Annotated in this window: 56 protein-coding genes (2 of these 56 running past the window's edge); 35 read left to right on the forward strand and 21 right to left on the reverse strand. The window is 64.0% G+C overall.

All coding sequences use genetic code 11. The annotated features are described in order from the left end of the window. Window positions 1-715, reverse strand: the 5' portion of a protein-coding gene (locus tag K5R33_RS15500) for a porin (RefSeq protein WP_220749979.1). 254 nt of this gene lie to the left of the window's left edge; the window shows 715 of its 969 coding nt (coding positions 1-715); it begins with the start codon at window positions 713-715; its stop codon lies off the left edge, out of view. A gap of 289 nt (window positions 716-1,004) precedes the next feature. Here K5R33_RS15500 and K5R33_RS15505 point away from each other — a divergent pair, with 289 nt between their 5' ends. The 5 genes from K5R33_RS15505 to K5R33_RS15525 all read left to right on the forward strand — a co-directional run bounded on the left by K5R33_RS15505 (window position 1,005) and on the right by K5R33_RS15525 (window position 6,234). Then, complete coding sequence (locus tag K5R33_RS15505; RefSeq protein WP_220749980.1) at window positions 1,005-1,517, forward strand: DUF3576 domain-containing protein; 513 nt, start codon at window positions 1,005-1,007, stop codon at window positions 1,515-1,517. Window positions 1,518-1,617: 100 nt separating this feature from the next. After that, complete coding sequence (gene leuS, locus K5R33_RS15510) at window positions 1,618-4,161, forward strand: leucine--tRNA ligase (protein WP_220749981.1); 2,544 nt, start codon at window positions 1,618-1,620, stop codon at window positions 4,159-4,161. Further along, on the forward strand, window positions 4,148-4,630 hold the full coding sequence (gene lptE, locus K5R33_RS15515) for an LPS assembly lipoprotein LptE (RefSeq protein ID WP_220749982.1): 483 nt from the start codon (window positions 4,148-4,150) through the stop codon (window positions 4,628-4,630). Before leuS ends, lptE begins: the two co-directional genes overlap by 14 nt. Then, a complete protein-coding gene (gene holA / locus K5R33_RS15520) occupies window positions 4,627-5,625 on the forward strand; it encodes a DNA polymerase III subunit delta (RefSeq protein WP_220749983.1) in 999 nt (332 codons plus the stop codon). The genes lptE and holA overlap by 4 nt, the downstream gene beginning before the upstream one ends. Before the next feature lie 12 nt (window positions 5,626-5,637). Further along, window positions 5,638-6,234 carry a glutathione S-transferase family protein gene (locus K5R33_RS15525; RefSeq protein WP_220749984.1) on the forward strand — a complete coding sequence of 199 codons (597 nt, stop codon included), beginning with the start codon at window positions 5,638-5,640 and terminating at the stop codon, window positions 6,232-6,234. On the opposite strand, the gene K5R33_RS15530 is transcribed toward K5R33_RS15525, so the two are convergent. Then, entirely contained in the window at window positions 6,216-7,373 is a 1,158-nt protein-coding gene (locus K5R33_RS15530; RefSeq protein WP_220749985.1) for a TIGR03862 family flavoprotein, read from the reverse strand. The two genes, K5R33_RS15525 and K5R33_RS15530, sit on opposite strands and share 19 nt — an antisense overlap. A gap of 10 nt (window positions 7,374-7,383) precedes the next feature. On the opposite strand from K5R33_RS15530, the gene K5R33_RS19125 reads away from it, so the two are divergent. Then, on the forward strand, window positions 7,384-7,704 hold the full coding sequence (locus K5R33_RS19125; protein WP_255576481.1) for an HNH endonuclease: 321 nt from the start codon (window positions 7,384-7,386) through the stop codon (window positions 7,702-7,704). Window positions 7,705-8,100: 396 nt separating this feature from the next. Here the strand turns inward: K5R33_RS19125 and msrA are convergent, their stop codons facing one another. From msrA to K5R33_RS15545, 3 genes are all read right to left on the reverse strand, one after another. Further along, window positions 8,101-8,724, reverse strand: coding sequence for a peptide-methionine (S)-S-oxide reductase MsrA (msrA, locus tag K5R33_RS15535; RefSeq protein WP_220749986.1), 624 nt, complete (start codon window positions 8,722-8,724; stop codon window positions 8,101-8,103). Between the two features lie 115 nt (window positions 8,725-8,839). Then, window positions 8,840-10,060: an argininosuccinate synthase gene (locus K5R33_RS15540; RefSeq protein ID WP_220749987.1), complete on the reverse strand. Its 1,221-nt coding sequence runs from the start codon at window positions 10,058-10,060 to the stop codon at window positions 8,840-8,842. 105 nt (window positions 10,061-10,165) lie between these two features. Next, entirely contained in the window at window positions 10,166-10,609 is a 444-nt protein-coding gene (locus K5R33_RS15545; RefSeq protein ID WP_220749988.1) for a PRC-barrel domain-containing protein, read from the reverse strand. 126 nt (window positions 10,610-10,735) lie between these two features. Between K5R33_RS15545 and K5R33_RS15550 the strand changes: the two genes are divergently transcribed. After that, on the forward strand, window positions 10,736-11,488 hold the full coding sequence (locus K5R33_RS15550) for a hypothetical protein (RefSeq protein ID WP_220749989.1): 753 nt from the start codon (window positions 10,736-10,738) through the stop codon (window positions 11,486-11,488). Next, window positions 11,481-12,713, forward strand: a complete 1,233-nt coding sequence (gene ilvA / locus K5R33_RS15555; protein ID WP_220749990.1) for a threonine ammonia-lyase IlvA — start codon at window positions 11,481-11,483, stop codon at window positions 12,711-12,713. The genes K5R33_RS15550 and ilvA overlap by 8 nt, the downstream gene beginning before the upstream one ends. Before the next feature lie 181 nt (window positions 12,714-12,894). On the opposite strand, the gene K5R33_RS15560 is transcribed toward ilvA, so the two are convergent. Beyond that, window positions 12,895-13,341, reverse strand: a complete 447-nt coding sequence (locus K5R33_RS15560; protein WP_220749991.1) for a hypothetical protein — start codon at window positions 13,339-13,341, stop codon at window positions 12,895-12,897. On the opposite strand from K5R33_RS15560, the gene K5R33_RS15565 reads away from it, so the two are divergent. Further along, the gene (locus K5R33_RS15565; protein WP_220749992.1) at window positions 13,340-14,608 is read left to right on the forward strand and encodes a PP2C family protein-serine/threonine phosphatase; all 1,269 of its coding nucleotides are present in this window, start codon (window positions 13,340-13,342) and stop codon (window positions 14,606-14,608) included. The two genes, K5R33_RS15560 and K5R33_RS15565, sit on opposite strands and share 2 nt — an antisense overlap. A gap of 153 nt (window positions 14,609-14,761) precedes the next feature. Here K5R33_RS15565 and K5R33_RS15570 read toward each other — a convergent pair whose 3' ends face one another. Continuing rightward, window positions 14,762-15,214: an NUDIX domain-containing protein gene (locus tag K5R33_RS15570; protein WP_220749993.1), complete on the reverse strand. Its 453-nt coding sequence runs from the start codon at window positions 15,212-15,214 to the stop codon at window positions 14,762-14,764. Window positions 15,215-15,318: 104 nt separating this feature from the next. Between K5R33_RS15570 and hslO the strand changes: the two genes are divergently transcribed. From hslO to K5R33_RS15610, 8 genes are read left to right on the forward strand one after another with little or no spacing between them, the layout of a single operon-like run. Continuing rightward, entirely contained in the window at window positions 15,319-16,329 is a 1,011-nt protein-coding gene (hslO, locus tag K5R33_RS15575; RefSeq protein ID WP_220749994.1) for an Hsp33 family molecular chaperone HslO, read from the forward strand. Next, a complete protein-coding gene (locus tag K5R33_RS15580) occupies window positions 16,319-16,909 on the forward strand; it encodes a CoA pyrophosphatase (RefSeq protein ID WP_220749995.1) in 591 nt (196 codons plus the stop codon). The genes hslO and K5R33_RS15580 overlap by 11 nt, the downstream gene beginning before the upstream one ends. After that, complete coding sequence (locus K5R33_RS15585) at window positions 16,906-18,063, forward strand: CCA tRNA nucleotidyltransferase (RefSeq protein ID WP_220749996.1); 1,158 nt, start codon at window positions 16,906-16,908, stop codon at window positions 18,061-18,063. Before K5R33_RS15580 ends, K5R33_RS15585 begins: the two co-directional genes overlap by 4 nt. A 39-nt stretch (window positions 18,064-18,102) precedes the next feature. Then, entirely contained in the window at window positions 18,103-18,684 is a 582-nt protein-coding gene (locus K5R33_RS15590; RefSeq protein WP_220749997.1) for a LysE family translocator, read from the forward strand. A gap of 54 nt (window positions 18,685-18,738) precedes the next feature. Next, entirely contained in the window at window positions 18,739-20,580 is a 1,842-nt protein-coding gene (locus K5R33_RS15595; RefSeq protein ID WP_220749998.1) for an ABC transporter ATP-binding protein, read from the forward strand. After that, window positions 20,577-22,427, forward strand: a complete 1,851-nt coding sequence (locus tag K5R33_RS15600) for an ABC transporter ATP-binding protein (protein ID WP_220749999.1) — start codon at window positions 20,577-20,579, stop codon at window positions 22,425-22,427. The genes K5R33_RS15595 and K5R33_RS15600 overlap by 4 nt, the downstream gene beginning before the upstream one ends. Before the next feature lie 39 nt (window positions 22,428-22,466). After that, complete coding sequence (locus tag K5R33_RS15605) at window positions 22,467-23,687, forward strand: class I SAM-dependent RNA methyltransferase (RefSeq protein WP_255576480.1); 1,221 nt, start codon at window positions 22,467-22,469, stop codon at window positions 23,685-23,687. Window positions 23,688-23,696: 9 nt separating this feature from the next. Next, a complete protein-coding gene (locus K5R33_RS15610; RefSeq protein ID WP_220750000.1) occupies window positions 23,697-24,479 on the forward strand; it encodes an ion transporter in 783 nt (260 codons plus the stop codon). A gap of 18 nt (window positions 24,480-24,497) precedes the next feature. Here the strand turns inward: K5R33_RS15610 and K5R33_RS15615 are convergent, their stop codons facing one another. After that, entirely contained in the window at window positions 24,498-25,139 is a 642-nt protein-coding gene (locus K5R33_RS15615) for a sugar transferase (protein WP_220750001.1), read from the reverse strand. Then, window positions 25,136-25,930: an NAD-dependent epimerase/dehydratase family protein gene (locus K5R33_RS15620; RefSeq protein ID WP_220750002.1), complete on the reverse strand. Its 795-nt coding sequence runs from the start codon at window positions 25,928-25,930 to the stop codon at window positions 25,136-25,138. The genes K5R33_RS15615 and K5R33_RS15620 overlap by 4 nt, the downstream gene beginning before the upstream one ends. 180 nt (window positions 25,931-26,110) lie before the next feature. On the opposite strand from K5R33_RS15620, the gene K5R33_RS15625 reads away from it, so the two are divergent. The 3 genes from K5R33_RS15625 (at window position 26,111) to K5R33_RS15635 (ending at window position 29,358) form a co-directional block, all read left to right on the forward strand. After that, window positions 26,111-28,252 carry a YjbH domain-containing protein gene (locus K5R33_RS15625; RefSeq protein ID WP_220750003.1) on the forward strand — a complete coding sequence of 714 codons (2,142 nt, stop codon included), beginning with the start codon at window positions 26,111-26,113 and terminating at the stop codon, window positions 28,250-28,252. Then, on the forward strand, window positions 28,249-28,950 hold the full coding sequence (locus K5R33_RS15630; RefSeq protein WP_220750004.1) for a YjbF family lipoprotein: 702 nt from the start codon (window positions 28,249-28,251) through the stop codon (window positions 28,948-28,950). Before K5R33_RS15625 ends, K5R33_RS15630 begins: the two co-directional genes overlap by 4 nt. A 150-nt stretch (window positions 28,951-29,100) precedes the next feature. After that, window positions 29,101-29,358 carry a hypothetical protein gene (locus K5R33_RS15635; RefSeq protein ID WP_220750005.1) on the forward strand — a complete coding sequence of 86 codons (258 nt, stop codon included), beginning with the start codon at window positions 29,101-29,103 and terminating at the stop codon, window positions 29,356-29,358. 117 nt (window positions 29,359-29,475) lie between these two features. Here the strand turns inward: K5R33_RS15635 and dxs are convergent, their stop codons facing one another. The 6 genes from dxs to K5R33_RS15665 form a co-directional block, all read right to left on the reverse strand. Continuing rightward, window positions 29,476-31,386 (reverse strand): 1-deoxy-D-xylulose-5-phosphate synthase, encoded by a 1,911-nt coding sequence (dxs, locus tag K5R33_RS15640; RefSeq protein WP_220750006.1) that lies wholly within the window; start codon window positions 31,384-31,386, stop codon window positions 29,476-29,478. Window positions 31,387-31,392: 6 nt separating this feature from the next. After that, window positions 31,393-32,265, reverse strand: a complete 873-nt coding sequence (locus K5R33_RS15645; RefSeq protein ID WP_220750007.1) for a polyprenyl synthetase family protein — start codon at window positions 32,263-32,265, stop codon at window positions 31,393-31,395. Continuing rightward, entirely contained in the window at window positions 32,262-32,501 is a 240-nt protein-coding gene (locus K5R33_RS15650) for an exodeoxyribonuclease VII small subunit (protein WP_220750008.1), read from the reverse strand. Before K5R33_RS15650 ends, K5R33_RS15645 begins: the two co-directional genes overlap by 4 nt. Further along, entirely contained in the window at window positions 32,494-33,417 is a 924-nt protein-coding gene (locus K5R33_RS15655) for a histone deacetylase family protein (protein WP_220750009.1), read from the reverse strand. Before K5R33_RS15655 ends, K5R33_RS15650 begins: the two co-directional genes overlap by 8 nt. Window positions 33,418-33,490: 73 nt before the next feature. Beyond that, on the reverse strand, window positions 33,491-34,207 hold the full coding sequence (locus tag K5R33_RS15660) for a response regulator (protein ID WP_220750010.1): 717 nt from the start codon (window positions 34,205-34,207) through the stop codon (window positions 33,491-33,493). Beyond that, window positions 34,204-34,704: a MarR family winged helix-turn-helix transcriptional regulator gene (locus K5R33_RS15665; protein WP_220750011.1), complete on the reverse strand. Its 501-nt coding sequence runs from the start codon at window positions 34,702-34,704 to the stop codon at window positions 34,204-34,206. Before K5R33_RS15665 ends, K5R33_RS15660 begins: the two co-directional genes overlap by 4 nt. Window positions 34,705-34,841: 137 nt before the next feature. Here K5R33_RS15665 and K5R33_RS15670 point away from each other — a divergent pair, with 137 nt between their 5' ends. Beyond that, on the forward strand, window positions 34,842-35,711 hold the full coding sequence (locus tag K5R33_RS15670; protein WP_220750012.1) for a branched-chain amino acid aminotransferase: 870 nt from the start codon (window positions 34,842-34,844) through the stop codon (window positions 35,709-35,711). Window positions 35,712-36,047: 336 nt separating this feature from the next. Continuing rightward, a complete protein-coding gene (locus tag K5R33_RS15675) occupies window positions 36,048-36,386 on the forward strand; it encodes a DUF2794 domain-containing protein (protein ID WP_220750013.1) in 339 nt (112 codons plus the stop codon). 62 nt (window positions 36,387-36,448) lie between these two features. On the opposite strand, the gene K5R33_RS15680 is transcribed toward K5R33_RS15675, so the two are convergent. The 3 genes from K5R33_RS15680 to K5R33_RS15690 form a co-directional block, all read right to left on the reverse strand. Beyond that, a complete protein-coding gene (locus K5R33_RS15680; RefSeq protein WP_220750014.1) occupies window positions 36,449-37,309 on the reverse strand; it encodes a C40 family peptidase in 861 nt (286 codons plus the stop codon). Then, the gene (locus K5R33_RS15685) at window positions 37,306-38,688 is read right to left on the reverse strand and encodes a leucyl aminopeptidase family protein (RefSeq protein WP_220750015.1); all 1,383 of its coding nucleotides are present in this window, start codon (window positions 38,686-38,688) and stop codon (window positions 37,306-37,308) included. Before K5R33_RS15685 ends, K5R33_RS15680 begins: the two co-directional genes overlap by 4 nt. A gap of 87 nt (window positions 38,689-38,775) precedes the next feature. Next, window positions 38,776-39,171, reverse strand: a complete 396-nt coding sequence (locus K5R33_RS15690; RefSeq protein WP_220750016.1) for an Hpt domain-containing protein — start codon at window positions 39,169-39,171, stop codon at window positions 38,776-38,778. Between the two features lie 471 nt (window positions 39,172-39,642). On the opposite strand from K5R33_RS15690, the gene K5R33_RS15695 reads away from it, so the two are divergent. The 4 genes from K5R33_RS15695 (at window position 39,643) to K5R33_RS15710 (ending at window position 41,782) form a co-directional block, all read left to right on the forward strand. After that, a complete protein-coding gene (locus K5R33_RS15695; RefSeq protein ID WP_220750017.1) occupies window positions 39,643-39,807 on the forward strand; it encodes a hypothetical protein in 165 nt (54 codons plus the stop codon). Window positions 39,808-39,989: 182 nt separating this feature from the next. Further along, window positions 39,990-40,964: a sodium-dependent bicarbonate transport family permease gene (locus K5R33_RS15700; protein WP_220750018.1), complete on the forward strand. Its 975-nt coding sequence runs from the start codon at window positions 39,990-39,992 to the stop codon at window positions 40,962-40,964. 4 nt (window positions 40,965-40,968) lie between these two features. Further along, window positions 40,969-41,280, forward strand: a complete 312-nt coding sequence (locus tag K5R33_RS15705; RefSeq protein ID WP_220750019.1) for a DUF3240 family protein — start codon at window positions 40,969-40,971, stop codon at window positions 41,278-41,280. Window positions 41,281-41,329: 49 nt separating this feature from the next. After that, window positions 41,330-41,782, forward strand: coding sequence for a CopG family ribbon-helix-helix protein (locus K5R33_RS15710; RefSeq protein ID WP_220750020.1), 453 nt, complete (start codon window positions 41,330-41,332; stop codon window positions 41,780-41,782). On the opposite strand, the gene K5R33_RS15715 is transcribed toward K5R33_RS15710, so the two are convergent. Then, the gene (locus K5R33_RS15715) at window positions 41,779-42,804 is read right to left on the reverse strand and encodes an aspartate-semialdehyde dehydrogenase (protein WP_220750021.1); all 1,026 of its coding nucleotides are present in this window, start codon (window positions 42,802-42,804) and stop codon (window positions 41,779-41,781) included. The two genes, K5R33_RS15710 and K5R33_RS15715, sit on opposite strands and share 4 nt — an antisense overlap. Before the next feature lie 185 nt (window positions 42,805-42,989). On the opposite strand from K5R33_RS15715, the gene K5R33_RS15720 reads away from it, so the two are divergent. Then, on the forward strand, window positions 42,990-43,505 hold the full coding sequence (locus K5R33_RS15720) for a BrnA antitoxin family protein (protein ID WP_220750022.1): 516 nt from the start codon (window positions 42,990-42,992) through the stop codon (window positions 43,503-43,505). Between the two features lie 135 nt (window positions 43,506-43,640). On the opposite strand, the gene K5R33_RS15725 is transcribed toward K5R33_RS15720, so the two are convergent. After that, window positions 43,641-44,288 carry a GntR family transcriptional regulator gene (locus tag K5R33_RS15725; RefSeq protein ID WP_220750023.1) on the reverse strand — a complete coding sequence of 216 codons (648 nt, stop codon included), beginning with the start codon at window positions 44,286-44,288 and terminating at the stop codon, window positions 43,641-43,643. A gap of 181 nt (window positions 44,289-44,469) precedes the next feature. Between K5R33_RS15725 and K5R33_RS15730 the strand changes: the two genes are divergently transcribed. From K5R33_RS15730 to K5R33_RS15760, 7 genes are all read left to right on the forward strand, one after another. Beyond that, a complete protein-coding gene (locus K5R33_RS15730; protein ID WP_220750024.1) occupies window positions 44,470-45,438 on the forward strand; it encodes an ABC transporter substrate-binding protein in 969 nt (322 codons plus the stop codon). 119 nt (window positions 45,439-45,557) lie between these two features. Further along, window positions 45,558-46,640, forward strand: a complete 1,083-nt coding sequence (locus tag K5R33_RS15735) for a quaternary amine ABC transporter ATP-binding protein (RefSeq protein ID WP_255576479.1) — start codon at window positions 45,558-45,560, stop codon at window positions 46,638-46,640. Beyond that, window positions 46,637-48,163, forward strand: a complete 1,527-nt coding sequence (locus tag K5R33_RS15740) for an ABC transporter permease (protein ID WP_220750025.1) — start codon at window positions 46,637-46,639, stop codon at window positions 48,161-48,163. Before K5R33_RS15735 ends, K5R33_RS15740 begins: the two co-directional genes overlap by 4 nt. A gap of 5 nt (window positions 48,164-48,168) precedes the next feature. Then, window positions 48,169-48,504 carry a GYD domain-containing protein gene (locus K5R33_RS15745; protein ID WP_220750026.1) on the forward strand — a complete coding sequence of 112 codons (336 nt, stop codon included), beginning with the start codon at window positions 48,169-48,171 and terminating at the stop codon, window positions 48,502-48,504. After that, window positions 48,501-50,132, forward strand: coding sequence for an amidohydrolase (locus K5R33_RS15750; RefSeq protein ID WP_220750027.1), 1,632 nt, complete (start codon window positions 48,501-48,503; stop codon window positions 50,130-50,132). The genes K5R33_RS15745 and K5R33_RS15750 overlap by 4 nt, the downstream gene beginning before the upstream one ends. Beyond that, a complete protein-coding gene (locus tag K5R33_RS15755; protein ID WP_255588505.1) occupies window positions 50,101-51,054 on the forward strand; it encodes a CobW family GTP-binding protein in 954 nt (317 codons plus the stop codon). Before K5R33_RS15750 ends, K5R33_RS15755 begins: the two co-directional genes overlap by 32 nt. 155 nt (window positions 51,055-51,209) lie before the next feature. Beyond that, on the forward strand, window positions 51,210-52,499 hold the full coding sequence (locus K5R33_RS15760; protein ID WP_220750029.1) for an MFS transporter: 1,290 nt from the start codon (window positions 51,210-51,212) through the stop codon (window positions 52,497-52,499). Window positions 52,500-52,536: 37 nt separating this feature from the next. On the opposite strand, the gene K5R33_RS15765 is transcribed toward K5R33_RS15760, so the two are convergent. Further along, entirely contained in the window at window positions 52,537-53,697 is a 1,161-nt protein-coding gene (locus tag K5R33_RS15765) for an MFS transporter (protein WP_220750030.1), read from the reverse strand. An 88-nt stretch (window positions 53,698-53,785) separates the two neighbouring features. Here K5R33_RS15765 and K5R33_RS15770 point away from each other — a divergent pair, with 88 nt between their 5' ends. Then, window positions 53,786-54,785 carry the 5' portion of a Coenzyme F420 hydrogenase/dehydrogenase, beta subunit C-terminal domain gene (locus tag K5R33_RS15770; RefSeq protein WP_220750031.1) on the forward strand. It continues 239 nt past the right edge of the window, so 1,000 of the gene's 1,239 nt are visible here — the first part of the coding sequence; the start codon lies at window positions 53,786-53,788; its stop codon lies off the right edge, out of view.

The following is a 54,785-nucleotide window of genomic DNA, read 5'->3' on the forward strand; positions in this document are numbered from 1 at the left end:
TTTCCTGGTCTTCGTAGCTGATGCCGGCGGCGAAGCCGTTGGCGAAAGCAGCGTCGATGGACAGGCCGATGGCTTCGTCGTCGTCACGGGTCTGGTAACCCAGGCCAAAGCCGATGGCCGTGCCGCCGAGGTCCAGGTCGTAGGTCAGACCCAGGCCGAGGATCGGGTCGTCGTTGGCAACGTCTGCGTCGCTGATTTCAGCCGACACAGCAACGCCGAAGGCGCCGAAGGTGTTGTCGTAACGCAGGATCTGACCGTCGTAGTCACCGTCGAGACCGGCGTTGCCGTTATAGCCGCCGTGCTCTTCGTTGTCCTGGAGGGAGCCGCTGTTGAACAGCACTTCCTGCAGGGCCCAGTCCAGAGCGCCGTCGGTGTCACCCATGGTCAGGGTACCGAAGTTGCCGGAGATGAAGATCACCGCACCACCGTGCTGCGAGTCGTCGCGGGTCGCGGCGGATTCGCCCAGGCCGTCGTCGTCGTTGTTGTCACCGATCGACTCGTCGAGGTCGATGTTGGCGCCGAAGGTCAGGCCGTTGTCGGTTTCACCCGACAGCGTGAAGGTGACGTCGATGTCGGTGTGGAACTGGACGTTCTGAGCCGGATTGTCGTTGTCGAAGATACCCATTTCGGCGGAGCCCGTCAGGGTCACACCTTGCGCCGCAGCGGCGCCGGCGAAGGCAACCAGAGCGGTCGAGGCGAAGAGGATGCTTTTCATAATTTTCCCTCGTGTTTCGAAGTCGTCCCCACCACGGGAATCGCGTTGGGCGTGGAAACCGTTTCACTCATCGGGCCGACACTCGCAAGAAAGGCCCCGCAAGGCCTCGGGTTTTCGCCGTTTTACCGGTGCAGTCTTGCCACAGTGACGCCATGGGGTGCCCAAGTCCCGTCAAACTGTGGCGTAAGGTGTTGCGTCAAAGCCTTGTGACGCCCGCCAAGCATAGGATAGTCAAAGCGCGCGCCCCCCTGGGGTGCAGACCGCTGGATGCCAATGAGGGAGCGCACCAATGCGAAAGACGACGGGTTTGCGTGCGATTGCTGGATTGGCCGTGCTGGCTACGGTGGCAAGCTGTGGGACGGCTTTCTTTGGGCGCACACCCGAAGAGCGTCGCGCCCGCGCCGTAGAACAGGTGAACCCCGCCACCATTGCGCGGGACGCGCGCGCCAACAGCAACACGTCCTCCTTCTTCGACCTGTTCGAGAACCGCGACGACCCCAATACGACGCTTGAGGTGAACAAGTACCTCTGGAATGCCTCGCTGGATGTCCTGTCTTTTATGCCCGTTCAGAACGCTGATCCGTTTTCGGGCGTGATCCAGTTCGGGTATGGTGTGCCGCCGGGCGGTGGGCGCGCCTATCAGGCGACCGTCCTAATCCAAGACCCCGCCCTGGATGCGCGATCCCTCAACGTGGCCCTGCGGACGCGGGGCGGCACAGCCAGCCGAGAGACACAGCGCGCCATCGAAGACGCAATCCTCACGCGCGCGCGGCAACTTCGTATCGCCGACAGCCGCCTGTAAGACCTCGCGGGCGCGCCTGTGGCGTGCGCCGCCTACGACCCCTTTCTCCCTTTGGCCGCGCGCGACGGGTTGCGCAGCCCGACCACAGCCGGAACCTGACATGAGCCGCTACGACGCCGCCGCCACCGAACCAAAATGGCAAGCCGCCTGGGATAAGGCAGACCTGTTCCTGGCCCGCCGCACGGACCAGCCGAAATACTATGTCCTTGAGATGTTCCCCTATCCCTCGGGGCGCATTCACATCGGTCACGTGCGCAACTACACCATGGGCGACGTCATCGCGCGGTATAAGATGTCCTGTGGGTTCAGCGTCTTGCACCCGATGGGGTGGGACGCTTTCGGGATGCCAGCGGAAAACGCGGCCATGGCCTCTGGTGGGCACCCCAAGGATTGGACCTACGACAACATCTCCGTCATGCGGGGTCAGATGAAGCCGCTGGGCCTCAGCATCGACTGGACGCGCGAATTCGCAACCTGCGACCCAGAATACTATGGCCAGCAGCAAGCGCTGTTCCTGGACATGTTGGAGGCCGGGCTGGTCTATCGCAAACCTGCCATCGTGAACTGGGACCCGGTCGATATGACCGTTCTGGCCAATGAGCAGGTGATCGACGGCAAGGGCTGGCGCTCCGGCGCGGAGGTGGAGCGTAAGGAGCTGACCCAATGGGCCTTTGCTATCTCCGACATGGCCGAAGAGCTGTTGGACGGGCTGAAGGGCCTGGACGATTGGCCCGAGAAGGTGCGCCTGATGCAGGAGAACTGGATCGGCAAGTCGCGCGGGTTGCAGATGACTTTCGCCCTGTCCGCACCGGTGGGCGGCCATGACGGGATCGAGATCTACACCACACGTCCCGATACCCTGCGCGGCGCCTCCTTCATTGCCATCGCGCCGGAACACCCGCTGGCCAAGGCGCTGGCCGAAGAGGATGCCGATCTGGTTGCCTTCGCGACCGATGTGCGGAAGGGTGGGACAACTGAGGAAGCCTTGGAAAAGGCGGAAAAGCGGGGCTACGATACAGGTCTGACGGTCGAGAACCCCTTGGGCGGCACCTTGCCCGTCTGGGTCGCGAACTTTGTCCTGATGGACTATGGCACCGGCGCGATCTTCGGCTGCCCGGCCCATGATCAACGTGACCTAGACTTTGCGCGCAAATACGACCTGCCCGTCACCGATACCTTCGTGGCCTTGGACGACGACGCCCGCGTCACGAACACCGCCTTCACCCCGCCCAAGACCGACCGTGTGCGTTGGATCGACCAGCCTGCAGGCCTGACCGAAGCCACGGGACAAGAGGCCATCGACGCGACCATCGACTGGGCTGAGGCGAAGGGCCTGGGCACCGGTAAGGTCCAGTATCGCCTGCGCGATTGGGGCCTGAGCCGCCAACGCTACTGGGGGTGTCCGATCCCCGTTGTCCACTGCGACGATTGTGGTGTCGTGCCGGAGGCCAAGGAAAACCTCCCCGTTCGTCTGCCCGACGACGTGACCTTCGACGTGCCTGGCAACCCGCTGGACCGCCACCCGACCTGGCGGGAGTGCGCGTGCCCCAAATGCGGCAAGCCCGCCCGGCGTGAGACCGATACGATGGATACCTTCGTGGATTCGTCTTGGTACTTTGCCCGCTTCACCGCTCCCCGTGCCGAAACGCCAACCGATGTGGACGACGCTGCCTATTGGATGAACGTCGACCAGTATATCGGGGGGGTGGAACACGCGATCCTGCACCTGCTCTATTCCCGCTTCTTCGCCCGCGCCATGCAGAAGACCGGCCACCTGCCCCAGGGCACGGAGGAGCCGTTCGACGCGCTATTCACCCAAGGCATGGTGACCCACGCGATTTATTCGACCAAGGACGACAAGGGCCGCGACGTCTACCACCTGCCCGAAGACGTGGATCTCGACACCAAGACCCTGCGCGCCACGGGAGAGCCGATCACGGTCACCCCGCCGGTCAAGATGTCCAAGTCCAAGAAGAACGTCGTGGATCCCATGGACATCATCGCGACCTATGGCGCGGACACGGCTCGGTGGTTCGTCCTGTCCGACAGCCCGCCGGAGCGGGACGTGGAATGGACCGCTTCGGGGGCCGAGGCCACGGCTAAGCACCTGGCCCGTGTCCACCGCCTGGCTACCGACATCGAACGTGCTGACCGGGCCGCCAATGCAGCGGACGCTGATCTGGCCAAGGCAACGGCCCGCGCCATCCAAGAGGTGACCGACGGGATCGAGGGCTTCGCCTTCAATAAGTCTGTCGCTAAGCTCTATGAGTTCACCAACACTCTGCACAAATCCGACGCGGGAGCCGAGGCACGGCGCGACGCGATGAAGGTCTTGGCGCAACTGATGGCCCCCATGACGCCCCACTTGGCCGAGGAGGTCTGGTCGATGATGGGCGGCGAGGGTTTCGTCGTGAACGCCGCTTGGCCCAAGGCCGACGAGGCCCTGCTGGTCGAAGACACCATAACCCTTCCGATCCAGATCAACGGCAAAAAGAAGTCCGAGATCGAGGTCGCCAAGGACGCGCCCAAGCCCGAGATTGAGGCGCTGGTGATGCAAGACGCCCAAGTCGTGAAGGCGCTCGACGGGGGGCAACCCAAGAAGCTGATCGTCGTGCCGGGACGGATCGTGAATGTGGTGGTCTAGGCGCTTTGTCCTGGGCGCGGGCCTCGCCGCGCTCACAGGCTGCGGCTTCACGCCGGTCTACGGGCCGGGGGGCGGCGGCGCCGCACTGCGCGGGGCCATCCGCGTTGCTGACCCGGACACCGACTTCGAATTCGCCTTCGTGCGCGAATTTGAGGCCCGTCTCGGCCTGCCCGAGGCCCATCGCTACGAGTTGACCTATGTTGTGCGCACCGAAGAGGTAGAGTTGGCCATCGACGGCTCCAACAACATCACGCGGTTCAACATCGAAGGTGATTTGACCTGGTCTTTGATGCCCGTCGGCAGCGACACAGCCAAGCTGACCGGTGTCGAGAGCAGCTTCACCAGCTACTCCGCCACCGGCTCCACCATTTCCACGCTCGAATCCGAACGGGATGCGGAGCAGCGCTTGGCCCGTATCCTGGCCGACAAGGTCGTCACACGCCTGCTGAGCCAGGCCGCAGATCTATGAACCTACGCGGGGCACAGGCCGCGCGGTTCTTCGCCAAGCCTGATCCCGGCACGGTCGGTGCGCTGATCTATGGCGGCGATGCCATGCGGGTTGCCTTGAAACGGCAGGAGTTGATCGCAAACCTCGCCGGACCCGGGGCCGATGACGAAATGCGCCTGACGCGGATGTCCGGGGCTGAGGCCAAGTCTGATCCTGCCGCAGTTTTGGATGCCCTAAAGGCCGTTGGGTTCTTTCCAGGTCCCCGTGTCGTCTTTGTCGATGGCGTGACCGAGGCCCAGGGCGGTCCCATCTTACAGGCTTTATCCGATTGGTCCGACGGGGATGCAGCGCTGGTGGTCACGGCGGGGGCACTCAAGAAAACCTCCAAACTGCGCAAAGCGTTTGAGGCGCATCCCAAGGCCGTGGCCGTGGGTCTTTACGATGAACCCATGGGCCGCGAAGAGGTCGAGGCCGCCATTGCAGCCGAGGGCCTGTCGCTCACGCCCGAGGCCCGGCGCGGGGTCGAGGCCCTGTCACAACAGCTTGATCCAGGTGATTTCCGTCAAACTCTGACCAAGCTGTCCCTCTATGCAGGCGGATCCGAGGTCGACGCAGACGCCGTCGCCCTGATGGCGCCTGCCACGGTGGATGCCGATACGGATCAAGTGATCGCCGCCGCCGCCGAAGGGCAGGCGGGCGCCATTGGCCCTTTGATGCAACGGCTGAGCGGGCAGGGTGTTGCCGCCGTCACTCTGGTGATCTTTGCCACGCGGCACTTTCAGCAACTGCACACGGCCGCCGTTGCGGGTGGGGTTGGTGGGCTGCGCCCGCCGGTCTATGGCCCCCGCCGGGATGCCATGGAACGTCAGGTCCGCGCTTGGGGTGCCCGGAAACTAGAAGGGGCCTTGGCCCTGTTGATGGAAACGGATTTGACGCTGCGATCGTCGGCCCGCGCGCCGGATATGGCCGTGATGGAGCGGGCCTTCATCCGCCTTGCCATGATGGCCCGCAGTTAGGGAGACGCGCCTATGTATACACTCCACGGACGGGTTAAGAGCCGCGCCCTGCGTACCCTCTGGATGCTGGAAGAGCTGGGCCTGCCCTATAGCTACCACGCGACCGAGCCACGCTCGCCCGAGGCCTTCGCCGTCTCGCCTCTGGGCAAGGTGCCGGTTCTGCTGACCGAAGATGGCCCCGTCTACGACTCGGTCGCGCAGATGACCATGCTCGCGGATCGGGAGGGGCGGTTCACACATCCTGCGGGTAGCCATGCGCGCGGCGTGCAGGACGGTTTCACCAATTCTGTCACAGAGTTGCTGGATGTGATCCTCTGGGAAATGGCCAAACATGTCTTTGTCTTGCCGGCGGACCAGCGCGTCGCGGCGATCAAGGACAGTCTGCGCTGGCAGTGGGAACGCAACGCTGGGTTGGTGGCCGAACTGCTGGGCGGCGGGCCCTATGCAACGGGCGCGGAGCCGACGGTGCCGGACGTCCTGCTTGCCCATTGTTGCGGCTGGGCGGCGGGGCTGAAGCTGGACCTGCCTTCGCCCTTGCGGACACATATGACCATGATGCGCGCGCGGCCTGCGTTCCGTCGGGCCATTGCTCAGGGTGAGGCTGCATAGGCGGCAGCCGCGCGCCCAGCCCAGCGGCCCGTAGCCAGACACGCCGTGATCAACCAGCCGCCTGTCGGGGCCTCCCAATCCAGCATCTCACCCGCCGCGAAGGTGCCTGGGCGCGTGCGCAGCATCAGGCGGTCGTCCAAAGCCTCCCACCGGAGGCCCCCTGCCGTGGAAATGGCTTGATCCATATCTTGTGGGCCCTGGATCTGCGCCGTCAGCATCTTGATGGTGGGGGCCAGATCCTCGGGGAGCGGACGCGCCCATTCCTGGATCAAGGCAATTTGGACTGGCGTCAGCTTCAGCGCACGGCGCAGGTGGTTCGACAGGCTCTGCTTGCCCCGTACTGCCAGGCGCGCGCGGACCTGCTCCAGCGTCAGATCGGGTTTGAGGTCCAGCGTCAGTGGGGCGCCGTCGCGCAGGGCTGGGGTCAGGGGATAGAGCCCGCCGCCCTCCAACCCTGTGCGAGAGACGACGATCTCACCGCGCAGGGTCTGACCGCCTGCGCTCAGACCGATGTTCTTGAGGGGCGTGCCGAAGTGTTTGGCCATATGGGTTGACCAAGCCACGCGAAACCCGACGTTCGACGGCTGAAATGGGGCGGTCAGACCGGTCAGATGCGTGGTCCATTTGCCGTCAGATCCGAGCCGCCTCCAGGACGCGCCGCCCAGGGCCAGGACGGTGGCGCCTGGAGTTACTTGAGCGCCGTCCGCGAAGGTCAGCGCATCTCCGTCCCAGCCCGTCCAACAGGCCCGCCGAACCAGTGTAACGCCCAGGCCGTCCAGCCGTGCGAGCCACGCGCGCAGGAGCGGCGAGGCCTTCATCGTCTCGGGAAAGACCCGGCCCGTGGACCCGACGAAAGATGGCTGCCCCAAATCTTCCATCCAGGTGCGAACCTCAGCGGGGCCGAAAGCTGCGACCATTGGCTCCAACTCGACTTGGGCGTAAGTCTCTGTAAAAGCGGGCGTTGTGTGAGTGACGTTCAGCCCCGATTTGCCAGCCATAAGCAGTTTGCGCGCCGGACTGGGCATCTGGTCATAGATCGTCACACGCGCGCCCGCCCGCGCTGCAGCCTCGGCTGCCATGAGGCCGGCGGGGCCTGCGCCGATGACGGCGACGGTTGATTTGCGGTCGGTCTGGGTCATTTCCCCCCGCATGTCAGAGAGCGCGCCGCCCGACCACCCTATCTGTGCCCTGTGCGAACGTCCCATTCTGCCCGGTACACCGCAGAGCTTGCATCATTTGATCCCAAAACTGCGCGGCGGAAAGGGCGGGCCGACTGTCCTTATGCATCAGATATGTCACAATGAAATCCACGCGAGCGCGTCTGAGGCGGAGCTGGCGCGGTTGTGGAACACGCCCGAAGCGCTCCGCACCCATCCCCGGCTGGAGAGGTTCATAAAATGGGTGCGGAAACGGCCCGCCGATTTCCATTCGAAAACACCGGGCGCGCGGCGGGGCTGGAAACGGCGCTGACATAGGGGGGTGATACAGGGGTGACCGTGGTATGATCTGGGCCGGACGCGGCGGGTGGTCCGCTTTTACTTGGGTGAGTGTGACGACAGCCAGTTCCGTGGCGGCGGAACGCGCAGGTGCGTTGGGACGCCGCTATCTTCGACCCGTCCGGTGAGGCCGTACCCCGACGTTTGGACGGCGACGAACGATGGGACCGTCTCTGAATGGCAGGAGAGGACCGCAACTGGGCGGTTCCCAAAATCGCCCCACGTTGCCATATCGGCCGTCACTGCAAGGTGGGCCGTGACGCCTGGTGACCGCGCGAAACGGAGCGCCATCTCGTTGTCGATGAACGTTTCAAGTCCTGAGTAACCCGCGCCGTAGACCCCATACGGTCGAAGCCGCCACCAAGGCCGCTTATTTCGCGAATGGCGCGGCGTCGCCCCAAACCTCCAGGACCCGTGCATCCCGGCCGCAGCCCTTTCGGTACCGCTTGTAGGCGTCGGCCTTGGTCACGAAGACCCCGACGGAGGTGATGCCAAGGCGGTCGTCGGATTTGTAGTAGTCCTGGTGGTAGTCATCGACCGGGTAGAACGTGCTGACGTCGTAGATCGGTGTGACGATGGATTGGCCAAGCGCTGCCTCGGCGTCCGCTTTGGCGGCCTCGGCGGCGGCGCGTTGCTCTGGTCCATCGACCCAAATGGCCGTCGTATACTCCAAGCCCCGGTCGCAGAACTGGCCTCCCGCATCGAGCGGATCGATGGACCGGAAGTAGAGGTCTAGGATGTCTCGGTAGCTGATCGCTCCATCATCGAAGGGGATGCGCACCGCTTCGATATGGTCGCCTGAGCGGCGGTAGACCGGGTCCGGCGTGGTGCCGCCGGTAAAGCCCGAGACGACATCGCCGACGCCTTCGACGGATTCGAAGTCGGCCTCGATACACCAGAAACAGCCGCCCGCGAGCACAGCGGTCTGCGTGTCGGCCACGGCGGGCGCAGTCAGAAGGGTGAGGGCGGCGGCGAAGGGGGCAAAATGTTTCATGTCCCCGATATGGGGCGCCATCGGTCGATTGGCTAATGACGGTTGCGTGGGGTGCCAAGCCCCCGCTGCGCAGCGGGGGCAAGCCCCGGCGCGCGCCGGGGCGTGTCCCGCAGGTTTAGTCGGCGACGCGTTTGTTGCGATTGGCCACCAGCTTGAGGCGCAGGGCGTTGAGGTGGATGAACCCCTTCGCATCGGCCTGATCATAGGCGCCTGCATCTTCTTCGAAGGTCACATGGGCCTCGGAATAAAGCGAATGATCGGACCAGCGGGCCACCGTGCGTGCGCTGCCCTTGTAGAGTTTGAGGCGAACGGTGCCCGATACATGCTCCTGACTCTTGTCGATCAGGGCCTGGAGCATTTCGCGTTCGGGCGAGAACCAGAAGCCGTTGTAAATCAGCTCCGCGTAGCGGGGCATGATGCTGTCCTTCAGGTGCCCGGCCCCGGAATCGAGCGTGATCTGTTCGATCCCACGATGGGCCTCCAACAGCAGCGTGCCGCCCGGCGTCTCATAGACGCCCCGGGATTTCATACCGACAAAGCGGTTTTCGACCAGATCGAGGATGCCGATGCCGTGCTTGCCACCCAGCTCGTTCAGCTTGGTCAGGATCGTGGCGGGGGACATGGCCTCACCGTTGATTGCGACTGCGTCGCCGCGTTCAAAGGTGATCTCGACCATCTCGGGCGTGTCGGGGGCGTCTTCGGGGCGGGTAATCCGCTGGAGGACGTAATCGGGCGCCTCCTCCGCAGGGTCCTCCAGCACCTTGCCCTCGGACGAGGTGTGTAACAGGTTCGCGTCGACCGAGAATGGGGCCTCACCGCGCTTGTCCTTGGCGATGGGGATCTGGTTCTTCTCGGCGAAATCGATCAGCTTCGTGCGGCTGCTGAGGTCCCACTCGCGCCAGGGGGCGATGACCTTGATGTCGGGGTTCAGGGCATAGGCGGCCAGTTCGAACCGGACTTGGTCGTTGCCCTTGCCCGTTGCACCATGCGCGACAGCATCCGCGCCCTCGGCTGCGGCGATCTCAACCAGGCGCTTGGAGATCAGCGGGCGCGCGATGGAGGTGCCCAGCAGGTACAGCCCCTCGTAGAGCGCATTCGCCCGGAACATCGGGAAGACGAAGTCGCGGACGAATTCCTCGCGCAGATCCTCGATATGGATGGAGGTGGCGCCCATCATCTCAGCCTTGGCGCGGGCGGGCTCCAATTCCTCCCCCTGGCCCAGATCGGCGGTGAAGGTGACGACCTCGCAGCCGTATTCCGTTTGAAGCCATTTCAGAATGATCGAGGTGTCCAACCCGCCCGAATAGGCGAGCACGACTTTCTTGGGCGCGTCCATGGGTGTGTCTCCGAACTTGGGTCCGGGACGCGGGTAGGCCCCTTCGGCCCCCACCGCAAGCCCCCCGTGGGGGGCGGACGCGCCGTGGAGGCCGGGGCGGACACGTCAGTCCGCCGGAGTCCGACGCAACTCCGGCGCGTTTTCCAGCATGTCGCCCGTCATCATGACGGTCAGGAACCACTCATTGGGGTCGTCATCTTCGCGCACGGGGCGCAGTGCGGACCAGTCGATTGCGACCTCGCGCTCACCGATGCCGAGGAACCCGCCGATGTCGAGCACGACGGCTTCCAACTCGCCTTGGGTGTTGATGATCATGTCACCGATCTCGCCGATGTCATCCCATTCCGCTGCGGCCCCGGCGGGCTGCGGCGTGTCGATGGGCAGCTCCCTATCGGTGACGTAGATGCGGGTGCCGATCAACGTCGTCGCCATGTAGCTCTCGCCGTATTCCAGCGATGTGGTGGAGAAGGGCGCGGTGGTATGGCCATCGGCCAGCGCAGCGGTGCCGCTCAGGATGAGCGCGGCGGTCGTGAGGGGAAGACGGGACATGGGATCTCCTTTGGGGCCTGTTTGCAGGTGTCGGAGCAACGCATCCCAATGGCCTTTGTTCCCTCGTCCGTTGACGCCGCCACGGGACCCGCTTACCTCCGATACGGTCAGCGGAGAGGGGACCCCATGCTAAGTTGGAACATCTTCAAACGCGCCGCTCTGCTTGTCATCGACAACCTGGGCGCGGCACTGCGGCTGAGTGTGGTGCCCTATGGGCTGTTGGTTGTGGCCAGCTTTTACTTCATCGGATCGCTGGATGTCACAAGCTGGCAGGTGCAGTTGGAGGTCGGCCCGGAGGAGATGCCAAACCTACCCGATGGTTTCCTTGGCGGTGTGTTGGCGTTGTCCCTTGTCCAGCTGGGGGTCTACATCTGGATCGCCATCGCTTGGCATCGCTACATCCTGTTGCAAGAAGGCGGTGAGGGATGGCTCCCGAGCCTCAGCACGGAGCTGTTCGTCGGCTATCTCTGGCGTTTGATCCTGCTGATCTTGGTCATGGTCGCCGTCTTGATCGCGGTGACCCTGGCCTTGACGATCCCCTTGCCCGTGGTCGGAATTCCTGTGTCGATCATCCTCGGTATCTTGATTTTCTATCGTCTTGGCCTCGTCCTCCCTGCGGTTGCGGTGGGGAACCCCATGACGCTGCCGGAGGCCTGGGCCGCGACCAAGGGGCAGTCCGGTACGGTTATCACCCTGGCGGTCTTGTCCTTTGTCCTATCGCTGTTGTTCGAATTGCCGGCTCTGGTCGGTGGGGCGGACCCATCGGGTCTGGTGTCGATGGTGTATAACCTTGTGGTTGGGTGGTTCCTGATCCTGCTGGGCGTGAGCGTCTTGAGCACCCTCTACGGCCATTTCGTCGAAGGACGATCCGTTGAGTGATGTCGTGACGGCCGCCGAGGCCGCCACGGCAGCCATGCGAGACGTCTTTCCCGCGACGCCATTGATGCGTAACGACTATTTGTCCGACCGTTTTGGGGCGGACATCTGGTTGAAGCGAGAGGATTTGACCCCCGTTCGGTCTTACAAATTGCGCGGTGCGTTCAACGCCATGCGCAAGCTCGATGGCGGCAAAGTGGCCTGTGCCAGTGCGGGCAATCACGCCCAGGGCGTCGCTTGGATGTGTCGTCATTTGGGGGTCGACGGGACGATTTTTATGCCGGTCACGACGCCGGGCCAAAAGGTCGACAAAACGCGGCTCTTCGGCGGTGATCGGGTGGACATTCGCCTGACCGGGGATTTCTTCGATGATACTTTGGCAGCGGCAAAGGATTGGTGCGCGGAGGCAGGCGCCACGTTTCTGTCCCCCTTCGACGACCCGGATGTGATCGAGGGACAGGCCTCCGTTGCGGTTGAGATGATCGATCAATTGGGCGGCCTTCCCGATCTTGTCGTCTTGCCCGTCGGCGGCGGGGGGCTGTCAGCCGGGATGCTGTCGTACCTGCGCGCGCGTGGGACGGTTCCAGAGATGCGGTATGTGGAGCCCCTGGGGGGCGCCAGCCTCGCAGCGGCCCTCGCGGCTGGGACGCCGGTGACGTTGCCGTCCCTGGACACGTTTGTGGATGGTGCGGCCGTTGCGCGTATCGGGACCCGGACCTTTGAGATCCTGCGCCAAGTGCCGCCGCAACACGTGCTGCGCGTGCCGGAGAACCGCGTCTGCATCACCATCCAGGAGCTATTGAATACCGAAGGTGTGGTGCTGGAACCTGCCGGTGCCCTGTCGGTTGATGCGCTGCGGGATCTGGGGCCCGAGATTGCTGGTCGGCGCGTGGTCTGTGTCGCGACCGGGGGAAATTTCGACTTCGAGCGGCTGCCCGATGTGAAAGAGCGGGCCATGCGGTATGCAGGGACCAAGAAGTACTTCGTGCTCCGCATGCCGCAACGACCTGGCGCCTTGCGGGATTTTCTCTCCGTTCTGGGTCCAGAGGACGATATTGCCCGGTTCGAATACCTGAAAAAATCCGCGCGAAATTTTGGAACGGTCTTGATTGGGATCGAGACTGCGACGCCCGAGGCCTTTGACGTCCTGGAGCGGCGCATGGGCGACTTGGGCTTTTCGTGGCGAGACTTGACCGACGATCCGATGTTGGCGGAACTGGTCGTCTGAAGCCGAAATGCCGGAGAAGCGGCACAGCGAGTGACTGCGGCGATTGCGAGGACGGGACCTGTACACGGCGGGCTAATGGATGCGCTTACGCTTCGTCGGGCGTGGCTCATAACACGATAGCCAATGCCCGGACCTCTTCGGTCTTCTGATCCTGTTCGAAGGCATGGCACATGCATGACGATCACGGCTGCATCAAAGCGACGTCGATGCTTTCAACGGACCGTCTCAGTGTGTCCCGCAGAACTTCTGCGGTTTGCGCGCGGTCGTTTCCTGGCACAGCTGCGGCGAGGTCGGCCTGTTTGGCCAGACTTATCAACCCAATGTTCAAAGCCCCGCTGCGCAAGAAATGGGTCGCCTTCGCATGTTCTTGATCACAGAGACCCGACGCAATCCGCGCAATCGTTTCTTCTGCTTCCTGTTGGAAGATTCCGAAGACAACCGCCATGTCTTCTTCACCAATCTCCTGGCGCAATTCGGATATGCGATTCTTGTCCACCATGGCATTCGTTTCGCACGCCAGGCGTGAACAAGTCGTAAACTCGCCCCAAGTTGGAGCACATGTTCGGTGTTCACGGAACTTTAAGACCCATCCAGTTAGCACGTCGACCGCAAAGAGTGGTTGAGTCATGGACGCGACGCAGACAGACATCTTACCGCCGCCCACAACACGGGTGGCAACCAACTGCGTCTTGGTGGTGGACGATAGCGCGGCCCAGCGGCAGTTGTTGTCGGCGGTCCTGACTCGTTTTGGTCTAGAGGTTATCGCGGCCGCGACGGCGGAGGATGCCTTAGAAATCTGCGCGGGCGAGGCGGGCGCGCGGATCGGCATTGTGGTCAGCGACTGGCAAATGCCGGGGATGGATGGTCCGGATTTTTGCCGTGCGTTCCGGGCGTTGCGCGGGGAAAGCTTCGCCTACTTCATCTTGTTGACGTCGCAAACCGATAGAACCTCCAAGACGGAAGGGTTGAAGGCCGGGGCGGACGATTTCGTCATGCGCCCCGTCGATATGTCGGAGTTGCGGGCGCGGATCGACACTGGTCGGCGTATTTTGGACATGCATGAGGTGCTGCTGCACCGCAATTACGAAGTGCAGACGGCTTTGGGCGACCTCCAGGCTTTGCAGGCGGCCATAAACCGTGACTTGGCGGAGGCGCGATCCCTTCAACAAGCCTTCCTGCCGCCACGCCGCTATCGTGCCGGTGGCTGTGACATCGCGCTGCGCTTGGTGACATGTGACCAAATCGGGGGGGATTTGGTCGGCTATTTCCGCGTCTCCCAGGACGAAATTGCCATCTATTCAGTGGATGTTTCTGGCCATGGGATAGCGTCGGCGCTGCTCACTGGTCGCCTGGCAGAGCTGTTTTCTGACCGGGTGCCGTACCGGAATGTGGCCTTCGCGACCGATGGATCGGGTGCCCATTCCCCAGAACAGGTCATGACCCGGCTCAACGAATTCATGCTCCAAGAACTGTCGTCTGACATCTATTTCACCGCCGTGCTTGCCTACGTGAATCTGCACACCGGCGCCTTGCGCTTTTGTCAGGCGGGTCATCCCCATCCTATGATCCGCCGGGCGCATGGCGCGGTCGAACGCATAGGGTCCGGCGGCCCGCCAGTGGGACTTCTGCCGGGCGCACATTTTGAGGTTTGTACCGCGACCTTGCAGCCGAACGATGTGTTCTTGGCCTATTCGGATGGCCTAACCGAGTGCGTGGATACCTGGGGAGATATGTTTGAGGAGGAAGGGTTGATGGAACTTTTTGCTCGGGTGCCGTCAGATCTGGAGGGTGCGATTGGTTGTATTGAGGAGGGGCTGTCGAACCATGCGGGGATCCAACGGTTCGACGATGATATGTCGATGATTTTGCTTAAGTTTGAGCCTATGGCGCCCTAGCTCTGCGTGTGACTGCGGAGAACAGCGAGCGTAAGGCTCTGACTGGAAAAGGCTGTGAAGGTTGGCGGTCGCCGGACGCCATTCAAGTACAGGGTCGAGATACGTCTAAGCAACGTCCGTTGGCATGCTCGTCCGCCGTCAGCGGAGTGGCTGCTATCGCTGCATGCGTCGCGCTACGTCGCGCAGGAACGGCCGGTCAGCTGGATTGGCAATCCGATCACAAGCGACGGCCGGATCAAGCAGGAGCGGTCTGTGACCCCTCTCTGTCGGGGCGCCGATCCGCATGGTGGCTTGCGCCAGGTAGATCGTGCAGAGCTTTTCCGCATGGAAGCCGTACTCTGCCATCCAAGTGAACCGCCGATAGGCCCCAAGGCGTCGGATCACCTGGCAGTGCCAGCCCGTTTCCTCATAGATCTCACGATGCAACGCCGGAACAGGCGCCTCTCCGGGGTCAATACCGCCCCCGGGAAGCTGGATCTCCGCGCCTGTTTCGAGGGTCTGTTCCGTCAGCAGAACATGCGTCCCAACCATCACAATCGCATAGGCGCCGGGGCGCAGGCGGTAGTGGTGGCCGGGGCGTGGGGCGGCTCCGTAGCGCGGGATCATCTGGGCCTCCGACAAGGGCAGGGGTTGGAGGCCGCGCCAGAGCCGCCTATATCCCCGTCTCATATGCCAAACCGGCCCACAGCCGGAAAGCAGGAAAACCCGCCATGACTGACACCGCCACAACCCTTCTTTGGGATGATACCGTCCTGCCCTTTCAACTAGATGCCGCTGACATCCGGGGTCGCGTCGCGCGCCTCGATGGTGTTTTGGAGCAGGTTCTAGAGCAGCACGACTACCCACCTGCCATCGAGGCATTGGTGGCCGAGATGTGTTTGCTGACGGCTTTGATCGGTCAGACCATCGACCTGCGGTGGAAGCTGTCCCTGCAGGTGCGCGGCGACGGTCCGGCGCGTTTGATTGCGACCGACTACTATGGCCCGACCGAAGACGGGGCACCGGCGCGGATGCGGGCCTATGCCAGTTTCGATGCGCCCCGGCTGTCCGAAGAGGTCTTGGCCGGCAAACGCCCCTTCGATCTGATTGGCAAGGGCTACTTCGCGGTGCTGATCGACCAGGGACCGGACACGACGCCGTATCAGGGGATCACACCGATCGCGGGTGGCAGTTTGTCAGCCTGTGCCGAGACCTACTTCGCGCAGTCCGAACAGCTTCCGACGCGGTTTGCCTTGGCCTACGGTCGGTCGACGATGGCAGGCGCCTCGGAGCACTGGCGTGCGGGTGGCGTCATGCTCCAGCATATGCCGAAAGCCTCGCCCTTTGCCAAAGACGGGGGCACGGGGGAGGGCGGCCTTCTGACGGCCAACGATGTGCTGGACGGGGATGATGCCGAAAACTGGACCCGGGCGAATGTGCTGTTGGACACCACCGAGGAGTTGGAGTTGATCGGCCCCAGCATCGCGCCAACCGACCTGTTGCTACGCCTGTTCCACGAGGAAGGGCCGCGTGTCTTTGACCCTCAGCCGGTCCGTTTTGGGTGCTCCTGTAGCGCGGACAAGGTCCGTCAAAGCCTGTCGATCTATTCGGCGAAGGACATCGCCCATATGACGACGGACGAGGGCCGCGTGACAGCCGATTGTCAGTTTTGCGGTGCCCATTACGACTTTGACCCTGCAACCCTCGGGTTTGAGGCGACGAAGGCGGCCGATGACGCCTGAGGCGCTGCGGGCGGCCTTGGGCCATTTGGGGGAGGGCTCCTCGGATTTTGATCTCAATCCGGGGACCGTCCTGCCAGAGGGGCGCGTCCTGCGGGATGCGGCGGTGTTGGTTCCCTTTCTGTTGGACCGGGGTCAGCTCCGCTTGATGCTGACGAAACGGTCCTCACGCCTTCGCCACCACCCGGGCCAGATCGCGTTTCCCGGTGGCAAGGCGGAGCCGGGCGAGACCGCCGTGCAGGCCGCACTGCGCGAAGCGAGGGAAGAGGTCGGCCTGCCAAGTCATGCCGCCGAGATCCTCGGCCCCCTGCCGCCCCATGAGACCGTGACGGGGTTCACCGTGACGCCGGTTCTGGCCCTGATCGACAGCTTTTCGGTCGTGCCTGAGCCTGGGGAGGTCGACGAAGTCTTCACCGTCCCGGCGCCCCATGTGCTGACGCCAGCCCATTTCGCCGTCGAACGGCGGCGGTGGCGGGGGCAGTGGCGCCGGTTCTATGCCGTACCCTACGGACCTTATTACATCTGGGGCGCGACGGCGCGGATCCTGCGAGGTCTGGCTGACAGTGTGGAGCGCATCCCGTGAGGGTGACGGGACCCTGGCTGACGGCCCCGACCACCCAAGCGGTTATGGCGATGCTCACAACCGCTGGCCATGATGCGCTGGCGGTGGGCGGATGCGTGCGGAATGCGCTGCTTGGCGTGGCGGTGTCCGACATTGATATTGCGACCGACGCGCGCCCCGAGCGGGTGATGGATCTGGCACGGGATGCGGGGATGTATCCGGTGCCCACGGGCATCGACCATGGCACCATAACGGTCGTGGCCGATGGCATTCCCCACGAGGTCACCACCTTTCGCCACGATGTCGAGACGGATGGCCGCCACGCCGTGGTCACCTTTACCGATGACGTGGCGGAGGATGCGGCACGGCGGGATTTCACGATGAACGCGCTCTATGCGCGGGCAGACGGCACGGTCGTGGATCCACTGGGCGGGTTTGGCGACCTGCGGGCGCGGCATCTGCGCTTTATCGGCGACCCGGACGCACGCATCGCCGAGGATTATCTGCGGATCCTGCGGTTTTTTCGCTTTACGGCTTGGTACGGGGATCCGGCGCTGGGCATCGATGCGGATGGGTTGGCTGCCTGTGCTGCGGGGGCCGAGGGGCTGGACCGGATCAGCGCCGAGCGGATCGGGCAGGAGATGCGCAAGCTCTTGGCGGCGCGCGACCCAGCCCCTGCGGTTGCCGCCATGGCGCAGGCTGGCGTTTTAGCGCGGGTGTTGCCCGGAGGCGACGTGACGGCGCTGGGGCCCTTGGTCCACCTGGGCGTTTCCGATTGGGTCGTTCGTCTGGCCGCCCTTGGGGGGCAGGTGGATCGGCTGCGGCTGTCCAAGTCAGACGCCAAACGGTTGGCCCACGTGTCGCAAACGGCGCGGGATACCCTGGCGCCCTTCGCCGTCGGGGATGTTATGGGTCCAGACGGTCAAGACACACTCCGCCTGCGCGCAGCCCTGATCGGGACGCCCCCAACGACGGCGGACTTGGACTTGGCGCGGCGCGGCGCGGAGGCCAGGTTTCCCTTGGTCGCCAAGGATCTGATGCCAGAGATCACCGGCCCGGACCTGGGTTTGGCTCTGGCACGGGCGCGGGCTGCGTGGCGCGCAGCTGACGGCGGTATGGATCGGGCGCAACTGGTGGCGATTGCGCGCAACGCACCGTCCTCAACCGACACCTGAGGCTTGACCCGGTGCCCAGGCCGCGGGCAGGGCAGTGCGATGGTCGACCCTCTCTATCTGTTCGTTTTTGCCGGGCTGTTCACACCTGGACCGAATGTCATTCTCTTGACGGCCTCGGGCGCGCGCTTTGGGTTTCGACCGACCTTGCCTCATGTTCTCGGGGTGGCCTTTGGGGTGGGCGTCACCTCTGCTCTGACGGCGCTGGGGGTCGGCGCGCTGTTGCTGGCGGTGCCGGGTTTGAAACTGACGCTCCAGATTTTGGCGGTGGCCTGGATCCTCTGGATGGCGTGGAAGCTGTTCCGATCCGAGGGGGCCGCGGCCGAGGGCAAAGACCGGCCCTTCACCTTTGTCGAGGCGGTCCTGTTCCAATGGGTGAACCCTAAGATTTGGATCGTGGCCCTGGCGGCGGCCTCCGGCTACGCAAGCGATCTGCCCGCCCATCTGGAAGCTTTGCGCATCGGCAGCGCGTTCAGCGGCATCAATCTGTTCGTGTGCCTTTTTTGGACGTTTGCCGGGACGTTATTGGCCTATCTGCTGCGCACGCCCCTCGCCTGGCGGATCTTTACGACCGTCATGGCGACGGCGCTGGCGGCCTCGGGCGTCATGGTTTTTTTGGCCTGACCCTCTATATCGAGGGGGCGGCCTGGCGAAGCGCCCGCCGCCCGAGGTTCCAAGATGTTCAGATATTTCGAAAATCTGGTCGACCCCTATGCCGCGTACCGGGAGGAGGACACGCCCCCGTCGCGGCTGTGGCCCTTTTTGGTCAGCTATTCCCGTCCCTTCACGCGGGTTTTTGCCTATACGGCGCTGCTGTCGGTGGTGGTGGCAGCCGTTGAGATCTGGCTGATTTCCTACATGGGACGGCTCGTGGATATGCTGTCGGGCAGCACGCCAGCCACGTTCCTGGCGGACCACGGGGCCGAGCTTGCCATCGTCGCGGCGTTCATCTTGTTGGTGCGTCCCGCGTTGCAGGGGCTCGATGTGCTGCTGCTCAACAACACGATCCTGCCGAACTACGGCACGTTGATGCGGTGGCGGGCCCACAAGCACGTTTTACGGCAGTCGGTCGGCTGGTTCGAGAACGATTTCGCGGGCCGCATCGCCAACCGGATCATGCAGGCGCCGCCTGCCGCCGGTGAAGCTGTGTTCCAGGTCTTTGACGCGATCACCTTCGCGCTCGCCTATCTGATCGGCGCGGGGATTCTGCTCTATGGGGCCGATCCGCGCCTTTTGATCCCGCTGAGCATCTGGGTGGTTCTCTATGGGGTGCTCGTGCGTTGGACGATCCTGCGGGTCGGTCCGGCCTCCAAGGCCAGCAGCGATGCACGGTCGATGACAACGGGGCGCGTGGTGGACGCCTATACGAACATCCATTCAGTCAAGCTGTTCGCCCATGAGGGGCGAGAGCTGTCCTATGCCAAGGACGCCATCGAGACGACGCGTCGGACCTTTGCCGCCGAGATGCGGATCTTTACCATCATGGACGTGGCCCTGGTCGTCCTGAACGGCCTGCTGATCGTGGGGGTCGTGGGCTGGGGCGTAATGCTCTGGGTGCAGGGCACGGCTTCGGTCGGCGTGGTGGCGGCGGCGACGGCGCTGGTGCTACGGCTGAACGCCATGACCGGATGGATCATGTGGGCGCTGACTTCGTTCTTCCGTTCGCTCGGCGTGGTGGAGGAGGGGATGGAAACCATCGCCCAGCCCATTCGCCTGACCGATGCGGACGGAGCGCGGCCCTTGGCGCTGACCCAGGGGGCGCTCACCTTCGAGGGGATCACCCATCACTACGGCGGGACGCAGGGCGGCGTGACAGATCTGACGCTGCGCGTGGCACCTGGCGAAAAGGTCGGTGTGATCGGGCGCTCGGGCGCTGGCAAATCAACCTTGGTCAAGTTGCTGCTGCGGTTCTACGACCCGGAGCGGGGCCGGATCGAGATCGACGGACAGGACATCGCCTCCGTGACCCAGGAAAGCCTGCGCCATGCCATCGGGATGGTTCAGCAAGATTCGTCCCTGTTGCATCGGTCGGTGGCGGAAAACATCCGCTATGGGCGCTCTGACGCGACCCAGGCCGAGGTTGAGGCCGCCGCCGCCAAAGCCCAGGCCCATGACTTCATCTGCGCGCTGGAAGACCCAGAGGGGCGCGGTGGCTACGACGCCCAGGTGGGAGAGCGCGGTGTCAAACTGTCCGGCGGTCAGCGGCAGCGCATTGCCCTAGCCCGCGTGATCCTGAAGGATGCGCCGGTTTTGGTGCTGGATGAGGCGACAAGCGCGCTGGATTCTGAGGTGGAGGCCGCCATCCAAGACACGCTCTATGGCATGATGGAGGGCAAGACGGTCATCGCAATCGCACACCGTTTGTCCACCATTGCGGCCATGGACCGGATCATCGTCATCGACGAGGGCCGCGTGATTGAGGAAGGCACCCATGACGCGCTGCTGGCCCAGGGCGGGCTCTATGCGGCGTTCTGGGCGCGGCAGTCGGGCGGGTTCATCAATACGGAGGCGGCGGAATGATCACCGTGATTGCCAACCGCTTTGCCACCTTCTTTGCGCCCTTCGCCCGGTCCGAAGGGCCGCCCCCGCGCGAGCTGTTTGCGTTTCTGCGGTGGTGCATGTCGGGCGCTTGGCCCGCGCTGATCGTGGCCTTTGGCGTCTCGGCCCTGGCGGGGACGACGGAAATCGCGACGGCGTTCTTTTTGGGCGCCATCGTCGATAGCGTGGCCAATCCAGGCGATGACTATTTCGCGCGCAATGCCCTGCTGTTTGCGGGGTTTCTGGCGTTCTATGTCGCCATCCGCCCGCTGGTTTTTGGCACGTCGGCCGCGTTCAACGGGATTACGGTGGCGCCAAATATCTATCCGCTGGTCCAGTCGCGCCTGCATCGCTGGACGCTTGGGCAATCGGTGACCTTTTTCGACAACGATTTCGCCGGGCGGATTGCCACCAAGCAGATGCAGACAGCCCGCGCCGTGACCGAGGTCACAAGCGAGTTCATCAATGTCGTGGCCTTTGCTTCGGCGTCGCTGATCGGGTCGGTAATCCTGATGTTTGCGATTGACTGGCGCATCGCCCTGGCTCTGGGCGTCTGGCTGATCGGCTATGTGGCCATGTTCCGCTTCTTCATGCCGCGTATCCGGGTGCGGTCTAAGGCGCGGGCGGCGGCACGGGCCATGGTCACGGGCCAGGTCGTCGATACGATCACCAACATCAAGACCGTCAAACTGTTCGGCCATTCCGACCACGAAGACCGAGCGGCACTGGATGCCATGGGCAAGCTGCGGGAGAAGGCGCTGGACTTTGGGCGCATGTCCACGGCGTTTCGTTTCACGCTGATGTTCGTGGCGGGTCTGTTGCCGATCCTGATGATCGGGGGCGCGGTTTTGCTGTGGCAAGCAGGCGCGGCCAGTGCCGGCGATATCGCGGCGGCTGGGGCGATCAGCTTCCGGCTGAGCCAGATGACAGGCTGGGTCTCCTTCACACTGATGGGGCTCTATGCGAACGTGGGTGAGGTTGAGGATGGGATGCTAACGCTGGCCCACCTCCATACGCTCACGGATGCGGAGGATGCGACAACCCTGACCGAGGTCCGGGGTGACATCCGGTTTGAAGGGGTCGATTTCAGCTACGGGCGCAGCCAGGGTGGGATCGAGGGCCTGTCGTTGCACGTGCATCCAGGCGAAAAGCTGGGCGTCGTGGGGGCCTCTGGCGCGGGTAAGTCGACGCTCGTGTCGCTGCTCTTGCGGCTCTACGATCCAGAGGCGGGGCGCGTTACCCTCGACGGGCATGACCTCCGCCACGTCAGCCAGGATAGCCTGCGCCGTCAGATCGGGATGGTCACGCAAGAGACGGCGATGTTCAATCGCTCGGCCCGGGACAACATCCTATACGGTCGACCCGACGCGACCGAGGCTGAGATGATCGATGCGGCCAAACGGGCTGAGGCCCATGACTTCATCGAAGACTTGCGCGATCACAAGGGCAACACTGGCTACGAGGCGTTTCTGGGGGAGCGTGGCGTAAAGCTGTCGGGTGGTCAGCGCCAGCGCATTGCCTTGGCCCGCGCCATCCTGAAGGACGCACCCGTCTTGGTGTTGGATGAGGCAACGAGCGCGCTCGATTCCGAGGTGGAGGCCGCGATCCAGACCGCGCTGGAGCGGGTGATGGAGGGCAAGACCGTCATCGCCATCGCCCATCGGTTGTCAACCATCGCTCGCATGGACCGGATCGTTGTCATGGATGCCGGGCGCATCGTCGAACAGGGCACCCACCGAGAGTTGCTGGCCAAGGGCGGCACCTATGCCCGATACTGGGACCGTCAATCGGGCGGCTTTATCGGGGTAGAAGATGTGGCAGCAGAGTGAACTGCGTTTGATCGAGGGATCGCTGTCGGCCCCCCACACATGTCAGGTATGACCGCTGAGTGGACCATAGACCGGTTGGGGCAACGGGGCGATGGGATCGCGGGGGAGGTGTTCATTCCGCGCACGTTGCCCGGTGAGGTGGTGACCGGCGTCCAAATCGGGGATCGTATTCCCGAGCCAAAGATCATCATGCCCAGCCCGGACCGGGTTGCGGCGCCGTGTCCCCACTTCAAACGCTGTGGGGGCTGCGCCTTGCAGCACGCCAGCGACGTCTTCGTCGCCCAGTGGAAGCAGGACCGCGTCCGCGACGTCATGGCCCGTGCGGGCATCGAGGCGGAGGTGTCGCGGATCGAGACCTCGTCGCCCGCAACGCGTCGTCGGGCCGCGCTCTCTGGGCGGAAGACCCGCAAAGGGGCGCAGCTTGGCTTCCACGTGCGCGCGGGCGAAGAGATCGTGGCCATCCCTGAGTGTCGCATCCTTCACCCGGATATCTTGGCGGCTTTGCCCGCGCTGGAACAGGTGACGCGGTTGGCGGCGCCCCGGGGGGCAGAAGTCACCTTGCACGTCACCCAATCGCCCGTGGGCTTGGATCTGGCCGTTGAGGGCGCGCGGGCCTTGGACCGAAACCTGATGGTGTTGCTGGCGCCCTTTGCGACGGCCTTCGCGCGGATCACGTGGAATGGCGAGCCTGCGCTGCAATCCGCAGCCCCCTGGCAACCCATTGGACCGGCCCGGGTTGTGCCCCCACCTGGCGCGTTTCTGCAGGCAACCCCCGAGGGGGAGGCGGCGCTGGTCACAGAGGTTCTGCGCAGTCTGCATGGGGCTACGCGGGTGGTCGATCTGTTTGCCGGGTGTGGGACGTTTAGCTTTCCCGCGGCGCAAATCGCACCTGTTCATGCGGTGGAGGGCGACAGGGGCCTGATGGAGGCCCTGGGCCAGGGTGCCGCCCGGGCCAGCGGTCTTAAAGCGATCACCGCTGAGGTCCGGGATTTGTTTCGCAACCCGATGTTGCCCGAGGATCTTGCCCGGTTCGACAGTGCGATCATCGACCCGCCCCGCGCCGGGGCCGAAGCGCAGGTGGCTGAACTGGCGCGCAGTGGGGTGGCGCGCATCGCCTTCGTCAGTTGCAATCCCACGACCTTTGCCCGGGATGCAGCCGTTCTGATCGCCGCCGGTTGGCACATGGGGGCGATAACGGTGGTGGACCAATTCCGCTGGTCACCGCATATCGAGTTGGTGACCCACTTTACCCGGACCTGACCGCTGCCCATGACTCGTGCCAAGCTCGACGCCCTGTTGAACCGCCCCATCGTCGCCAACGCCATCATCGGCGTGATCGTCGTGAACGCCATCGTCCTGGGTCTGGAAACCGTGCCCCCCGTGATGGAGAGCATTGGCCCGGTCCTGGTTGCGGTCGACCAGGCCTGTCTTGCGGTTTTCGTGGTTGAATTGGTCCTGAAGATGATTGCCCAGGGGCGGCGCTTTTGGACCCAGGGGTGGAACCTGTTCGACTTTGCCATCGTGGCCATTGCCTTGGTGCCAAATGCGGGGCCATTCAGCGTGTTGCGCGCCCTTCGGATCCTGCGCGTGCTGCGCATTGTGTCGGTCTTTCCGCGCCTGCGACGCGTGGTGGAGGGCTTCGTAACCGCGCTGCCGGGCATGGGCAGTGTGTTTCTGCTGATGGGGATCATCTTTTACATCGCGGCTGTCATGGCCACCAAGCTGTTCGGGACGTCCTTTCCCCAGTGGTTTGGCGATCTCGGGTCCTCTGGCTACAGCCTGTTCCAGATCATGACCTTGGAGTCCTGGTCCATGGGGATCGTGCGCCCGGTGATGGAGGTGTATCCCCATGCTTGGCTGTTTTTCGTGCCGTTCATCATGGTCACGACCTTTGCGGTGGTGAACCTGCTGGTCGGTTTGATCGTGAATTCCATGCAAGACGCCCATGCTGAGGAGAGCAACGCGGCCACGGACGCCTACCGCGACGAAGTGCTGGAGCGTCTGAAGGCAATCGAGGGGCAACTGGCCGAGCGAGGTGAAGGTCCCAAGTAGACCCTTCCCGCCCAAGGGTCAGACGTATCGCCCCTTGCGCATCGGGCGGATGCGACGGGGGAAGAACTTGGCGGTCGTCCAGGAAATCAGCTTCACGTCCAACCAGAACGATTGGTTGCGCTGATACAGCAGGTCCAGCTTTGCCTTGGCGGGGATGCACCGGCGGATGTAGGCGGCCTCCGTTTCAGCAGCTGTGTCGCAGGCCTCCAGGATGCGTTCCTCATGGGGCGCGTAGATCAAGCTGGCCAAACCGGTCACGCCTGGACGGGATTGCAGCACCTCCCCGTAGAGGTCTGGGAACATCTCCACATAGCGGCGCAGGGGCGGGCGGGGGCCCACGAAACTGACGTCGCCGCGCAGGATGTTCCAAAGCTGTGGCAACTCATCCAACCGTCGTTTGCGCAGGGCCGCCCCCAGTGGAGTGATCCGGTTGGCTTTGTCCCCACCTGTGACGCCGGTGTCGTTCGGGTCGGGCGCCATGGTGCGAAACTTCCACAGCGTAAAGCCCGTCGTGGCCGAACGCATCCTCTCCGAGCCGTAGAAGATCGGCCCATCGCCCTGGCGCCAGACCTTCCAGGTCACGACAGCAATCACGGGGGCCAGAAAGGCCATCAGATAGAGCGAAAACAAGATATCGAAGAGCCGTTTTCCGGGTGTCATGCCAAGGCCTCCTGCCACTCATCGACCATGCCCTGGGCCGTTGCGGCCTGCGCCGGAAGCGGGATCAAAGCGGACAGGGGCGCGGTGTCCAATGTGACGTCCGCGATTGCCTCTGGCGGGGCGGGCACGGTCGTCCATGGCCGCTGCGCCGCCTGCAAAAGGTCGGCCATCTCCACTGTGCCGGGGGCTGCGACGTTCAAAATCGGGGGCACATCGGGGCAAACGGCCAGCTTGCAAAAGACATGGGCCAGGCTGCGCGGGCCGATGTAGCTGCGCCGAGGGGTGCGCCCATCCGGCCAGGTATCCAGGGTCGGCGGTGCGTCCGGCGAGATATTGCCGAGCAGCGCATCGGCCCCGGCGACGTTCCCAAGCCGTAGAATGGTGACGCGGGGCCCCCCTGGCCGCTCGCTGCACCAACCTGTGACAGCCGCTTCCATCTGGGCCTTTGCTTCGCCGTAGGGCGCCGCTGGGGTGGGTGCCTTGTCCGCCCGCAAAGGGCTGGGTGCCCGTCCATAGACCGCGGCGGACGACAAAATCAGAACATGGGGGACGCCCAGCCGCGCGCCAGCCTCCAACCCCTCAAGTGCGGTTTTTGTATTGTTCGACAGGGTGTTGCGATCCCCCCGCGTCACGCCCGCCAGACAGATCAGCGCGTCTGCGCCCGCGATTGCGTCAAACCCGTCCTGCCGGGTCAGCCAGGTCGCTGTGTCGAGGAACGGTCGCACCAAGGCGGCGACACGGCCTGTTGCACCGGTCAGGGCGAGGCGCGGTTGTGGGAGTGGCGGGGACATCGGCGGCGGTCTGGTCAAAGGGTTGCGTCCCGGCTCTAGCTGGTGGGGCGTTGCAAAATCAAGACAGTGCCCGACCCAAGTTCCCTCATTGGCCTTCTCTTGCGATCCGGGACGCAGGATAACGACCCGACTGGAAGAGGCGACCGCAGAAAGGCCGATGCGATGCGACCGATGGGACGAATGGCCTTTGCCTCTGCGGTGCTGATGGCAGCGGGGATTGCTGCCCCGGTTCTGGCGAACGAAGACATCCGGTCTCGCTCGATCAACACCTACGGTGTGCCCGGTCTCATCGACATGCCGAGCGCCGAGATGCAGCCCGACGGCGAGTTGGTGACAAGCGTCTACATCCTGTCCAACGGCGTGGCGCGGACGCAGCTGACATTCCAACTGACGGACCGGCTACAAGGGGTGTTCAGATACGCGACGCTGCCGGATTTCCTCCAGGTCGGCAGTCAGTTCATTCGAACCTACGACCGCAGCTTTGACATCCGCTACCAGTTGTTCCGCGAAGGACGCTTGCGGCCAGCGGTGACTGTCGGGTTGCAAGACTTTGGCGGTACAAGCTTGTTCAGCGGCGAATACCTCGTCGCGACCAAATCGCTGGGCGACCGCTGGAAAGTGACCGGTGGCCTGGGATGGGGGCGCTTGGGCACAAGCAATAGCTTTACCAATCCCCTGGGTGTCCTCAGCGACCGGTTCGAGACGCGGCCAGGATTTGACGTCTCGTCGCGCGGAGGGTCGTTTTCGACAAACCAATGGTTTCGCGGGGATGCGGCTTTGTTCGCCGGGGTGGAATACCGCCCCAATGACCGCTGGACCCTGAAAGCGGAATACTCCTCCGACGCCTACCGCGAAGAAAGGGAGCGCGGGATTTTTACGCGCGACATCCCGCTGAACTTTGGCGTGGATTACGCGGTGCGTCCCGGTGTGAACGTGGCCGCCTATGCCATTGGCGGGACCGAAGTCGGGATCAACCTGCAGTTCTCGCTCAACCCGAAGCGGCCGCTGAACCCGTCCGGCACTGAACCTGCCGCCCGCCCCGTCACATTGCGCCCCGCGCAGAATGAGGTGCCTGAGGCCTGGACGACGGCTTGGGTGGGCAATGAGCAGATCGAGAATGGGGTCGGGACGACCTTGACCGCGCTGCTCGACGAAGCCGAGTTGGAGCTGATCTCCTACAACCTCACGGCAAACCGGGCGGAGGTACGGTTCCGCAATCCAACCTATCGCAACCAGGCCCAGGCCATTGGGCGCGCCGCCCGCGCCATGACGGCTGTGGTCCCGTCGTCGGTGGAGACCTTCGTTCTGATCCCTGAGACAGACACCAGCCTCGGCAGCGGAGCGGTCATTTTGCGCCGCAGTGACATCGAAGCCATCGAGATGCGCCCCAACGGCACCGCCGAGGTGCAGGCGGTGGCGGGCTTGGTCGACTCCGAAACGCTCCCCCGCGCTGGTCGGCGCTACGTCGAAGAGGCCTATCCTCGCTTCAACTGGCGTATCGGGCCCACATTTGGCTACGCGCTGTTCGACCCGGATGCGCCGTTCCGCTTTGACCTGGGCATCGAAGCCGCCGCCACATGGGAGCCCGTCCGGGGGTTGCTGTTCTCTGGTGCGGTTCAGCAGAAAATCGTCGGGAACCGCGATGAGTCGAACCGGGCGAGCAACTCCGTCCTACCCAGGGTTCGCACCAATGGCCCCGAGTTCCTGCGGACCGAAGACCCCTTCATCCCCTACCTGACCGCGGAATACTTCTGGCGCCCCGGCAAGGACCTGTATGCCCGGGCATCCGGTGGCCTATTAGAGACCGAGTTTGGCGGCGTCTCGGCCGAGCTTTTGTGGAAACCGGTTGAATCGCCCTTGGCCATCGGGCTTGAGGTCAACCGTGTCCGCCAGCGCGATTTCGATCAGCGGTTCTCGTTCCAAGATCTGGAGGCCACGACAGCTTTCGTCTCGGCCTATTACGACCACGGCAACCGTTTCCACAGCCAAGTGGACGTGGGCCAATACCTGGCCGGGGATCGCGGTCTCACCTACACTTTGACCCGGGAGTTCTCCAACGGCTGGCGCGTGGGGGCCTTTGCGACCCAGACGAACGTCAGTGCCGAAGACTTTGGCGAGGGCAGCTTTGACAAGGGCCTCTTCGTGGACTTCCCGGTTAGCTGGTTGATTGGTCAGCCCTCCCGCGAGACGTCAGGGATCTTGCTGAGGCCGGTGCAACGGGACGGGGGCGCGCGCCTCAACATTCGCAACCGTCTCTACCCTCAGGTGCGGGGCCTCTCGGATCCTCAGATCAACGAAGAATGGGGACGGTTTTGGCGATGATCCGATCACGTACCCTGCGGCTGTGTGCCTGTGCGGCTTGGCTTGGTGTCCTTGCTGCCTGCAGCGGTGGGACGAACACCGACACTGGCGCAGACGATTCCGTCGTGTCTTTGGCGTTTGGGCGGCTGCTGGATGCCATTCCCCTCGGTGGGCAAACAGCCGAGGCGCCAGACCCGCGTCGCGTGCTGACAGGCGCCGCCATCGCGCAATCGCCGACGCCCGTTCTTATGGTGGTCGTCCAGCGGACCGATATCGCGTTCACGATGATCCCCCTGACCACCAACGGCGATACCGTGCAATGGCGTGATGCCGCAGGCGGAGCGATTTTTATGCGCGACGGCCTTTTGGTCGGAACGCGCGCCTTAGGCAACGATTTGTACGGGGCTGATGTGGCGCCCTTGGCCGAGGCACTGCGCGCAGGCGGCGGCCAAGACGTGCACCGGATCAATTACGTGCTCGACGGGCAAGAACAGGTCCGGGCGATCCAATACCTCTGTGATGTGCGGCCGGTCGGGGCGGAGACGTTGACCTTCTTCGGCACGTCATATCGTACAACCGCCTATGACGAAGTCTGCACGGGGGACGGGCCGGACTTCACCAATCGCTATTGGATCGACTCACAAGGCAGCATCAGGCGATCCCTGGAACGCATCAGCGATCCCGTAGGTGCCGTCGAGGTCAGCGTTCTGAAGCGGTAGATGGTTAGTATTGCTGCGTTGCAGCAACAGTTCTCGGCGAGAACCCGCCGCAAAGGGGCCCTTGCATAGAAAGCGGGCGGACGCCGCTTGAACAGGCTTCCTCCTTCTTTTAGGCGTTATGCCGTGCACACACCCGACGGAGTTATCCTAATGAAAACGTTTATCGCGATCTCGGCGGCCTCGTTGCTCGCCGTCGCCCCCCTCGCCGCCACGGCCCAGCAAGCGGAAGCCACCGCTGGCGCAGCTGCGACTACCGAAACCACCGTTCTGGTCGGCGGCGGTCTGAGCACTGCTGGCGCGGCAGCCATCGGTTTTGGCGCTCTGGTGCTGGTCGGCGCCCTGGCTGGCGGTTCGTCCTCCGGTACGACCACGACGACGACGCCCGGCGCGACTGGCGGCACGAACTGATCTGATTAGGTCAGAGATGTTGGAACCGGCGGCCTTTGGGCCGCCGTTTTCGTTTCTAAGGATTACCTGCGGTCGCCTGAGCCAGGCAAACGTCGCAAGCGACGCCCGAGCGGGATCTCAGGCGCGCTTCGTTAACACTTCGATCCCAAGGACAGACAGGACCTTTGCCTCAATGTCCTCGGCATTCAGACCGGCTTTTGCATACATGTCCCGCGGGCCTGCTTGGTCGATGAACGCATCGGGCAGGACCATGGACCGGAACCGCAAGCCGGTATCGAAGACACCTTCGTCCGACAAAAGCTGCGCGACGTGGCTGCCAAATCCGCCCACGGCACCTTCTTCAATGGTGATCAGCGCATCATGGCGCGCGGCCAGATCCAGGATCAGGTCGCGGTCCAGGGGCTTCGCAAAGCGGGCATCGGCGACCGTAGGTGTGATCCCCCGGGCGACCAAGGCTTCGCGCGCCTGTTCAATCTCGGCCAGCCGCGCGCCGAACGACAGGATTGCGACCTGTTCGCCCTCATGCACGATGCGGCCTTTCCCAATCTCCAGCGGCTCACCCCGTTCGGGCATCTCGCATCCGACGCCTTCACCACGGGGGAAGCGGAACGCGATGGGTCCGCTGTCGTGCCGGGCGGCTGTGGCCACCATATGCCGAAGCTCCGCCTCATCGGCGGCGGCCATCACCACCATGTTCGGCAGGTTTGCGAGATAGGCCGTGTCGAAGCTGCCCGCATGGGTGGCCCCGTCAGCCCCTACCAGACCGGCGCGGTCGATGGCGAAGCGGACCGGCAGGTTCTGCAGCGCCACATCGTGGACCACCTGGTCGTAGCCCCGTTGCAGGAACGTCGAATAGATCGTGCAGAAGGGCCGCATCCCCGCAGCGGCAAGCCCCGCGCAGAAGGTCACCCCGTGCTGTTCCGCAATGCCCACGTCAAAACAACGGGCCGGGAAGCGTTCGGCAAACAGGTTGAGGCCCGTCCCATCTGGCATGGCCGCCGTGATCGCGACGATCTTGTCGTCCTCAGCGGCTTCTTGGATCAGGCTTTGGGCAAAGACCTTGGTGTAGGACGGCGCGTTCGACGGCGCCTTCTTTTGCTCACCGGTGGCCACGTCGAACTTGGCGGTGGCATGGCCCCGGTCGGCGCGATGTTCGGCAAAACCCTTGCCCTTTTGGGTGATCGCATGGATCAGTATCGGCCCCGTCGCCCGCACCTTTACCGTGCGCAGAACCTGGGTCAGCTGGTCCATGTCGTGGCCGTCGATGGGGCCGACGTAGCTGAAGCCCAACTCCTCGAACAGAGTCCCGCCAACGGTCATGCCCTTGAGCATTTCTTTGGCGCGCTTCGCCCCCTCTTGCAGGGGTGGGGGCAGCAGGCCGACCGCACCCTTGGCGGCGGCCTTGAACTCCTGAAATGGCGCCCCGGCATAGAGACGGCTCAGGTAGGACGACATGGCGCCGACCGGTGGCGCGATGGACATCTCATTGTCGTTCAAGATTACGATGAGGCGCTTCTTCAGATGGCCTGCGTGGTTCAGGGCCTCATAGGCCATACCGCCCGACAAGGCCCCATCCCCGATGACCGCGATGGCATCGCCCACGTCATCCGCGCCCAATTCCCGTCCCATGGCAAATCCGAGCGCCGCACTGATCGAGGTGGAGGAATGAGCCGCCCCAAAGGGGTCGTAGGTGCTCTCCGAGCGTTTGGTGAAGCCCGACAGCCCGTCCTTTTGACGAATGGTGTGCATCCTTTCCCGCCGACCGGTCAGGATCTTGTGGGGATAGCACTGGTGCGAGACGTCCCAGATCAGCTTGTCGCGGGGCGTGTTGAACACAGCATGGAGCGCGACCGTCAGTTCCACCACGCCCAAGCCCGCGCCCAGGTGACCGCCCGTCTGGCTCACCGACCAAATCGTCTCGGATCGCAGTTCATCGGCCACACGCGCGAGGTCCCGGTCTGGCAGGGCGCGTAGGTCAGCGGGGCCAGCGATACGGTCGAGAAGCGGGGTTTTGGGTCGGTCGGTCATTGGGTCTTACCTATCGCGAGTCACCACATAACGGGCGGTATCGGCCAGCGTAGCGCCCTTTGGACTGTAAATCAAAAGTGACATCTTGGCCTGTTCGATTAACTTGTCAGCCTCCGCCCGCGCGGGCTCGACCCCCAGCAGCGACACAAAGGTCGCTTTGCCAGCCTCGGCATCCTTGCGCAGCGCTTTGCCTGCCTTCTCGGAGTCGCCTTCCACGTCCAGCAGGTCGTCGGCAATCTGAAACGCCAGCCCCAGCTTGGCTGCGTACTCCAATAGCGGCGCCGGATCCGCCCCGGCCAGCAAAGCCCCAGCCCTGCAAGGCCATTCCAGAAGGCGGCCGGTCTTGAGCCGTTGCAACTCGGAAATCTGCTCAAGCGTCAGCGCGGCCTCAGCGGTCTCCGCCGCGATGTCCAGGGCTTGCCCCAAAACCATTCCGCCGCCGCCCGCCGCCTGCGCCAACGTCAGGACCAGCTCCGCCCGGACGGCACCGTCCGGATGTGTCGCAGGATCGGCCACAATCTCGAACGCCAGGGTTTGCAAGGCATCCCCGGCCAGGACGGCCGTGGCCTCATCCCATTTTCGATGCACCGTGGGTTGCCCGCGCCGCAGGTCGTCGTCATCCATGCAGGGCAGGTCGTCGTGGATGAGTGAATAGGCGTGAACGCACTCAATGGCTGCCGCGACCCGCAGGGCGCGGGCGCGGGGGACGTTGAACAAGGCCGCCGATTCCAGCGCCAGAAAGGCGCGCAGCCGTTTGCCACCCCGCGTGGCATAGCGCATCGCCTCGGCGACCGGGTCTTCGCCGAACGCCGCCAGCAGCCTGTCTAATTCTTCCTGAACCTCGGCCTGTGCGCGGGTTAGGTCGTTCTGAAAGCTCATGCTCCCTCGGGCGTCGTGGTGCCAGTGGGCTGGCCCTTCGCGTCGAGGGTGATTTGCCGGACCTTTGCATCGGCGTCGTTCAGCTTGGCTTCGCAATGGGCCTTCAACGCCGCGCCCCGTTCATAGAGCTTGATCGACTCGTCCAAGGGCACATCGCCGCTGTCGAGCCGGGTGACGACCTGCTCCAACTCGGCAATGGCCTGTTCGAAACTTAGGGATGTCACATCGTCAGCCATCGCCGCGCCTCCTCAACACGTCCACATGCGCGGCGACCGCTTCGGCCAGCGCAACGAGGTCATAGCCGCCTTCCAGGCATGACACCACCCGGCCCGCGCAGTGCTGGTCCGCCACATCGCACAGCCGCTCGGTTGCCCAGGCGAAGTCTTCGGTTGTCCAGTTCAATTGGGCCAAGGGATCCGCCCGATGGGCATCGAAACCGGCCGAGATGAACAATAACTCCGGCGCAAACGTGTCCAGGCCGGGGAGGATCACATCCTCCATGGCTTTGCGAAAGGCCCGCCCGTCGGAGTTCGGTGGCAGGGGCAGGTTCACCACATTCCCATGGGCGCCTTGGTCCGACGGGGCGCCAGAGCCAGGCCAGAGCGGCATCTGATGGGTCGAATAGAACCGCGCCCGGGGCTCATCCCACAGAAGATCCTGGGTCCCATTCCCATGATGGACGTCAAAATCCACCACGGCCACGCGGGACACCCTATGTCCGTCCAGCGCGTGTTTGGCGGCAATGGCCACATTCCCCAGGGTACAGAACCCCATGGGGGTCTGCGTTTCGGCATGGTGCCCCGGTGGACGCATGGCGACAAATGCATTGGGCGCCCCGCCCATGACGGCGTCGACAGCTTGGACGGCGGCCCCGGCCGCCAAACGCGCCGCGCGCCAGGTCCCCGGGGACAGAAACGTATCCGCATCCAGTTGCGCCCAGCCCTCGCTCGGAACGGCACCTGCAATCGCGTCGAGATACTCAGCGGGATGGCACCGCAGCAGCTGCTCATCGGTCGCCTCCACGGCCTCTCGACGCTCCAGATCCATGCCGTCCAAAGCCTCCAGGATCACGCGCAACCGCGCGACCTGCTCCGGGTGGCCCGGCGGGTTAACGTGGTCGAGCGCATCGGGATGCGTGATCAGCAGGGTCATGGCGCAGGGCCTCCCTCGTTCGATGTTCCAAAAATATGCCGGGGGTCCGGGGGCTGGCCCCCGGCCCGTCCCCTCAATCGGGTGCCAACATGTATCCTTCGCCCCGCACGGTTTGCAGATACCTGGGCTGCTTCGGATCCGCCTCCAGCTTGCGACGCAATCGGGTGATTTGCACGTCTACGGCCCGTTCGTTCGTCTGGCCCCCGTCGCGGCCCAGCTTTTCGACCAAAGTCGTCCGGCTGACCGCCTCATGGGGCGAGGCCGCGAAGATCCGCATCAGTGTCATCTCTGTCGCGGTCAGGCGCACCGGCTCCCCGCCTTGCCACAGCTCCCCCCGCTCCATGTCGTAGCGGATCGGGCCCAGTTGCAGCATCTTCGGCATGGCGCCGCCGCTTGCCGGTGCGCGGCGCAGGATGGCCTTCAGCCGCAGCAACAGCTCTTTGGGCTCAAAGGGCTTCGACAGATAGTCGTCTGCCCCCGCCTCAAGCCCCGTGATACGATCCGATGTCTCGCCCTTGGCCGTCAGCAAGAGGATCGGCATCTCGCGGCTTTCGCGGATTTCGGCACAGAGGACAAAGCCGTTTTCCCCCGGCATCATCACATCCAGGATCGCGATGTCGAAATCCAAGCCCGCCAACAGACGCCGCGCATGGTTTGCGTCCCGCGCTGCGGTCGTGAGGTAGCCGTTGCGGACCAAAAACTTTTGCAGCAGCGACCGGATGCGTTCGTCATCGTCCACCAATAGGACATGGGCTTGGTGGGTCTGCGCGCCCGGTTCCTCCAACGTCATCGCTCGCCTTCCTTGGTGCCCGCAAAGAGGCGGCGCAACTCGGGATCCATCATATGCTCAAGGACCTGGCGAAATCCAGCGACGGCATCCGGACCCGCTTGGCTGAAGGCTGCGCGCATGCGCGCCCGTTGGGCGTTTGATAGCGCGGCCTCCAACTCGGCCCCCTTGTCGGTCAGATGCAGGTGCCGTTCCCGCCGGTCCCGCTGCCCCACGCGGCTTTCGACAAGGCCATCCTCCACCAGGGTGCGCAGCACGCGGTTGAGCGATTGCTTCGTCACCCCCAGGATGGTCAGCAGGTTGTTGACGGTCGTGCCCGGTGACCGCTGAATGAAGTGGATCGCGCGGTGGTGCGCCCGGCCGTAGTTCATGTCCGCAAGGATCCGGTCCGGGTCCGCCGTGAAGCCGCGATAGGCAAAGAACATGGCTTCGATGGCGCGCCGCAACTGCTCGTCCGTCAAGAAAAGCAGGGAGTCGCTGTCTCTGCGATCGTCGGCCATATCTGTCCCCCAGTTTGTGGGGAAACTACGTCAGCGATATTGACATTCCAAGGCCGGATTGTTAGCCACGGTGGATTTTGACGCAACTTTATGTCCGATGCGGGCATTTGTGCGAAACAATAGGGATGGAGGGTGCGATGGCTGGGTCCTATGCCGAGCTTGAGGGTAAGATTTGGATGGACGGTAAGTTGGTCGACTGGGGCGATGCCAATGTGCATCTGCTGACCCATGCGATGCATTACGCCAGCGCCGTCTTCGAGGGGGAGCGGGCCTATTCCGGCAAGATCTTCGAATCGCGCCGCCACTCCGAGCGCTTGATCGAATCCGGTCGCCAGTTGGACATGGAAATCCCCTGGACGGTCGATGAGATCGAGGCCGCCAAATATGAGACCATGCGTGCCAATGGCTTCGAAGACGCCTATGTCCGCGTGCTGGCTTGGCGCGGTGCGGGCGAAGACATGGGCGTGTCCTCGGCGCGGAACCCTGTCCGCATGGCCGTGGCGACCTGGGCTTGGGGAAATTACTATGGTGATGCCAAGATGAAGGGCGCAAAGCTGGATATCGCCAAGTGGAAGCGCCCCTCGCCCGAGACGGCGCCCAGCCACGCCAAGGCCGCTGGCCTCTATATGATCTGCACCATGTCCAAACACGCCGCCGAGGCGAAGGGCTGCTCGGACGCGATGATGTTTGACTATCGCGGCTATGTGGCCGAGGCGACGGGGGCGAATATCTTCTTCGTCAAAGACGGTGAGGTGCACACGCCGGACCCCGATTGCTTCTTGAACGGAATCACCCGTCAGACCGTTTTGGGCATGTTGCGCGACCGTCAGATCAAGGTCCACGAACGCCACATCATGCCCGAAGAGCTTGAGGGCTTTGAGCAGTGCTGGCTGACCGGGACCGCCGCCGAGGTAACGCCGGTGGGTCAAATTGGCGACTACAACTTTGAGGTGGGCGCCATGACCCGCGATATCGCCGAAAGCTACGAAAAGTTGGTGCGCGCCTAGGCTGACGGACCCGTCGCGCGCCGTCCTGACCCTGGGGTAGCCTTGCTTGCCTGGGGCAAAACGAAAGCGGCCCCGTCCATGTCGGACGGGGCCTGAACTTCGAACCCCACGGGGATTGGGGAGTAGTGTCCCCGACGCGACACACTGGGTGGGGGCTAGGATGCGCCGCGCCGGGTGACTTGAGCTTTCGCTCCTACTGACACCGGTATGATGCTGACGTCGGGCGAATCTCGGGTTCTGCTGTGATCGATCTCGGGTCATTTCTGGGCGAGACAGAGGCAGGATTAACGCGCGCTTAATCTTGATCTGGGGCCCTCGGCGCACCACTGTTCCCCCATGACAGTGCAAAGCCCCGTTCCCGCGCGCCCCGCCCCCGACCAAGTCCACTTTCACCGCACCGAACTGTCGGTGATTTTATCGCTCTATGGTCGGTTCGTGGCTGCGGGGGAGTGGCGGGACTACGGGATCTCGTCCCTGCGCGACGTGGCGATCTTTTCGGTGTTCCGGCGGACAGCAGAACAACCGATGTACCGCATCGAGAAGCGCCCCAAGATGGCGGCCAAACAGGGGATGTACTGTGTGATCGGGATGGATGGCCGCATCCTGCGTCGGGGCCATGATTTGCGCACCGTGCTGCGGGTTCTGGAACGGAAGCTGATCCGGGCCGTGGACTAGGCGCTCTTCGACCTGCGCTCCCGTCCGCGCAAAGCCCCTAGCGCGCGACAGTCGTCGCACCCCTAACCGTTACGCGTGATCCGCCGTCGGTCCGTCATCTCACCGGCCCCGCCAGAGGTGCCCTCCGCATTGGCGGCGATCCGACGGCGCGCGTCGTCCAGGGGCTCATAGGCGACAGCCATGTGGTGGGCGTTGGCATGGAGCAGCAGCGTGTCCGACGCCATGATCCCCACATGCCCCTTCCAGAACACAAGATCTCCCCGCTGCAGCGGCTCCCCTTGGTGCAACGCGCGGCCCAGGGCGCTCTGCTGGTCGCTGTCGCGGGGGCAGTCGATCCCGCAGGCCACCAGGGCCTGTTGGACGAGCCCGGAACAGTCGATGCCCCACCGCGAACATCCGCCCCACAGATAGGGGGTGCCCAGGAACATATCGGCGACGCCGACCGGGTCCGAAAACCGGGCCCGCAGCCGTTGCAGGTGCTGCGTCGGCACGAAATGCCCGGTGGAGATCTTTTGGAACTCCCCCAAGTCGGACGTGACTCGCACATGGCTGCCAAAGAAGATGGCAACTTCGGGCGGGGCCTTGAGCCGGGCGCGCGGATACAGGTGCGTCGCCGGCGCGGCCACCCAATGGGTCGCCGCCTCTTGCCGGGAAAGCGCCGCTGACAGAACATAGCCGCAGTAGCCGTCCCGCAGGCTTTGGCCAAAGGCAAAGCCATCGCGTTCGTCGATGACCCGGAAGGCCTCCCCAAACAACAGTTGGCTGGACCGATCCCCCCGCGGGGCGTCCGACAGGTTCACAAGCGGCTGCTGGACCGTGCGAATGGTTCCCTTAACGTAGCGCGTGGCCTCAAGCACGCCGCGCAACTCGTGCGCGGCGGCATGGCCGTTCGCGGGCGTGACGCGGGGGTCAAGGCCGTTCACAGATCGAGGACCCGGGGCAGGGCGTCCAAAATGGCGCGCGCGCCCATGCCGACGCCGCCTTTCGGGCGGGCGGGGGCCGCGCTCGGGTTCCAGCCATAGATGTCGAAATGGGCAAAGCGCGGCGCGCTGACAAACCGGTCCAAGAACAGGGCAGCCGTGATGGAGCCCGCAAACCCGCCCGCGGGCGCGTTGTCCAGGTCGGCAATGCCTGGCTCGATCATCCGATCGTAGGGGCGGTGCAGTGGCATCCGCCACAGTGGGTCTCGGACGCGTTTGCCCGCCTGCACCAGCGCGAGGGCAAGGGCATCGTCATCGGTGTAGAAGGGCGCGAGGTCCGGCCCGACGGCCACCCGCGCCGCGCCGGTCAGCGTGGCCATGCAGATGGTCAGGTCGGCGGGCGTCTCATCCGCCAGCGCCAGCGCATCAGCCAGCACCAAACGCCCCTCGGCATCGGTGTTGTTGATTTCAACGGTCAGGCCATTGCGTGCCGTGAGGATATCGCCGGGGCGGAAGGCATTGCCAGAGACGCTGTTTTCCACCGCTGGGATCAGTACGCGCAGACGCAGGGGCAGCGCCAGATCCATGATCATCTGCGCCAGACCAAGAACAGTGGCGGCCCCGCCCATGTCCTTTTTCATCAGGCCCATGGAGGCACCGGGTTTTAGGTTCAGACCGCCCGTATCGAAGCACACACCTTTCCCGACCAGCGTCAGGGTCGGACCACTGCTGCCCCACTGCATGTCCAGCAGGCGCGGTGCCCGGGTCGAGGCGCGTCCGACCGTGTGGATCATCGGGAAGTTTTCGTCCAGCAGGGCATCCCCCGCGACCACGCGCAGGGTCGCGTCAAACCGCTCAGCGAGGGAGCGGCAGGCCGCTTCCAACTCATCCGGACCCATATCGGAGGCCGGGGTGTTGATCAGATCCCGGGTCAGCATCTCACCCGCGGCGATTGCCTCCAACCGGGGGGCGTTCACACCCCGCGGCACCTTGAGGCGCGGGGCGTCCGGGGACGCGCCTGCGTATCGCGTGAACCGATAGCCCGCCAGCAACCAGCCAAGCGTTGCTTCCTCTCGAGCGTTGTCGGTGAGGTCACCGTCCAGAGCGTATGTACCAGAGGGCAGGGCCGCGGCGGCCTTCGCAAACAGAAATCGGTCGCGGGTGTGGTCGCTTCCGTTGCCCCATCCGAACAAGACGCGCGAGACGCCCATGTCCGGCCCAGGCAAGGTGAGGATCTGACCAACTTTTCCTGTAAACCCGTTGGCTTGGACCCAGTCTTGGATCGGCTCGTCCTGTTGTCCGAGCCAATCTTCGAACTCCGCCGTGCTGACCAGCCGGATGGGAATCGCGCGGTCGTCAGGGGGGGCAAATCTGGCGGTCATTTGGGCACTCGGCGGTGAAAGATCCTTGCGCCGCAGACACTAGCTGCTTGGGGCGCCGCCGCAAGGGGCGGCGGGGCGCCCCTAGGATCATGCGACCGTGTTGTGGCACACTGTCCATTGGTCGATGCTCTCCGGATGCCCTAGGCGCAACAGACGTTGCGTGCAGGCCGCCAGCGCCGGGCGATCATTCTGTGCCGCGCAGGCCTCGACCGCCCGCGCCGTCGTCTCCAACGTTCTCATCCCGATCATGCGCGCCACGTGTTGGAGGTCCTGCGCCGTACGGCTGAGACCGCTGATCTGTTCGGCGTTGAACTGCAGTTTTGCCAGGGCCAACAACTGCTCCACTTGGCTTAGGGTGATGGCCAGAAATTCCTCGGTCTGATGGCCATGGCGCTGGCACAATGCGACGAGCACGTCGTGGTCGAACTCGATCGGTTCCGCCTTGGCGCGGTTCGACGAAAGGGATGTCAGCGTGTCAGTCATGATCCACCTGTTTGATGCCGTGCCCCCACGGTCTGACCCCTTGTGTCCCGTCGGATCGGGGCAAAACGGCGGCACCGTCTTGGCTGTCATCGGCAGAAACCGTTCAAGTTATTTAAAACTTTCCCGCAGGCGGCTGCGGAGAGGCGCGGCGGTCTTGAAACGTGTCTCATTACGTCCCGCCGCCAGATAACCCGCTGAAACGCAATCATCCGATCCACCAGCGGCCGTTTCGGAGAAAGCACCCTCCCACCGCCAATCTGGTCCCGTGCCTTCGGGTCGGGTGGGTAACGGTGTGGTGCGTCGGATGCCAACGCGCCTGCGGTGGCCGCTCCTTACGGGCGGAAGTCCTAGCGATGGGGCGATCGTTCGGCGTTGGCGGGCGTGCCTCTCCAGACACAGTCCGCGCCTCGCCCAGGCGACGGAGCGCGCTGGGGCGCCTTAAGTCGTTCTTCTTTGATCCGGTCATGCCCGATGCAACAGATCCACGACGATGAGGGCCGCCAGCGCGCCCTGCAAAAGCCGACGATCTTGGCGGCGCCCAACAACCCACTGACCGTTCCGGCTGTTCAGGCCACAGCGGAGGGTGACACGCCACAACAGCGAGGCTTTGGGGCCGCCGATAGCACAGGCGTGTGAGAGGGCTTCCAACCGGGCGCGTTGGGCTTCGTGGCGGTCTAACCTTGCCGTTGGGGTCATACGACCTTAGTCGAATAGGAGCTGCCATTTCGGTCAGAGGTCCCGCCCATGCGTTTGAACCGCTCTTCCCTTGACCCCCGGACGCCTCTGGGACGTCCAACCCACCGCGCGTGGGGGCTCGCATGAGCCTGTTGGATCTGGCCTTGGGGAACCTGTTGTCCCCCATCATCCTCAGCTTCGCCCTAGGGCTGGCGGCGGCCCTGGCCCGGTCAGAACTGACGATCCCCGAGGCCGTGGCCAAGGGCATGTCGATCTACCTTCTGTTTGCCATCGGCTTCAAAGGCGGCGTGGCAGTGAATGTGGCCGGTCTCGATGCCCGTTTGGTGGGGGCCTTGGTCGCCGGAGCCGTCCTGTCCTTTGCCTTGCCCTTTGCCGCGTTTTCCCTGCTACGCGTCCTAACGCGGTTGTCGCCCTTGGATGCGGCAGCGGTCGCCGCGCACTACGGCTCCATCTCAATCGTGACGTTTGTGGCGGGCACGTCGGTGCTAGAGGCCGCGGGCTTGACCTCCGACGGGTGGATGGTTGCGGTCGCTGCGGTGATGGAGGCACCGGCAATCCTCTCGGCCCTTTGGTTGGTGGCGCGCTCCGGGCAGGGACGGGGTATGGATGCGGACCTCTGGCGCGAGATCCTCCTGAATGGCTCCATCGTCTTGCTGGTGGGCAGTTTCGTCATCGGGTGGATAACGGGCCAGGACGGTCTGGACCGGATCGCCGCCTTCATCGTCTCCCCGTTCCAGGGGGTGCTGTGCTTGTTCCTGTTGGACATGGGATTGGTGGCAGGCCGTGGCCTGCGCGAGGCGCGCGGCGTTCTGCGCCCAGGGCTGCTGGCCTTTGGGTTGGTCATGCCCCTGGTCGGATCCGCCGCAGGGGCCGTTGCGGGCCTGCTTCTCGGTTTGGGGGCCGGGTCGACCATGCTGTTCATGGTTCTGGGCGCCTCGGCCAGCTACATCGCGGTGCCTGCGGCGATGCGCGTGGCCCTGCCCGAGGCAAACCCGTCAATCTATCTCACGCTGTCCCTCGGTGTGACGTTCCCCTTCAACTTGACCCTGGGTTTGCCGATCTATCTGGCGGTGTCCCGTATGCTGACCGGAGGTTGAGGCGATGCAGACTCATCCCGCCAAACGTGTAGAGATTATCATCGAGGCCATGATGGAGCGCCGCTTGACCGATGCCTTGGTGAAGGCTGGCGTGACGGGCTTCACAGTCTTGCCAGTTCAAGGAGGCTCTGGCCGGTCGGGACAGTGGAGCCGCGCCGGTCAGGTGAGCCGAGCCGGGGGCATGCGGGCCGTTGTTTGCATTGTGCGCGAAGAGGCGTTGGACACATTGCTGGACGCGGCCTTCACGGTGGTCGAGCGTCATATCGGCGTGGTCTGTGTGACCGACTGCCAAGTGCTGCGCGCGGAACGGTTCTGACTGCGGGTTAACCATTCGTTAGGCGTGATCGGGGCATCCTGCAGGCGTAATGACCCGCGACGTGACCATTCGAATGCCCACAGAGATGGTAGATGCCCTGCGCCATCTCGCTGCGCGCCATGACGTAACGCCTGGCCAGATTATCCGACAAGCGGTCGCGCGGGAGTTACAGCGCGCTGCGCGCCCCGCGGAGACGCCCAATCGGGCGGATGAGCAGCTCGTCGCGTCCTTGCAGGCGCTCCTCGCTGGCGATGTCGCGCGGGCAACGTCATGGGCCGACTTGGATCAACGGCTGAGCGCGAAGGGGTTCCGCTTTCAACCGGCAGGTGGCGGCGTATCGCTGTACGACCTCGATGGTACCAAACTCTGCAAAGGTTCGGAGCTTGGCGCTTCGTACCGCTCACTGGTGCGGAGGTTCGGCGCGCCGATGCCCGGCCACCCCCATGGGACGGCCGGGATTTTCCACGCGGATGACAACCCCCTGATAGATCGGAGGCTTTAACCGCGCTTCGAGAGAACCCGTTCCACAAGGGTTTCCGCGATTTGCACCGCGTTCAGGGCGGCGCCCTTCCGCAGGTTATCGGAGACGCACCAGAGGTTCAGGCCGTTCTCAATCGTCGAGTCTTGGCGGATGCGGCTGATGAAGGTCGCGAAGTCCCCGACACATTCGACCGGCGTGACATAGCCGCCGTCCTCGCGCTTATCGACGACCAACAAGCCGGGCGCTGTCCGCAGGATCTCACGGGCCTCGTCCTCGTCCAGGAACTCTTCGAACTCGATGTTCACGGACTCGGAATGTCCAACGAAAACAGGGACACGCACGCAGGTCGCGGTGACCTTGATGGCCGGATCCACGATCTTCTTGGTCTCCGCGACCATCTTCCACTCTTCCTTGGTGGAGCCGTCTTCCATGAAGACGTCGATGTGCGGGATCACGTTGAAGGCGATCTGCTTGGGGTAGACGTTCGGCTCCTTCTCCTGACCCGGAACAAACATGCCCTTGGTCTGATCCCAGAGCTCGTCCATCGCGTCTTTGCCGGAGCCTGACACCGACTGATACGTCGACACCACAACCCGCTTGATCCGCGCGCGGTCGTGCAGCGGCTTGAGCGCGACGACCATTTGGGCGGTGGAGCAGTTGGGGTTGGCGATGATGTTCTTCTTGGCGAAGCCGTCGACCGCTTCGGGGTTAACCTCCGGAACAACAAGGGGAACTTCGGGGTCGTAGCGGTAGAGCGATGAGTTGTCGATCACCACGCAGCCCGCCTTGGCGGCGATGGGGGCATATTTCTTGGTGGCCTCGCCGCCGATGGCGAAGAAGGCCATGTCCCAGCCGTTGAAGTCGAAGGTATCAAGGTCCTTGGTTTTCAGGGTCTTATCGCCAAAGCTCACCTCTGTCCCCAGGCTGCGACGAGACGCCAGAACGGTGATCTCATCGACGGGGAACTGGCGCTCGGCCAGGATGTTCAGCATTTCGCGGCCCACGTTTCCCGTGGCGCCGCAGACGACGACCTTGTAGCCCATCTCGATAACTCCTGAAGGGTTGGGAAACGCCGTGGCCCTATACCTGTTGGGCCAGCGGGGCAAGGGCACCGCTCGTACACCCCTCCGTACACCCACCGTGCAGACCGCACGCACCCCGGCAAAGCCTCAGAAACTGTTAACCGCTCTGCCCGAGTGTCTCTTTTTCACCGCAGGAGGGTCGGGCCATGGAGCGACTGGGACGAGGCCGCAGGCAGCGCGAACAGGCGAATGACATGGTCCGGGCCATGCGCGCCTTCGAGTGGGATATGCAATCGCGGGTGACGGCCCAGGGTCGCCTGCCGCCGGAGTGGCGCCGCATCTGGGAGGAGCGCAGCGCCAAGAAGGCGCGCGTGACCATCCGGCTGGACGAGGATGTGGTGCGGTTCTTTCGGTCAATGGGCGCGGGATATGGGCCGCGCATGAACGGGGTGCTGCGGTCCTTCATGCTGGCGCGGCTGTCCGGCCTGATCGAAGGGGAAGACCTGTCCGAGGGCTACCGTGAGGCGTGGATGGGCAAGCCCCGTCCCTCGCCCTGCCGCGCGGAGACCGAACAGGCGGCGCGCTTGGCCGATGTGCAAGAGATGCTGGCCCTGTCGCGCAAGGTGTCCGAAGCACGGGGTGACGGGCGGTCGCTGGAGGTGTCGGAGATTATGCGGCTGGGCGCCCTGGCAGAGCGGCTGGGCGGCGCAGCGGATGGATAGGCCGATGCCGGTCGGAGATTGGTAACAGGCCCGAACCCTTGGCGCAGCCTCGATCGATGACAGCATCCGGACGGCAACCGGCCCATGGGATGAGGTGTGGAGCGTCGGCTGGTGGGCCCAGGGGGAGGTCGGCGGCTATCCCTTCGGGGATCGGAAGCCAACAACCGCCAGTGTGAATTCCTCAACGTAGTCGATCAGGTGGTCGACGGCCTGTGCCGCAAGATCGGCGTCGCCCTGGCCGACGGCGGTTGCGACCTCGGCATGGGCCTTGGCCATGCGCTTCAAGTCGCCATACCGTTCCTGGTTCAACACCCAAAACCGTCTGGACAGGCCCTTTACGGACGTGAGCGCGCGTGCGGCGAATTGATTGTCGGCGGCCCGAATCCGGGCGTCTAAGCTGCGGGCGTCGAGTTCTGTCATGGCGACCTGATCGCGTGTCTCTGTCACCGCCAAAAAGCCATCGGCGATCTCCAAAAGCTCTGCCTTCTGGGCCTGGGTCGCGCGGTCTGCTGCCGATTGCGCGACAAGGCGCTCGACCACGCGGCGAAGCTCCAATGAGCGGAAGTGTTCCGTGTGATCGATCGGGCAGACCTGGGCGCCCCGCCGGGCGACGATTCTGAGCAAACCCCCGTCCGCGAGCCTCTGGATGGCGGAGCGGATGGGCGCGCGGGTGTGACCGGAGACCTCAACCAAATCCGTTTCCGAGACCCATTGTCCCGGTTCCAGCTCACCGTTGACGATCATGCGCTCCAGATCCCGAAACGCTTCGTCTTTCAATGGCATAGGCTGGATCTTTGCGGTCGCTCTTTCGGACATCTCTGGTTCCATTCGCCGGGGTCGTCACCGTCGAAGCCTACCCCGACCGCTGACATGTTAGCAATGATATCTGACATTTCTTTGTTGACATGTTATAAGTTTATATCTGACATGTCAGTAAATCGAAGGAGAAAACGGGGAGGTCGGTATGCGACCAATCACGACACTTGCACTTTCCACTGCGCTTGCGCTGACCACGGGCGTTGGTGCCCATGCCCAAGAGTTGGTACGGATCGCGGAGCCGAATTGGGCCAGTGGCCGGGCCATGGCGGGGCTGATCAAAGTGATCGTCGAAGACAAACTCGGCGGGCAGACAGAGATCGTCCCGGGCACTAACGCCGTCATTTTTGCGGGTATGGATCGCGGCAAGGGCGAGATCGACGTGCATCCCGACATTTGGTTGCCGAACCAGTCGAACTTTACGGATGAATACGTCGACACGAACGGGACCGTGGCTTTGAGCGAGGGCAGCTATGAGGGGTTCTCTGCCTTCTGCGCGCCGCGCGTGTTCGCTGAAACCCACAACATCAAGACCGTGTTTGACCTGGCGACTCCCGAAGCGGCGGCGTTGATGGACCGCGATGGTGACGGTCTGGGCGATATTTGGGTCGGCGCCCCGGGGTGGGCCTCGACCAAGATCAATTCGGTGAAGGTCCGTGACTATGGGATCACGAACTTCTTCTCGCCCATTGAGGCGGAGGAAGAGGTGGCGACGGCGTCGATTTCGGATGCGTTGAACAAGGGCGAAGGGTACGCGTTTTATTGTTATGCGCCGCACTACAATTGGTTCGTCTTTGACATGGTTCGCTTGGAGGAGCCGGCGTACGACCCGGCGAACTATGACATGAAGCAACCGGCGGAAGATGCGAATTGGTTCGAGAATTCGCGCGTGGAAACCGCCGATGAGCCGAAGACCATTCACGTCGGGTATTCCCGCTCGCTTGAGACGCGGACGCCGGATGTGGCCGCGTTCCTGGCGAACATCGACATGGACACCGACACGGTGAACACCTTCACCCACGAAATCGTGGTCAAGAAGCGGTCCAGCGAAGAGGTCGCGCGGGAGTGGGTCGCGGCAAACGCCGACATCGTCGATGGGTGGCTTGGCCTGAACTAAGCCTGAACAGCCCCCCGGGATGCCGCGTCCGTACTCTCCCCGTCGGCGGCGGCATCCCCCCATTTTCTACAACATGACATGACGGAACGCCGCGCATCTCGCGAGGCGAAGGAGGCCCCTTGGACGGAGCAAGCAACACGACGGACGCAGGCAGCGCAGTGATCGACCTGCAAGGGGTTTGGAAGATCTTTGGCGCCCGGCAGGACGAGGCCATGGCCGCGATACGGGCGCGCGGCCTGACCAAGCCGCAAGTCTTAGAGGCGTTTAACTGCGTCGTCGGGGTGGCGGACGCCAGCTTTCAGGTCCGTCGCGGCGAGATCTTTTGCATCATGGGCCTGTCGGGCAGTGGGAAGTCCACCCTTGTGCGCCACGTCAATCGCCTGCTGACACCGACTGCTGGATCCGTGGTGGTGAGCGGCACCGATATGATGGCTCTGTCCGACGCGGACCTACTGACGGTTCGCAACGAACACATCGCTATGGTGTTTCAGAACTTTGGCCTGATGCCGCACCGGTCGGTGCGCGACAACGTGGCCATGCCCCTAGAGATCCGGGGATGGTCCCAGTATGCCCGTTGGAGGGCGGCGGAAGAGGCCTTGGCCCTCGTTGACCTGTCCGAGTGGACGGACAAGTTCGCCCACGAGTTATCCGGCGGGATGCAGCAGCGCGTGGGCCTTGCCCGTGCCATCGCGGCGGACGCCGAAGTCCTGCTGATGGATGAGCCCTTTAGCGCGCTCGACCCGTTGATCCGTCGGCAGTTGCAAGAAGAGTTCATGCGGCTCGCTTCGCAGATGAACAAGACGACGCTGTTTATCACCCACGACTTGGAAGAGGCCGTTCGGATCGGGGACCGGATCGCCATCATGAAAGACGGCGTGATCGTGCAAACCGGCACGCCGGAGCAGATCATCATGAACCCAGCGGACGCCTATGTGATGGATTTCGTGAGTGGCATTTCTCGCATCAACCTGATCCGGGCGCATTCCCTGGCCCGGCCTAAAGCAGAGTTCGAGCGGGCGCATGGCGCCCTGAGCGGCACGGAGGCCATCGTGTCCGGCAACGACACCCTGCGGCAAGTCATTGTCAAAGCGGCGGATAGCACAGGCCCGATCTTGGTCCGAGATGAAGATCTCGGGACCGAAGGGGTCATCACAAAAAACGACATCCTGAATGGGGTGATCCTGGGGACCGAAGAGCCATGAGCGCAGTCGCAGACCACACAACACCCAAGCCAACCGCTGGATCGCCGGGACCGGAATCGGACGTGGGGACATTCGTCGCCCTGAACGAAGGTTACTACGCGGCACAGTTCCAAGCCATTGGGGACAAACGCGGCTTTCTCGTCACTTGGAATTGGGCGGCGTTCCTGCTCGGGTCGATCTGGTACGGCATGCGCAGCCTGTGGGCCTATTTCCTGCCCTTTGTCGCCCTTGAGACACTGGCGGTCGTACAGCTTGCCCGTGGTATCTGGGGGGATCTGGGTGCGCCCATCCTGGCCCGCCTGCCGGGGATCGAAGCGACCCTTGCGCGGCGGTATGAACAGCTTGCGGAGGCCAGGGAAACCGCGCCGGATCGTGTGGCGGGGTTCGAGAACACCATCGCCTCCCTGGAACGCGCGATTGACGGGATCAAGGCCGAGGCCGCCGCAGCAAATGCGCAGGCCCTGACCCTGATCCTATCGGGATTGGCGGCCTTGCTGGTGATCAAATCGGCCCAGGCGGTCCTTGCGAACCCTGGCCTGCACGCGCGGTATTCCAACTGGCTGTCTGACCGCACGCTCGGCCATGGCCTCAGCCCGCTCAAAACCGCTGTGGCGGGGGCTTTGACCGTGATCACCTATGTGACCTGTTCCTTGAAATTCGGCTTCCCGGAGGTTGTTCCGGCCCTGCAAGGCTTCCCCGCGGATCCCGCCGTCCAATCTGGCGTCGCCCAGGCCATCAAGGATTGGATCACAAACGCATCGCTCCGCTCGGAATGGGTGTTTGACGGTCTCGTCTTCGGCATTCGCTCGGTTCTCGACATGCTGGAGACGATCTTTGTGGAAACGCCTTGGCCGGTCATGTGCGGCTTCATCTTGTTGCTGACGGGTCTGAGTGCTGGCTGGCGGGCGGCCATCTTTACCGGGGCCGGATTGGCTTATCTCGGCTACCTTGGGTTTTGGGACAAGAGCATGCAGACCCTCGCGCTGCTGGGGACGGCGGCCTGTATCTCGATCACGCTTGGTATCCCGCTGGGCATCGCCTGTGCGCGGTCGCGGCGGCTCTATGCGGTGGTCCGGCCCGTCCTAGACTTCATGCAGACGATGCCTGCCTTCGTCTATCTGATCCCGATCATCGCGTTCTTTGGCACCGGAAAACCCGCCGCCGTCATTGCGACCATGATCTTTGGCGGGTCCCCGGTCGTGCGCCTGACGGTGCTTGGCCTGCGCGGTGTGCCGGAGAGCGTTCGCGAGGCAGCACAGGCCTTTGGTGCGAACAGGCGCTACCTGCTGTGGAAGGTCGATCTGCCCCTGGCGATGCCCTCCATCATGGCGGGGATCAACCAGACCATCCTGTTGAGCCTTGCGATGGTGGTGATTGCCTCGCTGATCGGTGCCAAGGGGCTGGGCGAGGATGTCTTGGAAGCCCTGCAATACGCCTCGGAGGGGCAGGGGATCTTGGCCGGTCTCGCCATCCTCTGCTGCGCCATGATCCTGGACCGCATCATCCAGGGCAAGCGGAGGTGAGTGCCATGACCGTCACCGTTGCCATGTTCATCAAGTACGAAAACGACAAGAAGGCCCAGATGATCAAATCGCCCAGCGATCGGGCCGATGTGGCGCGCAAGGCTGTGGGGGCCATGGGGGGCAGACTGCTCCAGGCCTATGGGACCTGCGGAGAATACGATATGATGTTTATCTACGAACTGCCGGACATGGCCTCTGTCGCTGCCAATATGATGCTCGCCGATGCGGGAGGGATGTCAAAGCACCACAAGATCGTGCCGCTCTTTTCCAATGAGGCCTTCTTGGCGGCGCAGGCGCGCGCCGGGCGTTTGAGCCATACATACGCGGTGGCCGGAGAATGAGCGGGGGTGTCCTGTTCCACGGCGGCACCATCGTGACGGTGGACCCCGACCGACCCATGGCGGAGGCCGTCGTTATCTATGGCGGCACGATTGTCTATGTGGGGAACGTGGCCGGGGCCGCAGCCCATGTCGACGCCCAGACCGCGCGCGTGGACCTTGGGGGGCGCGTTCTTCTGCCGGGGTTCATCGATGCCCATTCCCATCTGCTCTGGGCCGCGAAAACCCGTGGCGCGCCGGTGGTCGACATCAGGCCCCACCTGGTGCCAACCTTTGACGCCGTCTTGGCCAAGATCGAGCGTCGCGTCTCCGCCGCAGAGCCGGGCGAATACCTTCTGTTTTATGGGCTGGATGCGCAGCTTCACGACGGGTATCGGCCCCTGTCCCGGGACGTGCTTGACGACATCGCCCCGGACAATCCGCTGGGTGTTCAGACCTCGAACCTGCATGCGCTCTATATGAATTCGGCTGGTTTCGAGGCCTGCGGGATCGACGCGGAGTTTGAGACCCCGCCAGGGTCCGAGATCGAGCGTCATCCCAGTGGCCAGCCTTCGGGCAAGCTTGCCGAAGCGATCACTTGGGTCGCGTTGGAGACCTTTTACAGATCCTGGGGCGATGCGCGCCTGACACAGGAGTTCAAGGCATCCATCGACCAATTCATCGAAAACGGGATCACGACGACGACCGAGCATCTCTATCTGCCGTTCTACCGTGCGTATTACGAGGCGGCCCTCAAGCAGGGCTGGCCGATGCCGCGGCTTGCGGCCTATCAGCAGGCTGTCACGCCCGACATGCGCGTAGAGGCCTTTGACCTGGGGCCGGATCGCCTTTGGCTGGCAGGGGTGAAAATACACGCGGATGGGTCGCCGTTCATTGGCAATATCTGGCTGTCGGAACCCTATCTGGACAACAGCGTCACCCGGGACCGCATGGGGCTGGAGGAGGGCCATAAGGGCGGCGTGAACTACCCCATGGCGTTTTTTGAGGCGATGGTCCGCGCCTATATGGGCCAGGGCTGGCAAATGACGATCCACACCCAGGGGGATCGGACCATCGACATGGTGCTCGACCTGCTGGAGGTGATCCTGCGCGAGACGCCCCGGCCCGACCACCGCTTTCGGCTCGAACACTGCGCGTTGATGCGGGACGATCAGATTGCGCGATGCATGGCGTTGGGCGTTCTTGGGAGCTTTTTCATCAATCACATCACCCATTGGGGCGCGCCCATCGAAGACGTGCTGTTCGGCCCGGAGCGCGCGGCCCACTACGTGCCCTCGGGCGGGGCCGCTCGGGCGGGCATGCGCCTGTCGCTCCATGCGGACACGCCCATGACGGACCCGTCTTGTCTGGAACTGATGCAAGCGGCCACAACCCGTCGGGCGGCGGACGGTCGCTGTGTCGGCCCGGACCAACGCATGGATATTCTGGCGGCGCTCCGGGCGGTGACCATCGATGCCGCCTTTCAGATCCGTAAGGACGATGTCCTGGGATCCATCACCCCCGGCAAACATGCGGATTTTGTTGTCCTCGCCGAGAACCCTTTGACAACCGAAGCGGAGCGTCTTGGCGACATCGCGGTTCTGGAGACCTGGCTTGCCGGTGAGAAAGTCTGGTCGCACGATGGCGCCTAGGTCCGTACCGACGCTTACGGTGGGTGGGTTCCTGGGCGCCGGTAAGACGACCTTGGTCAATGGCCTTCTCCGGCAAGCGGATGGGCGCCGGGTGGTTGTCTTTGTCAATGATTTTGGTGCGATCAACATCGACCATGACTTGATCGAGACGGTCGAGGCGGACCGGATCGCGCTGTCAAATGGCTGTGTCTGTTGCTCGTTGAATGACGATTTGATCCGTTCGATGGTCGCGTTTTGCGACGGGGACCGCCCGGACCTGTTTGTCATCGAGGCAAGCGGTGTGGCTGACCCGCGATCCCTGTCGTCGACCTTGGAGGCCTTGGAGGCCGCGCGGCATGCCCATTTGCGGGCGCGGCTCTATGTGCTCGACGCCGCCCAGGTCGGCGGGCTTGGCTATGCGGATACCGAGGACTTGGTCGATCAGGCCGCCGCGAGTGACCTTATCGTCGTGAACAAATCTGATCTGGTGTCCGGGAACCGCCTTGGAGCCATCGAACAGCTTCTTGATCGGAGCGCCCCGACGGTGACGCGGGCCGTCACCTCGCGGGCGCGTGTGTCTTGGAAAGACGTAATGGGTGTTGGTGCACAGATGCGGTGCAGCGGACGGCATCAAATGCACGGACACGGTGACCACGGTGCGTTTGCCTCCACCGCCTTTCGGGGCTTTCCACCGCTCAGCGAGGATCGACTGGCGGCCTTGGTGACCCTGTTGAAGCGGACCTGTCTGCGCGCCAAGGGCGTTCTGACGGTTGAGGGCGAGGGGCGCAGTTCAACGCTACTTCAACTGGTTGGGCCGTATGTGGAGATGACGCCTGTGCCGCCCGAGGCCAGCCAACTGGCGCAGCTTGTGGTCATTGGATGGTCGAAGACGCTGCCGACGGCCGAAGTCTCCGATCTTCTGCAGGCGGAGCCTTGGGCCTAGGGACAGGCCCCTGGGTTTTGGGATGAGCGCCGATCCGGCACGGCCCTTGGCCCGGTCGTGGCGCTTCTGAGGCCCCCTTGGCCTGATACGTTTCAGGGGGCGCATCGCCGCGATGGGGTGTTGTCTGGATCACGGTAAAGGCGGATGCTGCCGCCATGGCGACCGACATCGATTTTTCTTTCCCGGACCTGACCGAGGCGGCGCGTCGGCACATCCGCGTGTTTCAACGTCATCAGTTCCTGGACCGGTTTGCCATGGGGCTGACCGTGGCTGTGGTTGCGCTCGCCTTGACCGACCGTGGCATGGATTTGGTCCAGATTTCGCTGCTCTTCGGCGTCTATTCGCTGACCACCATGGCGCTGGAGCTGCCGTTTGGCGGGCTGGCCGATGCCATCGGGCGCAAGCCGGTGTTTCTTGTCGCGGTTGGCGCGAGTCTGGCGTCGCTCGCGCTGTTCCTGGCGTCGAGCGATTTTGGCGTCCTCGCGGTCTCGTTTGCCTTCATCGGGTTTGGGCGCGCCCTGCGGTCCGGTACCCTGGACGCGTGGTTCGTGGAGACGTTCAGAGCCGTGGCGCCCGGCGTGGACGTTCAGCCCGCCTTGGCCAAGGCCCAATGGGCCAATGGCATGGGACTGGCCTGTGGGGCCGTTGTGGGCGGTCTGCTGCCCGATGTGTTTGGGGCGACCGGCCTGCGGTACGGGCTCAGCGTTTACGACGCCTCCTACTGGGCGAGCTTTGGCGTGATGGTCTGCGTTCTGGTCTATACGCTGATGGCCATCGACGAGGCGCCCCGTTCCTTGACCCCCAGGGCGCTGGTGCAAGGGTTCGCGACTGTCCCGGCGGTCATCGTCGGAGCCGGACTTTTGGCGGTGCGGCAGCCGGTCCTTTTCCTGCTGTTGTCGGCGCTGGCGTTGTTTTTGATGGCCACGAACCCCGTCGAAGTGCTGTGGCCGACACATGCGAAACCGATGTTGACCACTGGGTATGCCAATACCGTCATTGGGGTCCTGACGGCGGCCTACTTTTTCGCCATCGCTCTTGGGGCGTCGTTGTCGCCCCATATCAGCAGGCTGTTCAGACGTCGCCATGCCACGGCGCTTGCGGCGATCTTTGTGGGGCTCGCGCTCGCCCAGGTGGCGCTGGCGATGCAGGGGAACATCATTGGATTCGTGGCTGCCTTTGCCCTGTTCTCGGTCCTGCTTGGCGCCAGCGAGACACCTGCCAGCGCCATCCTCCATGCCTGCGTGGAGGACCGTCAGAGATCCACCATGCTGTCGCTCCGCTCCTTGGTGCAGCAACTTGGGGCGGCCCTGGGGCTGCTGTTGGCGGGGGCGCTTGCGGACCTCTATGGGATGTCCGTGGCCTGGAGCGTCGGTGCTGTCTTCTTGTGTCTGGCGGCGGCGCTGAGCTTGGTGTTGGCCAGGCGCGTGTCGGCGGAGACGCGCTAGCGGACGGTTTCCGGGACCGTTTGCCATTGGCGCGCCGCTAGTCCACCTTGTCCGGTGCAAACACGTAGGCCGCACAGCCCAGCAGCAGAACCACCGCAAAAACCCCGAACAGCGCTTGATACCCCGCGAGCCCCCCGCCCGCGCCGTTGAAGAGCGGCCCCGTGGCGAATTGCATCACGCCCACGCCGCCAATCCCAAAAAGGTTCATCAGCGTCACGCCACGGCCCACCAGGTGAGGCGGAAAAAAGGCCCGCCCGTGGGCCATGAGCATGGGGAAGCTGGCGCCAAGCGCCCCGATCAAGGCCAGCGCGGCGGTGGCCATAATCAGACCCGGCGCTGGGACGAGCCAAAGCGCCGCGCAGGTCAGCGCCCCCAGGACGTTGCCCGTCAGAACGACCCACTTGCGGGTGCCGAAGACGCGATCTAGCGGGCCATAAGCGAAGTTCCCCACGATCATCGCAAGGCCCATGGTCAGGGTCACCGCGCCCACGAAGCCCGGCCCATAGACGTCGGCCACATAGGGCCCGGCCCACAGGCCGCGCAGCCCCGCCGAGGGTGCGTAGTTCACCAGCATCATCGGGAGGATCGCCCAGATCGCCGGAATGCGCAGCAGATCCAGGACAGAGCCTTTGGCGCCGTCCTCCGCCCGCTCCGGATCCCGCACCAGCACCAGGCAGGCCAGTGCCGTGGCCACGGTCAGACCCGCCAGTCCCCACATGGCCCCGCGCCAGCCCAGGGCCTCGGCCGCCCAGCTGAGGGGCAGAGAGGCCGCGATATTGCCCAGCGATCCAACCCCGATCAGCGCGCCCGCAAGCGTGGCAAAGACCGCCGCCGAGAAGACGCGCGCAAAAATGTAGTAGCTCGCCATGAGGACCGGTGCGCAGCCCGCACCGATCAGGCCCATGGCGATCTCGATCTGGGTTCCGCTCTGGGCCGTGGCCATGAGCGCCGCGCCGCCGCCGCCCGCCAGCCCCAGCAACACAGAGGCCGTCCGGCGCGGCCCGATACGGTCCAGCGCCCATCCAACGGGGATTTGCATGGCTGCGAACACCAGGAACCAAATGCCCGAGGCGCGGCTGAGGTCTGCGGCGCTGATGCCCAAATCTGCCGTCAAGTCGGGCGCCAGAACGGCCAGGAAGGCGCGGTAAAACTGACTGAGCACATAGCCCAGCGTCAAAGCTGCGATGCCTGCTGTCATGGATCCCCTCCGAGGAGGTATCGGTCGCACGGGGGATGCGGTGGTGCAAGGGTGGACAGGCGCGGCCCCAGGGTGCAAAGTGTCAACCATGCGTGACACACATGGACTTGACAGCCCGCGGCTGGCCCCGCCCGCCCCGCGCGGAGAGATGTGCACAGACTGCGGATTGTCCCGCATGGCGCTGGCCCCCCGCTGCGGCGTCGCCTGTCAGTTCACCGTTCCCGACTACCCCGCACGGGAAGCCGTGGTGCACGGCGCAGCCGGGACCGACGACCACTTCGGCCATGTGCAAGCCTTCCACCGCGCCGTCCTGACCGCGCCCGCCCCCGGGGCGCAGTGGACGGGGATCACCACGGCCCTGGCCGCCGATCTGCTGGAAACGGGCGCGGTGACGGCGGTCCTGACCCTGGCCCCCGCCCCAGATGATCCCTTTCGCCCCGTTCCAGTCCTCATCACCGACCCCGCCGACATGGCGCGTGTGCGGGGGATGCGCATGGGGTACGCGCCGCTGCTCGCCCTGTTGGAGCCCGCCATTGCCCAGGGTCACCGGCGCATCGCGTTGATCGGAATTCCTTGCCAAGTGCACGCCCTGCGCGCCATCGAGGCGGAGTTGGGGCTGGAGCGACTCTATGTCATCGGCACGCCCTGCAGCGACAACACCACCACCGAGAGGTTCCATGCCTTTTTGGCGCGGCTGACGGACACGCCGGAGCGGGTCACCTATCTTGAGTTTCGGGCTGACTATCGGGTCGAGATGCGGTTCGACGATGGCCGGGTGCGCCTCATCCCGTTCCTCAAGCTGCCCCTGTCGGACCTGCCGCCCGATTTCTTTCCCATGACCTGCCGGACCTGCACCGACTACACCAACCGGCTGGCGGATATCACCGTGGGCTACATGGGCGGCGACGGGCAGCAATGGCTGATCGTACGCAATGACCGGGGCGCCGAGATGCTTGCAGGTCTAGGCGACCGCGTGCGCCTGGGCCCGGTCACGACGGCGGGCAAGCGGACGGCGGCGGTCAAGGGATTTGCCGCCAACACAGAACGTGCGGCGGGCGGGCTGCCCCTGCGGCGGATGCCCGATTGGC

The organism is Jannaschia pagri, from assembly GCF_019655435.1.
Lineage (GTDB): Bacteria > Pseudomonadota > Alphaproteobacteria > Rhodobacterales > Rhodobacteraceae > Jannaschia > Jannaschia pagri.

What these genes read in the sequence shown, in the direction of transcription:
- K5R33_RS15505 (WP_220749980.1), top strand. Translation starts at nt 1,005, where the DNA reads ATGCGAAAGACGACGGGTTTGCGTGCGATTGCTGGATTGGCCGTGCTG.
- leuS (WP_220749981.1), top strand. Translation starts at nt 1,618, where the DNA reads ATGAGCCGCTACGACGCCGCCGCCACCGAACCAAAATGGCAAGCCGCC.
- lptE (WP_220749982.1), top strand. Translation starts at nt 4,148, where the DNA reads ATGTGGTGGTCTAGGCGCTTTGTCCTGGGCGCGGGCCTCGCCGCGCTC.
- holA (WP_220749983.1), top strand. Translation starts at nt 4,627, where the DNA reads ATGAACCTACGCGGGGCACAGGCCGCGCGGTTCTTCGCCAAGCCTGAT.
- K5R33_RS15525 (WP_220749984.1), top strand. Translation starts at nt 5,638, where the DNA reads ATGTATACACTCCACGGACGGGTTAAGAGCCGCGCCCTGCGTACCCTC.
- K5R33_RS15530 (WP_220749985.1), bottom strand. Translation starts at nt 7,373, where the DNA reads ATGACCCAGACCGACCGCAAATCAACCGTCGCCGTCATCGGCGCAGGC.
- K5R33_RS19125 (WP_255576481.1), top strand. Translation starts at nt 7,384, where the DNA reads ATGTCAGAGAGCGCGCCGCCCGACCACCCTATCTGTGCCCTGTGCGAA.
- msrA (WP_220749986.1), bottom strand. Translation starts at nt 8,724, where the DNA reads ATGAAACATTTTGCCCCCTTCGCCGCCGCCCTCACCCTTCTGACTGCG.
- K5R33_RS15540 (WP_220749987.1), bottom strand. Translation starts at nt 10,060, where the DNA reads ATGGACGCGCCCAAGAAAGTCGTGCTCGCCTATTCGGGCGGGTTGGAC.
- K5R33_RS15545 (WP_220749988.1), bottom strand. Translation starts at nt 10,609, where the DNA reads ATGTCCCGTCTTCCCCTCACGACCGCCGCGCTCATCCTGAGCGGCACC.
- K5R33_RS15550 (WP_220749989.1), top strand. Translation starts at nt 10,736, where the DNA reads ATGCTAAGTTGGAACATCTTCAAACGCGCCGCTCTGCTTGTCATCGAC.
- K5R33_RS15565 (WP_220749992.1), top strand. Translation starts at nt 13,340, where the DNA reads ATGGACGCGACGCAGACAGACATCTTACCGCCGCCCACAACACGGGTG.
- K5R33_RS15560 (WP_220749991.1), bottom strand. Translation starts at nt 13,341, where the DNA reads ATGACTCAACCACTCTTTGCGGTCGACGTGCTAACTGGATGGGTCTTA.
- K5R33_RS15570 (WP_220749993.1), bottom strand. Translation starts at nt 15,214, where the DNA reads ATGATCCCGCGCTACGGAGCCGCCCCACGCCCCGGCCACCACTACCGC.
- hslO (WP_220749994.1), top strand. Translation starts at nt 15,319, where the DNA reads ATGACTGACACCGCCACAACCCTTCTTTGGGATGATACCGTCCTGCCC.
- K5R33_RS15580 (WP_220749995.1), top strand. Translation starts at nt 16,319, where the DNA reads ATGACGCCTGAGGCGCTGCGGGCGGCCTTGGGCCATTTGGGGGAGGGC.
- K5R33_RS15590 (WP_220749997.1), top strand. Translation starts at nt 18,103, where the DNA reads ATGGTCGACCCTCTCTATCTGTTCGTTTTTGCCGGGCTGTTCACACCT.
- K5R33_RS15595 (WP_220749998.1), top strand. Translation starts at nt 18,739, where the DNA reads ATGTTCAGATATTTCGAAAATCTGGTCGACCCCTATGCCGCGTACCGG.
- K5R33_RS15600 (WP_220749999.1), top strand. Translation starts at nt 20,577, where the DNA reads ATGATCACCGTGATTGCCAACCGCTTTGCCACCTTCTTTGCGCCCTTC.
- K5R33_RS15605 (WP_255576480.1), top strand. Translation starts at nt 22,467, where the DNA reads ATGTCAGGTATGACCGCTGAGTGGACCATAGACCGGTTGGGGCAACGG.
- K5R33_RS15610 (WP_220750000.1), top strand. Translation starts at nt 23,697, where the DNA reads ATGACTCGTGCCAAGCTCGACGCCCTGTTGAACCGCCCCATCGTCGCC.
- K5R33_RS15615 (WP_220750001.1), bottom strand. Translation starts at nt 25,139, where the DNA reads ATGACACCCGGAAAACGGCTCTTCGATATCTTGTTTTCGCTCTATCTG.
- K5R33_RS15620 (WP_220750002.1), bottom strand. Translation starts at nt 25,930, where the DNA reads ATGTCCCCGCCACTCCCACAACCGCGCCTCGCCCTGACCGGTGCAACA.
- K5R33_RS15625 (WP_220750003.1), top strand. Translation starts at nt 26,111, where the DNA reads ATGGCCTTTGCCTCTGCGGTGCTGATGGCAGCGGGGATTGCTGCCCCG.
- K5R33_RS15630 (WP_220750004.1), top strand. Translation starts at nt 28,249, where the DNA reads ATGATCCGATCACGTACCCTGCGGCTGTGTGCCTGTGCGGCTTGGCTT.
- K5R33_RS15635 (WP_220750005.1), top strand. Translation starts at nt 29,101, where the DNA reads ATGAAAACGTTTATCGCGATCTCGGCGGCCTCGTTGCTCGCCGTCGCC.
- dxs (WP_220750006.1), bottom strand. Translation starts at nt 31,386, where the DNA reads ATGACCGACCGACCCAAAACCCCGCTTCTCGACCGTATCGCTGGCCCC.
- K5R33_RS15645 (WP_220750007.1), bottom strand. Translation starts at nt 32,265, where the DNA reads ATGAGCTTTCAGAACGACCTAACCCGCGCACAGGCCGAGGTTCAGGAA.
- K5R33_RS15650 (WP_220750008.1), bottom strand. Translation starts at nt 32,501, where the DNA reads ATGGCTGACGATGTGACATCCCTAAGTTTCGAACAGGCCATTGCCGAG.
- K5R33_RS15655 (WP_220750009.1), bottom strand. Translation starts at nt 33,417, where the DNA reads ATGACCCTGCTGATCACGCATCCCGATGCGCTCGACCACGTTAACCCG.
- K5R33_RS15660 (WP_220750010.1), bottom strand. Translation starts at nt 34,207, where the DNA reads ATGACGTTGGAGGAACCGGGCGCGCAGACCCACCAAGCCCATGTCCTA.
- K5R33_RS15665 (WP_220750011.1), bottom strand. Translation starts at nt 34,704, where the DNA reads ATGGCCGACGATCGCAGAGACAGCGACTCCCTGCTTTTCTTGACGGAC.
- K5R33_RS15670 (WP_220750012.1), top strand. Translation starts at nt 34,842, where the DNA reads ATGGCTGGGTCCTATGCCGAGCTTGAGGGTAAGATTTGGATGGACGGT.
- K5R33_RS15675 (WP_220750013.1), top strand. Translation starts at nt 36,048, where the DNA reads ATGACAGTGCAAAGCCCCGTTCCCGCGCGCCCCGCCCCCGACCAAGTC.
- K5R33_RS15685 (WP_220750015.1), bottom strand. Translation starts at nt 38,688, where the DNA reads ATGACCGCCAGATTTGCCCCCCCTGACGACCGCGCGATTCCCATCCGG.
- K5R33_RS15690 (WP_220750016.1), bottom strand. Translation starts at nt 39,171, where the DNA reads ATGACTGACACGCTGACATCCCTTTCGTCGAACCGCGCCAAGGCGGAA.
- K5R33_RS15695 (WP_220750017.1), top strand. Translation starts at nt 39,643, where the DNA reads ATGCAACAGATCCACGACGATGAGGGCCGCCAGCGCGCCCTGCAAAAG.
- K5R33_RS15700 (WP_220750018.1), top strand. Translation starts at nt 39,990, where the DNA reads ATGAGCCTGTTGGATCTGGCCTTGGGGAACCTGTTGTCCCCCATCATC.
- K5R33_RS15705 (WP_220750019.1), top strand. Translation starts at nt 40,969, where the DNA reads ATGCAGACTCATCCCGCCAAACGTGTAGAGATTATCATCGAGGCCATG.
- K5R33_RS15710 (WP_220750020.1), top strand. Translation starts at nt 41,330, where the DNA reads ATGACCCGCGACGTGACCATTCGAATGCCCACAGAGATGGTAGATGCC.
- K5R33_RS15715 (WP_220750021.1), bottom strand. Translation starts at nt 42,804, where the DNA reads ATGGGCTACAAGGTCGTCGTCTGCGGCGCCACGGGAAACGTGGGCCGC.
- K5R33_RS15720 (WP_220750022.1), top strand. Translation starts at nt 42,990, where the DNA reads ATGGAGCGACTGGGACGAGGCCGCAGGCAGCGCGAACAGGCGAATGAC.
- K5R33_RS15725 (WP_220750023.1), bottom strand. Translation starts at nt 44,288, where the DNA reads ATGCCATTGAAAGACGAAGCGTTTCGGGATCTGGAGCGCATGATCGTC.
- K5R33_RS15730 (WP_220750024.1), top strand. Translation starts at nt 44,470, where the DNA reads ATGCGACCAATCACGACACTTGCACTTTCCACTGCGCTTGCGCTGACC.
- K5R33_RS15740 (WP_220750025.1), top strand. Translation starts at nt 46,637, where the DNA reads ATGAGCGCAGTCGCAGACCACACAACACCCAAGCCAACCGCTGGATCG.
- K5R33_RS15745 (WP_220750026.1), top strand. Translation starts at nt 48,169, where the DNA reads ATGACCGTCACCGTTGCCATGTTCATCAAGTACGAAAACGACAAGAAG.
- K5R33_RS15750 (WP_220750027.1), top strand. Translation starts at nt 48,501, where the DNA reads ATGAGCGGGGGTGTCCTGTTCCACGGCGGCACCATCGTGACGGTGGAC.
- K5R33_RS15760 (WP_220750029.1), top strand. Translation starts at nt 51,210, where the DNA reads ATGGCGACCGACATCGATTTTTCTTTCCCGGACCTGACCGAGGCGGCG.
- K5R33_RS15765 (WP_220750030.1), bottom strand. Translation starts at nt 53,697, where the DNA reads ATGACAGCAGGCATCGCAGCTTTGACGCTGGGCTATGTGCTCAGTCAG.